The sequence below is a fragment of the Photobacterium gaetbulicola genome (assembly GCF_003025515.1).
Classification (GTDB): domain Bacteria; phylum Pseudomonadota; class Gammaproteobacteria; order Enterobacterales; family Vibrionaceae; genus Photobacterium; species Photobacterium gaetbulicola.
Genome location: NZ_PYME01000004.1, coordinates 111379 through 168634, shown reverse-complemented (window position 1 = coordinate 168634; position 57256 = coordinate 111379). Strand labels below are relative to the sequence as shown.

The window sequence follows — 57256 nt, the reverse complement described above, 5'->3', positions numbered from 1 at the left end:
GCTCGGATCGCTCCATAGCGAGTCGGCCAACGGCTCAATGCCTGCTTCAATGGCGATTTGCCCTTTGGTACGGCGCTTGGGCTTGTAGGGCAGATAGAGATCTTCAAGGCGGGTCTTGCTGTCGGCACCTTTGATCGCCGCTTCGAGCTCGGCGGTTAGCTTGCCCTGCTCGGTAATGGACTTGATGATCACCTGGCGACGGTCTTCGAGCTCGCGCAGGTAGCCGAGGCGAGATTCCAGGTTGCGGAGCTGGGTATCATCCAGCCCGCCGGTCACTTCCTTACGGTAACGGGCCACGAAAGGCACGGTATTACCGTCATCGAGCAAAGTGATTGCGGCCGTGACTTGTTCTTGGCGAACATTCAGCTCATTGGCAATCATCTGGTTGATCGTATTGCTCATCCGTTCATTTCTCTTGTTGTCTGGTATGGGCCCATTCTACGGGCGATTGGCAAGCAGGCAAGCCATCGCATGTTAGCGAACTGTCAGTAACGTGCGATGCCTCATACCTTGGGGTTATCGGTAGCGGATACTGTTGACGAACCATTCTTTTTTGCCCGCTGGCGTATTGACTTCGACGTCGTCATCGACTTCTTTTTTCAGCAGCGCCCGGGCCATGGGGGAGTCAATCGAAATATAGTCGTTGCGGCCGTAGATCTCATCCGGGCCGACAATGCGGAAAGATTTGGTTTCGCCTTCGTCGTTCTCGATTTCGACCCAGGCACCGAAGAACACCTTGCCGTCTTGCTGCGGTGAGTAGTCAACCACTTGTACTTGCTCGAGGCGTTTGCGCAGGTAGCGAACCCGGCGGTCGATTTCGCGCAGGCGCTTCTTGTTGTACTGGTATTAGTTCTACTCAAAAAAGCATACTAAAACTACACACATCAATACTATAGGTTAAACCAGGCTTGATAACTATGAAACTGGCATGCGTGAGAACTATAAACTATATACTAATTGGTATGTTAAGAAATCCTTAGTATTGGTTGAACTATGTGAACTCCGAAAGAGGTGCTGAAATGTCAGAATTTTTCTATAGCTTTGAGCAAGCTAGGAAGGCGGCAATTAATCTGAAGATAAAGTCAGTGAAAGAGTATAGAGAGTGCGTTACAAAAAAAACGAAAGATAAATCTTCCCTAAACATTGATGCGCGAAAAACGCGGAAATAAGTGTATTGAGGTGGACTATGAATTATAACAAGCGATGGACGAGTTGGAGTGAGTTTTTAGAGAGCTGTAGTCGATCCTCTGATAGTGATGAGCTGGAATGTAAAAAGGCGCAGCAGTTTAAGCATCTACCTATAAGCATGACTCGCTATTACACCAAAAATTGGTCTGGATGGCGTGACTACTTCGAAAAAGCAAAGAAATGAGTTTCGTGATAAAGCGAGGAGTGAACTACAAAGCTGGGAAAGGTCGGCCTTCGTTTCGCTTTCCGGCGCTTTTGACTGAGAGTGGTTTGCTGATTTCTCACTTGAGGTTTTTGCATGAGAATCGTTACAAGTCTCAATCATGGCTGGAGCGCAATACCTTTGCTGTAGAGCTTCTTTTAAAATTTTTAGAGCGCCAAGTATCAAGCTTTTCATCAGCCACAGAGTTATTAAGAGGGTTTGTTGAAGCATTACAGTTTGGAACAATTCAAGACGGAAAAGATAACTCTGGTTTGTTCTGGTCTCCTCGAAGAAATGAAGACGTTAATGTTCTCCTTCGTCATATTACTGATTATTGCGACTACTTAGACAGTATCCATGGAACTAATCTACCGAAGCTGAACCCTTTAAGAAAATCGACTTATGCAGAAGAACGTATGCAGTGGTGTGCTTACTACAGAAGGCATAGCCGTAGCTTTCTGAATCACTTAGTGAAACCATCGACACAACAGCTTTCACTTGCAAGAAAAATTCGCGGACCTGAAAGACATTTTGTTGATGTTGAAGCGGTATATCGCTTCCCTGAAGACCGAATTGAAGACTTACTTTTACATGGGTTTGTTTCTGCGTCAGGAGAGCCGGATTATGCTAGTCAGTTGATCGTAATGCTAATGCATTTCGGTGGGCTGCGAATGTCAGAGTGTTTCCACATATATACCGATGATATATCAATAGATCCCAAGTCAGGCTCTGCTCTTATATCTGTTTACCATCCAAGTAACGGAAAGTCTCCTGACGAACGTTTCAGTAAACGAAGAGAGTATTTAGCTCATAAATACCGACTTAAACCCCGAAATGAGTATTCGAGAAGTCATAGACTCTACGCTGGCTGGAAAGGACCTTTACTTACAAATATTAACCTGTCTTTTGATGTGATGTTTTATCCAGCAAGTAAAGCTGTTGAGTTTACTCTGTTACTACAAAAATATCTTTCGACTAGACCAGTTTCAGAATTTCCTTTCCTATTTGTTAACTCAAAAGGTAATCCAGAGAGTAAGAAAAATTTCCATCAAAAGCATAACAGAGCCGTTCAACGAATTGGGCTCGAGCCCTGCAAATCGTTAGGGACAACCCCACATGCACATCGCCATGCCTACGGCTATCGATTGGGGCAAGGAGGTTTTTCTCAGCTAGAAATTCAAAAAGCGATGCATCATAAAAGCCCTGATAGTTGTTTGGTCTACTTGAAACCTTCAGACGACGAGGTTCGTCAGCAAATGAGAAGCGCTCACTGATGAAAACATTCTACAAAACTGTAAACCAAGCAAGCAAAGCGGCGATAGGGTTAGGCATTCAATCGCTGCGGGAATATAAGCAGCGCTATAAAGAAGATGAGCGTCTTCCCTCGAATCCAGATAAGTTTTACACAGATGATTGGGTTGATTGGTTTAGCTTTCTGGATAAAGAGAAACGGTCTTTGTATCTGACATATGCAGAGGCAAGCAAAGCGGCGATAGGATTAGGCATTCAATTGTTGCAGGAATATAAGCAGCGCTACAAAGAAGATGAGCGTCTTCCCTCACGTCCAGATGTGGTCTTTGCCGATGATTGGGTTGATTGGTTTAGCTTTCTGGATAAAGAGAAGCGGTTTTTTTATCCGACATATGTAGAAGCAAGCAAAGCGGCGATAGGATTGGGCATTCAATCGCATCGAGAATATAAGCAGCGCTACCAAGACGATGAGCGTCTTCCCTCGAATCCAGATCAGGTTTATGCGGATGATTGGGTTGATTGGTTTAGCTTTCTGGATAAAGAGAAGCGGTTTTTGTATCTGACATATGCAGATGCAAGTAAAGCAGCGATAGGATTGGGCATTCAATCCCAGCCGGAATATAGGCAGCGCTACCAAGACGATGAGCGTCTTCCTTCGAATCCAAACCAGGTTTATGCGGATGATTGGGTGGATTGGATTAGCTTTCTGAATAAAGAGAAGCGGTCTTTGTATCTGACATATGCAGAGGTAAGCAAAGCGGCGATAGGTTTGGGCATTCAATCGCAGTCGGAATATAATCAGCGCTACAAAGAAGATGCGCGTCTTCCCTCACGTCCAGATGTGCTCTTTGCAGATGATTGGGTGGATTGGTTTAGTTTTCTGGATAAAGAGAAGCGGCCTTGGTATCTGACATATGCAGAGGCACGCAAAGCGGCGATAGGATTGGGCATTCAATTCCTGCCGGAATATAAACAGCGCTACAAAGAAGATGAGCGCCTTCCCTCGAGTCCACATCAGGTTTACGCCGATGATTGGGTGGATTGGTTCAGTTTTCTGGGTAGAGAGAAGCCTACTTGGTACCTGACATATATAGAGGCAAGCGAAGCGGCGATAGGAATGGGCATTCAATCCCAGCCGGAATATAAGCAGCGCTACAAAGAAGATGAGCGTCTTCCCTCGAGTCCAGAACAAGTTTATGCGGATGACTGGGTGGATTGGTTTAGTTTTCTGGATAAAGAGAAGCGCACTTTGTATCTAACATATGCAGAGGCAAGCAAAGCGGCGATAGCTTTGGGCCTTCAATCGCCCCAAGAATATAAACAGCGCTACAAAGAAGATAAATGTCTTCCCTCCAACCCAAGGACGTTTTATGGTGATGATTGGGTCGATTGGATTCATTTCTTATTGCCTAGCGACATATCTCATCTGAAACAGTTCAAAACAGCATGTGCGATTCTAAAAATAAAAAACTCGTCTCAATACAGAGTTACGCAAAAGAACTACCCTCAATTACCATCCAAACCCGAAAAAAGAATAACCAACTGGAGCAATTGGTATGACGCTCTCGATATTCCAAGACCTTATGAATATGACGAACTAGCTGCTTTGGTTCAAAGGAAAGGTATTTCGAGTTTCGCAGAGTATGCGAAACTTCGGGCTGAATCCAATGACCCTAGGATGCCAGCTAAGCCAGAAGAGCATTACCAAGGAAAGGGGTGGACTAATACTTATGACTTCTGGGGAACGAAGCGACCATATCAAGTTAAATACTTTACCGATGAATGGTCACTTTGGTCGGAGACGGTAAAAGAGTTTCTCAAGTCTGCACGTGGGGGAGATACCAAAGCAAAAGACTTATGTGAATTTGTTCGTGAATACATTGAGCCAAATGGCTTTGAAACATCCCCGCTGGAGTTTCTAACACGTGGCTCGACAAACATTCAACCAATGCTGAATCTGTTTGAACAAGTTCCAGTGACACGAAGAAAAAAATGGGTGTTCTCAATCAATGAATTCTTAGATTGGATTATCTCAAATTATCTTATTTTGGAAGACACAGAGACCGGAGAAATTACTCACATCAAGGACGCTAAAAACCCTTTCAGTCACGTTAACTTTAATGGAGAGGCTGAACCTCAAGTTGTAAATGAAACAGACAAGATGTCTCTGCCTTATCAATATGTAAAAGCGGGGCGAGAGTGGATATTTCCATTGGACTCTATAGAGAAAAAGCTAAGCTATCGAGATTTAGCTCATTTGCATCGTTTTTCATCAGATTGGATACAGATCAACGATAGCTCTCTCCTAGATAAGAATGACCCCGACTGCGTTTTCAAAGTTGAAAATGGAAAAACCTATCTTTGGTTTCCAGCATACTGGACCTATACGTACTCACTAATGCAACTCCCTGCTAGAGGGATACAAATCGTCTATTGCGACTCCGGAGAGGCTGATCAAGAACTCGCCGACTTTAAGAACAATAAAGTCGTTTGGAAGAAAAATAGGACTATGTTGGCTGGCCTAACCAATCGGCAGAGCATGGTGAGTAAGTCAGCGCAAGGAGAGTTCGGTGTTCATTACACGTCGAACAAAACTAAGTTTGATGGTTCGGGCTACACGATTCCCTTCATGCCGAGAGAGATGGCATATTGGTTGGTAAAGCTTAGAAAGTGGCAACAAAAATATAATCCACTTAAGGAGCCAACGAGATGGCTTGATTGTGAGCGCACCAATCTAAACGAAGTACAGCGTAAACAAAAAGGGGCTAATTGTTTCTTATTTAGAGACTATCTAGAAAAAGAGCCTGGCATATTTGGTGGCAGGTTAACGACGCGACTTGCTGCTGCGCTATATTTCTCTGGCAAGAATGATATTACAACGGCTACCTACAAAGGATTGAAATACAATCAATCGATTAAAGAGTTGGAAAATAGTCAAACGATACCGCTTTCACACTTCAAATCTCCTTACACTCCCCACTCAATGCGCGTCAGTCTGATTAACGCGTACGCCTTTGAATTTGGTATTCCTTTGGAAGTCATTATGAAATTGGTCGGTCACTCCAGCATTATGATGACAATCTACTATACCAAGAGCGGTAAAACAGGCGCCAACTTACGAGAGAAAATGGAGTTGGGAGAAAAAGAGGCAATGAGCAAAGCAACACAAACGCTCAAATCGTTTGTGGAACAGCAGAGAATTGAAGAGGTTAAATCACAGTTGGTAGGTTCATCTGTGGATCTACTAAATACACTAGGCAATGCTCGGCCGGCCTCCAGCTATCTTTGGAAAGATTTTGGCATCTGCCCTGTTGGAGGTGCTTTTTGTTCAGAAGGGGGCTGTCGAGTAGCCACAAAAGCTAACATATATCACCCAGTACCAGCGGGTTATTTGGGAGAGCAGAATTGCTTTCTGTGTCGATTCTTTATTACCGGCCCTGCTTTTTTGGTTGGACTTGCAGCCATGTTCAATGAGATAAGCCTAGCCGTAAACACTCAGTCTATACGTTACACTTCGCTTGGGCAGAAGCTTGATGATATTGCAGAAAAGATAGATGTCATTGATCACCAACTATACAAAATAAAAGTGGATAGCTCAGAGAAGTCGGCTTTGGAGTCTGATAGACGTGAGTTAGTTGGAGAGCGTATGCACTTGAACTCGGAAATTGAAACACGAGCGAAGAAGCTAGATCTGTACCTTTCGGACATGAACGCGATTCACCGCCATATACATAATTGTCAAACACTTATGAGTAACCCTAAAGAAAATACTGAGAATCACTGTCAGCTTATAGTTCCGCAAGAATTCGAAATAGGTTTTGAACTCGATGATGTCAGCTATTTTCATCAACTATCCGAAGTTTGCTCGAATGCAGAACTGTTTCACAGCTGTAGTGATGAACAAGCTGTAACGAGACGCTCACAGATGATCGACAAAATGATGGTCGAAAATGGTATTCAGCCGCAACTCTTCTTACTGTCAGAAGAAGAACAGCTTGCAGTGGGGAACCAGTTAACAGAGTTAATGCTGACAAGGTTGAAAGGCTGGGAGAACGTCGACCGTCTCATGGATGGGAGTTTGACCTTAAAGGACTTATCGATAGATAACCAGTTCGATGAAAAGATGATTCGTGAATTGTTTGAGAAGTCGAAACCACTAAAAAGGATCGGCTAGCATGTCAGAGATTACTCCTGAGCAAGTACTGAGTCAGCTAAAAAAGAAAGCTTCATCTCGAGTACAGAACTCGTTAGAGGCCGTGTTTACCATATGCAAGGAACAACAAGAGCGTGGATTGAATGACTTTAGTTATTCAACGATTGCCCGTCTTGGGACAGGTCGAGGGGTTCCAGCTGCACAGAGTATCCGAAACAAAACGGGTGAATCGTACCGAACTTTAATTGCCAGCTTCAACTCTTCAGCAAAAGACCTACCACGGCCAGCACGAAATACCTCAAAAGGTAAGATGTACGCTTGGATAGATGAGCTCGACGATCCGGTAGTTAAGCTTCAAGCTAACATTCTCTATTCTCAGAAAAAGGAAGCGGAGCGATTGCTAAATGAAGTAGTGCCCATCAATCAGGTTATTGAAGTGTTCGATAACGTCGATATCTCTGTTGCGTCGATCAAGCTCACTGAGCTGGAACGAAGCGCACTGGAGTACCTCATTTCTAGTGAGTTTTTGCGCAGACATCAATTGGAGCTTGGAAAAAATGGCAGTATAGTCTCGAGTGATACTCAAAAGTCTTTTTTCCATGTCGCGACCATAGATGCGATAAAGAAAGCATTACAGAATCTATAACAAAATCAGGAATTACTTAAGCGTGAAAACCAAGCTAATTACTCGAGAAGGCTATAACAAGCTTAAAGAAGAACATGACTACTTGTGGAATGTGAAGCGGCCTGAAATCACAAAGATAGTGACGTGGGCTGCTAGTCTTGGTGATCGTTCTGAAAATGCTGATTACACCTTCAATAAACGTATCTTGCGTCAAATAGATCGAAGAGTTCGCTTCTTACGAAAGTTCCTGCCTGATGTAACCGTTGTTGATTACTCACCTCAGCAAGAGGGGAGGGTTTTCTTTGGTGCTTGGGTAGAAATTGAGAACGAAGCCGGTGATGTTAAAAAGTTTCGCATCGTTGGTCCGGAAGAAATCTATGGTGATGCTAAAGATTACATCTCAATCGACTCTCCAATGGCCAGAGCATTACTCAAAAAAGAAGTTGATGATGAATTTGTTGTGAAAACGCCTGAAGGGGACAAGGAGTGGTTCATTAACTCCATTGAGTATGAAAAGGGCAGCTAAAGAGTGCCCTTTATCAATTCTTTGACTGCGGTTACTTCGCTTAATCACAGTCCTTTAATATCTTGTGTATAGTTATCAAAATTTGACCAAAGACGGTCATTAGCCCAATAGCAATGGTCTCTTTACCTGTTGAGGCTAGATGGAGTGCAAATGTAAGGGTTAGAAGTGCAATGATGACTGTTATATGGCGAAGAAAATTTGTCATAGCTATAGCTCCTATGACCACACTTGTTAGATGTAGCCGGCAGTCACTATAGATCCGAAAAAGCTCTTCACCGATAGTATTTTACGATTAGATTAAAATAGAGGTTCGTTGATTAATCTAGCGTATTGGCTGTTAATTAGTCAATGCCTTGATCGCGATTGGACAGTTGATTGATGAGTGTTTTCTTATCCGCATCACTCATACTCGAAATCAAACAAGCCAATTCCGCGGTTAATTCATCTTCACAAAAAAAGTAGTTCAAAGGCACGCCTAATTCATCTGCCATGTGAACCAAGAAGCATGGTTTTACACTATCGCTGAGGAGAGACTCTCACAATTCGCAGAAAGAGTTGGAGATGATTTGCCTGAAGGATATGAGATCGTAAATAAAATAGAGAGGGATAATTTTGAAGGGGTTTGCAACGTAAATTTAAAACTAGTCTGCAATATTAAAAATGGATTTAAAAGTATAAGTTAATATAGAGATGAAAGTATTGTTTCCATAAGAGAATCATGTCATATAGATATTGATGTTAAAATATCAGAGTTTAGGCAGAGAATTGTCAATGCACAATTCTCAACACTTCATTTAAATCAGTAGTTTTTCAATTTAATATTAATTATTCATCATTAAATTAATGATGAATAATTATATTTTACCTAACTGTTGCTCTAGAATGTTAGCTACATACCTGGCTGAAATTGTACAGCCAACATCATGATACATATCTCCTTTTGAACTGTCTCCCATATCTACAACAGCTTTTGCACCAAAACATAATGGGTTGCAAAGAGATTGAGCAGCAGCTTCATATAAAGCATACATTTCCATTTCTAGGCCTGCCATCTTTCTGTGTTGAAGGCCAATTCTTTTCATCATTTCATCATCAGCAATAACAGCAGAACCAGATGAGATTGGTGCAACTTTAATACTCATTTCTCCAAGCTCTGTCATGAATAAACCATTTCTAATTATATTCTTGAGTGATTCATTTTCAGTTGATTGTTCTAAATCAACTTGAAGTGGCCTATGTATGTCTACTTGATATGGCTCTTGTACAAATTCTCCATCTTTCCATTTTCCAGTTTGATATTCCCAGCAAGTCTTGCCAACGATTAAATCTAGATAATTAGATTCACCCTTAACACCAGCACAAATTCCACTCATTGTTACAATTTTAGGTTGGAATAACTCTATAGCTTTCGATGCAATAATAGCCATGTTTACAAGACCCATATTGTGAGGCTTTACAATGAAACCATTAAAGTTACCTATTGATATATCAGTACAGTCCATTCCAAAAATATTTTTTGCTTGACCAACAGTAAAGCCTGTAGATGAAAAAGCTTGTTTTTCTTTGGATAAAGCACAGAAAATCAAAAAATCACATCTAACCCTCTGAGATGCTCTATTTATTTTTTGTTTTAGAGCTGCTTTCCACCCATTAGAAGAGTCGTAAGAAACTAATGTTATTCCTACTTGATTAAAAGATTGAATATCTTCAATTTCGTTAATTTCAAATTGAGTTAGTGCTATAGCTTCAGATTGGTAGTTTTTACTCTCTGAAAAATCATTGATAAGTTCAAATGAACAATCTCTTTCTTGAGATACTTGATGAATATCTGGTAGGTACATATCAAAAATAACCAAGTCAAAAAGATCGCTATATAGCGAACGTCTGGCACTATTTAGATCTTTAGCATGTACAACCGAAGGCTTGTTAGCTGCATTACTGAGCTCGGTATTAATAACATACTCAATTGCTTGTTGTTTTTCGTTGTTATCTTCAATAAGTAAAATCTTCATTAATTATCTCAAGAATTTAGTTGTAACTTTTTTCCACTTTTCACTATGAATGTGATCATAATAGCAAGCTTCAATTTTTGTAAAGCCATATTCATATTTAAAAGCCTCAGCGGATTCTTCTACTGGAATTGGTTCTTCTTCAATTTCGATCTCTGGATATTGAGTTAGTATCAATATTGGAAGATCCGTTAAGCCATTTTGCATTAGTTCAAATAGTACCTCTATCCCCCCTGTCGGAAGAGGTACAGGGGTACCTTGTCCAGGTAGAGCCTTATGGCTAGGGAGTGACATATCAAGAACAATTTTACTTGGTATTGATTGTGTCAGAGAAATTACAGCATCCCTAACATTATCAACAATCTTCATATCTTGATTGATAAGATCTGTATTATTTAAAATCTCTACTATTTGAGATGATTTATGCTCATCATCCTCAACTATCAATATCATTGTATTTTCCTCTACTGCTTAACTCAAAGTAGAACTCAAAACAAAGCATGGTGTTTTCTTCATCGGTCATAAAGCTAATATTACTAATACTTCCTTCTTTTTCTAATTTTCGTAATTTTTTAAGACCACTTTTGCCTTCAATTATATGGGCATCATCATCGTTATCAGTTATTTTTAGCCCTTTCTCTATTTGCTCTTTTGCATGGTTTAATGCTTCGTATGAATCAACCTCTGACATTAAATTGATCTTGATTGCATTTCTATCTTCTGGCTTCGATACAGAGAACAGTATTTTCCCATCAGATTTACCATGACGAGCAGTATTATGAACTAAAACATATAAAGCATCATAAATTACATAGTATGTACCACCATTAACAGAGAAGTTACGATCATCTAAATCTATTACTGGATTGAAGTTACTGACACTATCTTTTACCTCTGATACTACAACATTAAAAAGAAGATAAATATCAGTACTAGGAGATGCATAATTTGGCTTATTGAACCATGATGCCATTAGACCAAACTTCTGGCCTGTTATTGAGTTCACTTCTTGAGTGAATTTTGAATATTGTCTTCTGAATTTATTGCTATAGTTTTTTGGTGTATAAGAGAATACACCATGAGAAGACTTCATCTCACTTAGTAATTTTTTTGTTCTTGTTAAATCATAATCAACAAGCTTCCAGCAACAATCAGTGATTAAACTTGGCAATCTAATCACACCGCTTCTTTTTGAATAAATATTCAAAATCTCAATAATTAACTGATCTGCAGCTGTGTTTTTTATAGGAGAGTCTATGGATGTTGTTATTAATCCATGCGGCTTACGTTTACTTTTAATTTGCAGATGAGTCTTCACTAAGTCCTCAATCATAGATTCATATTGAAGCATCCACTCATCAAACTTATTTTTAAAATCTTTATCTTCAAAAAGGTGCTGATATTCTTCCTTTTTAGGAAGGTTTTTAACTTCAGTTATAGCTGTACCTTTAAAAGTTCCATGCCTTATACGTCTACCAAGATAAGACGCAATGCCGAATACTTTATTTTCACAGAATTCTTTATAACAGTTTAAAATAGAATCAATAATTTCTTCTGAAGTACCTAGGCTTGCATTCTTTTTACTCCAGTCGAGCTTAACAAATTGACTACCTATAATTAGATTATCTAATGCCATGGTGAGTTTACTTACCATGTTATCTTCGAACCATTGAGTAAATTTTAATGGGTCAACATAGATCCTTGAATCGTCAATTGTTCCCCTTTCTTTATTAATTTGAATATCGATTCTAAGAGTTTTTGCTCTATCAATGTACCTCTCATCATCTGTCTTTTCACCAAACCAATGAAGCATGTCTGCTCTTAGTTGTAATGCGTCAACAGGTTTTTCAACTAATAAGAAAAGTGTACAGAGGAAAGTTTCATTACATGCTTGTAGTAAATGCTCAGCTACTGCTGGGGATACGTCATAGAGATATTTAAGTAACTCTATGAGGTCAGAATTGAATTCATTAATACAATAGTTTTGTATAGTTGAACGTAATTGATGCTCATTATATTGGCTGTTCTTATTAATTGTAATTAAGCATTGAGTAACCAGCTTTAATTGATTATCTTTTGCTGAGTTGGCGATTGATAAAAGGTAATCTGGATGGCAAATCTGTCCAACATCACGACTAAAAGACATTAGTTTTACAAAAAGGAGTTGCTCTTCTTCATCAAGATGTCCTTGCTTCTTGGTTAGTAAATGAATTAGAGCTGTTGAATTTTCTAACATGCCACATGTTGAAGATTCATATTTATCCCAATTGATATGGACTTCATTAAAGTTTGAACACTTAAGTTGATTTAAGCTATTTAATCCTAAAAAATATCGGTCAATTAGATTTTTCACATGAGAGATGGAAGAGTAATTATTTGAAAAGTCGGAATAATAATACCCATGAATAGTTAGAAACTCTAAAGCTTTTGGCTGCTCAACAAATAAAAAACACTCTCTTAAGTAATAATAACCACTGCTCTCATCTATAGACTCATACATAGTGTCTGGTAAAAAATCGATGCAAGTGATTTTTTCATATGCAGAACTTAATTCATCTTTTATTTCTAATTTAGTCAAGAAGGGAAGATCTTGACTAATAATCATCTTAAAGTACAAAAAAGCGTCAAATAGAGAGAATGAGTAGAATGCACTTAAGGTTTGATCAAACTCTTTTGAGTCTTGTGGTATTGGCTTAATAAATGATTTTGCTATATAACCATAAGGAAACGTTCCTGAAAAATCATTTATTCTCTTACAAATAGCAAGATGAGATGTCCGAAGATTACTTAATTGTGTTACAGCTTCTTCAACGAAAGAACACTTAGATAGTTGGATTTTTGATTTTAAGAAATCAATCTTACTTAAGACCTCATTGTCTTCATAACTTAATAGATTGTATCTATTAGTTATATAAGAGAGCATTCTTATGAGAAATATTGAAGTCCCTTTTAAGTCAACCATTTCATTACAAGCATTAAGAGCTGAAATAAGATCGTTATCTTTAAGGTATTTAACTATATCTTCAGCCTTTTCAGATATCTCTAATAATTTACTTGAATAACAATCTATCTGAAATGTTATTTCTCTTGGCGAAAACTCTACTAAACTTGGCATTCCTTTTGGACAATGCTCATTAAATAACTGTCCAATATCATTATTATCAAAGATAGGGCTTGTTTTAATATACTGTAGAGCTTTTTTATAATCTGAGTATTTACAGTTATGCTTTATCTTTTCTAGGGCTTTTTTCGTGCTTCTGTGGCTGGAAGGATCTATACCTCGGACGAGGTTTCTAGCTTTTTTAGATTTGATATCTTGGACTTGTATAGTGGATCTTGTTCGTGTTTTTGGCACCACTGAACGGATGAAGCTATTATCGATCGTATTAATCATATGCAGAACGCCATAGAGTAAGCTTACTTTAAGCAGCTTATCACTATATGAAACCCGTATAAATACTTGTTTTGTGATATGTATCAAACTGAGGTGTAACAGTTCTTAGTTTGATAAATAAACTATTTGATTTTTTTATTTTGAGCAGGTGTGTATTCAATAACCTGGCTAGACCAAGTCATGTTAGTTTTAGATATTATATCTGTAGTATATTTTATTAATAACTTGTCAGCCTCAGTATCAGGAATGTCGGAAAACTCTTCAACTTTGAACTGGTACTTAGCCCTCAAAACTTCTAGTTGTCTTTGAGCTGTTTTGTATGTTGTCCATAGAATTTGTGGCTTTCTAAGCTGTAACCAAGCTGTACAAAAAGCAGCCACCCCAGATAAAGCTGAAGGGATGACTTTAGAAAATATAAATGTTTCACCTAAGGCTAGAAACATTGGGGCAGAAATACTGCAAAACATAATAAGTCGAAAACACCACAATGATTCAAGTTTATTGTGGGCTGATTTACCTTTGAAGTGCGTAATCCACTCATCTGCGTAAGCAAGCTGATTATTTGTACTTTCCTTTGACATAAACAATTCGTTAGCTCTGAAGTACTATGTAAATAGTACGTAAAATTAGTACTGATACTGTATTTAAACATATTAGTATCAATGTATTAAGCTTTTTAGTACTGCTGTAGTAGATCTATAGGGTAATCGGCATTCTCCGAGCGGTCGCCGAGGCTGGCGGCCCAGGTTACCTTCTTGGTCACTTCGGGGCGCTCTTCTTTCCACAGGAAATCGAGCTCATTTTTCAGTTTGTCATAGCCCTCGCGGGTAATGAGGTTGGTTTTCATCGCAGGATCCGGTTTCTATCGGGTTGCTGGAAGCTGAATGTCTCTGTTATTGCCCATAGTCGTTCGGCACGGGGCACAGATCAAGTCTCAGCGACTCAGAATGCGTATTGTTTTGGATAGTTCCTTGAATTTAGGTTAGTTTAGAAGGTAGGTAAACAATCAATATTGTTGCGCTACCGGATAAATGCTGCCCATAAGCGGGCAGCTCTGACATAAACGGTAACAATTTAGTGGTTATTTTAGCGGCAAATTTCAGCTAACCGCTGGGTGTGTCGAGTAAAATACGCCCAAAGCACGATAATTTTGGTCGATGCAAGTAAGGTGAGATATGCAGGAAAATTATAAGATTCTAGTTGTTGATGATGACATGCGTCTGCGTGCGCTGCTGGAACGTTACCTCTCTGAGCAGGGCTTCCAAGTGCGTAGCGTGGCCAACGGTGAGCAAATGGACCGCTTATTGTCCCGTGAAACCTTCCACCTGATGGTCTTGGATCTGATGCTGCCGGGTGAAGATGGCCTCTCGATTTGCCGCCGTTTGCGTAATGCCAACAACATGCTGCCGATCCTGATGCTGACCGCCAAGGGGGACGAAGTCGATCGCATCGTCGGCTTGGAAGTCGGTGCCGACGACTACCTGCCTAAGCCATTCAACCCGCGTGAGCTGCTGGCACGCATCCGTGCTGTTTTGCGCCGCCAGACGGTTGAAGCGCCGGGTGCACCGAGTGTTGACAGCAAGATTATCGAGTTCGGCGAGTTCCGCCTGAACCTGGGTACCCGCGAAATGTTCCGTGGCGAGGAGTCGATGCCGCTGACATCAGGCGAATTTGCGGTATTGAAAGCCTTGGTCACCAATGCCCGTGAACCGATGTCCCGCGACAAGCTGATGAACATGGCCCGTGGCCGTGAATACTCGGCAATGGAGCGTTCAATTGACGTTCAGATCTCGCGTCTGCGCCGGATGATTGAAGAAGACCCAAGTCGCCCACGCTACATCCAGACCGTATGGGGACTGGGCTACGTATTCGTACCGGACGGCAGCGAGGCGTAAGCCATGCGACTGTCGCCACGCAGTACCTTTACCCGTACTCTGATCCTGCTGGCTGGCTTGCTGATAGCCAGCCAGATTTTCTCTTATCTGGCGGTACTTAACTACGCCTTGCTGCCGAGCCTGCAGCAGTTCAACCGGATCCTCGCCTACGAGGTGAAGTTGATGCTCAAGGAAGATGTTGAACTCGCCGACGGTAATACTTTCCATCTCGATACTCCGCTCAGGCGCCAGTTGCTCGAGCAGCTGGGGGTGACCCTGCATGCCGAGGACGGGACCGATCCTGCCCATGATGAAGAGCTGCAGGAGTTTGCCAAAGCCACGGTCATTGAATACCTCAGTGAGGAGATGACCCAGGAGCTGGCGTCGCCGACCGAGGTGCGTCTGGTACTAGGGGCGGACAGTTATGTGTTGTGGCTCAGAAGCGAATCGATACCGGGTTACCTGATGCGGATCCCGCTCTCGGAGTTGCAGGAAGATGACTTCTCACCGCTGTTCCATTACAGCCTGATCATCGCCTTTATGGTGATTGCAGGCGGTTGGCTGTTTATCCGGATCCAGAACCGTCCGCTGGTGGCCCTGGAGCAAGCAGCCCTTCAGGTGGCGAAGGGCGAGACACCACCGGTATTGCCCGAGCGCGGCGCGTCGGAAATTCGTGCGGTGACCAAGGCATTCAACCGGATGTCGGCAGGCATCAAGCAACTTGAAGACGACCGTGCCCTGCTGATGGCCGGTGTCAGCCATGACTTGCGTACGCCACTGACCCGTATCCGCCTGGCGACTGAGATGATGTCACCGGAAGATAGCTATTTGGCCGAGAGCATGATCAATGACACGGAAGAGTGCAACGAGATCATCAGCCAGTTCATGGACTATCTCAAGTCAACCAAGAAACAGGCGGAAGAAGAGCTTGAGCTTAACTACCTGCTCGAAGAGGTGGCCGAAGCGGAAGGCGGGTACGAGCGTCAGGTCGATTTGGCACTGTCTGATATTCCTGGGGTGATTATTGGTAACGGGGTCTCAATCAAGCGCTCGATCACCAACCTGGTGACCAATGCCCAGCGCTATGGTAACGGCTGGGTCCAGATTTCCAGTGGCACCGCCGCCGATCGCAAGAGCGCTTGGTTCTGTGTCGAGGACGATGGACCGGGTATTGATCCTGACCAAGTGGCAAAGATGTTCCAGCCGCTGACCAGGGGAGATACGGCGCGGGGGACGGATACCGAAGGGACCGGTTTGGGGCTGGCGATTGTCAAACGCATCATTGACCAGCACGAAGGGGTGATTCAGGTCTCCAACCGCCGCGAAGGCGGCCTGCGGGTGCAGATCAGCTTGCCACTGCAGGCCAAGAAGTAGCGTTCATACCCGTTGGCAAAGTCAAAAAAAGCGAGGATTTCCTCGCTTTTTTATTGCCAGCTGTTAGGTCATGGACCTGCTTTTAGGCATTGGAGTAGTTCTCCCGCTGGCCAAGCCAGCGTTCGATGATGGCCTTGGCATTGTCCGGGTAGTTGTCGTGCAGGTAGCGGGCCAGCTTCTGCACCTGCGGGATCAGGTGCTGGTCACGAACCAGATCGGCGACCTTGAAGTCGGCAATACCGGTCTGCTTGGTTCCGAGTAGCTCGCCGGGGCCGCGGATTTCCAAATCACGCTGGGCAATGACAAAGCCATCGCTGCTCTCGCGCAATACTCCCAGACGTTTTTGCGCCGTTTTCGATAGCGGTGCATGGTAGAGCAGCACGCAGTGGCTGGCAACGCTGCCCCGGCCAACCCGACCGCGCAACTGGTGCAGCTGGGCCAGACCGAGTCGCTCCGGGTTTTCAATCACCATCAGGCTGGCATTGGGTACGTCTACGCCGACTTCAATGACGGTGGTCGCAACCAGCAGGTGCAGTTCGCCATCCTTGAAGCGCTTCATCACTGCCTGCTTTTCCGCCGGTTTCATCCTGCCATGAACCAGCCCGATATTGAGCTCCGGCAGTTGCGCCGTCAGCTCGTCGGCGGTATCGGAGGCGGCCTGGGCTTCCAATACTTCAGACTCATCAATCAAGGTACAGACCCAATAGGCTTGGCGGCCTTCATTGAGGCAGGCCGAGCGGATGCGCTCGATGATCTCCTGGCGACGCGAGTCGGGTAGGGCCACAGTCTGGATCGGGGTGCGGCCGGGTGGTAGCTCGTCGATGACCGAGGTTTCCAAGTCCGCATAGGCGGTCATCGCCAACGTGCGTGGGATAGGGGTGGCGGTCATGATCAGCTGGTGCGGGTAGCAGCCGCCATTGGCCCCTTTCTCGCGCAACTCGAGGCGCTGGTGAACCCCGAAGCGGTGCTGCTCGTCGATGATCACCAATGCCAAGTTATTGAATACCACCTGCTCCTGGAACAGGGCGTGGGTACCGACCACCATCTTCGCCTCGCCACTCTCGATACGGGCCAGCTCCTTGTCACGGCCCTTGCCCTTGAGCTTGCCGGCCAGCCAGCCCACCTCAATGCCCAGCGGGTTGAGCCAGGCGGCAAAGTTGATCGCATGCTGTTCGGCCAGCAGCTCGGTCGGTGCCATCAGCGCGACTTGGTAGCCATGCTCAATAGCGCGCAAGGCAGCTAGCGCGGCAACCAGGGTTTTGCCCGAGCCGACATCGCCCTGTACCAGGCGCATCATCGGGTGCGGCACGGCAAGATCACGCTCGATATCGGCCACCACCCGCTGCTGGGCTCCGGTCGGGCTGAACGGCAGGCTGGCCAGCAGTTTGTCTTTGAGTGTATTGCTTGCGGCAAGCGGCCAGGCGGCATGGCGTTGGCTTTTGTGGCGCACGGCCAGCATCGACAGGTTCTGGGCCAGCAGCTCTTCGAGGATCAGGCGTTGTTGGGCCGGGTGCTTGCCTTCCTCGAGCTGGTCGAGGGAGACATCCGGTGTCGGCCGGTGCATCACATGCAGGGCCTGCGACAGGGTCATCTGGCGGTCGTACAATCCCTCGGGTAACAGCTCGCGCACCGCCGACTTGTCAAGCAGGCGCATGGCCTGATCGGTCAGGTTGCGCAGGGTCAGCTGACGCAGGCCATCGGTAGTTGGGTAAACCGGTGTCAGGGTTTCCTCGACACTGAGCTCGGTCGGCTCGGAGAAGACCTTGTAGTCGGGGTGGATGATCTCCAGTCCGTACTTGCCGCGCTTGATCTCGCCGTAGGCCTTGACCTGCTTGCCCTCGCTGAGGCTGTTTTTCATCGCGGCATTGAAGTTGAAAAAACGCAGGGTGGCGCTGCCGGTCTGGTCGCCGATTTTGACCGTCAGCATCCGGCGTTTGCCGAAAGTGATATTGCTGCTCAGTACCTCGCCCTGAATGGTCAGGTGCTGACCGGCCATGGCGCTGGCAATTGGCCAGATCCGGGTACGGTCTTCATAGCGGAGCGGAAGGTGGAAGAGGAGATCCTGCACGGTGTGCAGACCGATTTTTTCCAGTTTTTCTGCCATTTTGGCACCGACGCCCGACAGCTCGGTCAGGGCTATGGTATCGAGAACTTGTCCGCTCATCGCTACTTCCTTTTAAGGTAAGGCTTTTTTCTTTTTCGGCTCGGTGGCCTGCATGATGCTCCACCACTGCTCATCGGCAGCGATCTGGCCGTGTTCGTCCAGTGGCGGGTAGGGCAGTCCCTTGCGGCGGGCAACTTTGGCCAATACCGGGTGACCGCGTTCGAACAGGATGCGGTGGACCACCTCGTCCGACAGTAGGGTTTTCTCCCGGTTATACATACCGGCATTCTGGCGCTGGCGCTGTGCTTCGTAAAGGATCAGGGCACTGGCCACCGAAACATTCAATGACTGTACCATACCTACCATCGGGATGATGATATCCTGATCGGCCATTGCCAGCGCTTCAGCGGTGATCCCATTTTTCTCGCCGCCGAGGATAACCGCGGTCGGCTTGGTGTAATCTACCTCACGGAAATCAATCGCGGTGTCGGACAGGTTGGTGGCCAGCACCTGCATGCCCTGTGCCTTGAGCGCACCGACCGCATTGACCATCGAGTCGTGGGTTTCGAGCTCGACCCAGTTGCGGGCGCCGGCCGAGGTATTGCCCAGCATTCGCATGCCGTTGTTGGGCCATACCGCGTGCACTTTATGGATACCCACGGCATCGGCGGTGCGGACAATGGCCGAGACATTGTTGGGCTTGTGGACTTCTTCCATGCACACCGTCAAGTCTGGCTGGCGGGTGGCAAGGACCTCGTGGATACGTTGGAAGCGTTCTGGGCTCATGTTGTGTTACCTAAAGAAAACGCCCGCGAGCGGGCGTTTGTATTCAGTGACGGGCCAGTATGCGACTGGCGCGGTTTAGTTTTTCTGGCGTGAGACACGCACCACGTTCGGCATGACCCGGATCCGGCGCATAATGTTGGCCAGGTGGATACGTCCCTTGGTGGTCAGGCGCACGGTAATGGTATACAGGCGGCCGTCTTTCTCTTCCGTTGCCAGGCCCTGGATGTTCGATCCGGTCGCGGCAATGGTGTTGGTCAAATCGGCCAGTGCACCCTGGTGGTTTTGCATGTCGACCTTGAGTGAGGTGACAAACTCCTGCTCAAAGTCCTCGCTCCACTCCACCGCCATGTATTTATCCGGCTCTCTTTGGTAGCCGCGGATGTTGGCACATTCCTCGCGGTGGATCACCAGGCCTTTGCCCGGGCTGACGTGGGCCATGATCGGGTCACCGTGAATAGGATGACAGCAGTTGGCAAAGGTCAGCAAGATACCGTCGGCACCGCGGATCGGCAGGCGCTGATCGGATTCCTTCGGTGTCAGCTCATCGGCATTGCCCAACAGGCGGCGGGAGATCACTACGCTCATCAGCTCACCGAGGCCAATTTCGGCCAGCAGATCTTCGAGGCTGGTCAGCCGCAGATCGGTCAAAACCTGCTGCAGGTTATTCGCATCGATCTGGTCGATGTTGATAGCCCCGAGGGCGTGGTTGAGCAGGCGGCGGCCAAGGGTGATCGACTCTTCGCGGCGCATGGTCTTGAGCACCTGGCGGATCTTGGTGCGGGCGCGGGAAGTGACCACGTAGTTGAGCCAGGCGGCATTCGGGCGGGCACCCGGCGCACTGATGATCTCGATGGTCTGGCCGTTTTTCAGCGGTTTGCTCAGTGGGTAAGGCTGGCGCTCGACCCGGGCCCCGACACAGGCATTGCCGACATCGGTGTGTACCGCGTAGGCAAAGTCGACCGCCGTCGCTCCGACAGGCAGTTCAACTATCCGGCCTTTGGGCGTAAAGACGTAAATTTCGTCCGGGAACAGATCGGACTTAACGTTCTCGATAAACTCGAACGAGCTGCCGGCGCTTTGCTGCAGCTCCAGCAGGCTCTGCATCCAGCGTTGGGCCTTGACCTGCGCGGTGGTCCCGGAGCTTTCGCCATCTTTGTAGGCCCAGTGGGCGGCAACCCCTTTATCGGCCATCTGATCCATATCTTCGGTACGGATCTGGACTTCGACGGGCACCCCGTGCGGGCCGACCAGCGAGGTATGCAGTGACTGGTAGCCGTTGGCTTTCGGGATCGCGATATAGTCTTTCATCCGGCTCGGGCGCGGCTTGTACAGGTTATGGACCTGTCCCAGTACGCGGTAGCAGGTATCCAGATTACTGACCAGCACCCGGAAGGCGTAGATGTCCATGATCGAATGGAAGCGCTGCTCCTTGTTCTTCATCTTGTTGTAGATGGAGTACAGGTTCTTCTCGCGGCCTTGTACCGTGCCTTCGATCCCCGCGTCCTTGAGGCGGCCCTCAATCTCGGCGTGGATCTTGTTAATCATTTCTTTGCGGTTACCCCGTGCGGCAGCCACCACTTCCTTCAACACGCGGTAACGGTTCGGATACAGGGCTTCGAAACCCAGCTCTTCCAGTTCGGTCTTGATGTTGTGGATACCCAGGCGGTGCGCCAGTGGAGAGAAGATCTCCAGTGTCTCGCGGGCAATACGGCGGCGCTTGTCCGGACGCAGGGCACCCAAGGTGCGCATGTTGTGCGTACGGTCGGCCAGCTTGATGAGGATAACGCGGATGTCATGGGCCATGGCCATTATCATCTTGCGGAAGTTCTCGGCTTGCGCTTCTTTGCGATCGCGAAACTTCAGCTTGTCCAGCTTGGAGACCCCATCGACCAGCTCGGCCACGGTAGAGCCAAAGCGACTGTCGAGATCGTCTTTGGTGACCTCGGTATCTTCGATGACATCGTGGAGGAGGGCTGCCATCAAGGTTTCGTAGTCGAGGCGCATTTCGGCCAGGATACGGGCAACGGCAATAGGGTGGATGATGTAAGGTTCACCGCTGGAGCGGGTTTGCCCTTCGTGGGCATCACGCGCAACGAGATAGGCCTGCCTGAGCGCCTCGATTTGGGACTCAGGCAGGTATTCGATTGCGACTTCTTTCAGGCTATCAAAAAGATACAATTCGCCCGGTTCCCTGAATTAACGGTTGTCGCCGGCAATAGCGCTAACAGCTGCTAGCTCTGCTGCTTCTTGCTCTTGAAGTTCCTGACGCTCGCGAGCATCGAGGATATCTTTCGTGATCAGACCTTCTTCGATTTCACGAAGGGCGATAACGGTGTACTTGTCGTTTTCTTCCGGAACCAGTGGATCCTTACCGCCGGTTTGCATCTGACGAGCGCGGCGAGCAGCAATTTGGATTAGATCGAAACGGTTGCCAATTTTATCAACAGCGTCTTGAACGGTTACGCGTGCCATGGAGGACTCCAGTGGTTATATAAATAAAGATGGAAAATTGTACAAAAATACTTACTGTTCTGCCAGTAGAGCATTGAGCATGCTGTTATATTTAGCAGCTTGCTTGTCTTGCTTCAATCGTTCTGCGCGGATAATGGCTTTGAAATCCATCAGCGCGACGTCGAAATCATCGTTGACGATGACGTAGTCGTACTCGTTGTAATGCGAGATCTCCGAACGGGCTTCCTGCATGCGGCGGGCGATAACAGCATCGCTGTCCTGGCCACGGGCATTGAGGCGACGCTCCAACTCTTCTTTCGAAGGCGGCAGGATGAACAGGCTTTTTGCTTGTGGCATCTGCTTGCGGATCTGGCGGGCACCCTGCCAATCGATATCGAGGAATACATCGATACCCTTGTTCAGCTGCTGTTCGATCCATGGGCGAGATGTGCCGTAGTAGTTGCCGAAAACTTCAGCGTGCTCAAGGAATGCCCCTTGCTCTACTAGCTCTTGGAACTCTTCTACGCTAACGAAATTGTAATGAACACCGTGCTCTTCGCCCGGACGCATGCCACGGGTGGTGTGAGAGACGGATACTTTCATGTCATAGATCGGGTTGGTTTCCAACAGGGCGTTAATCAGACTGGATTTGCCTGCGCCGCTCGGGGCCGACACAATGTATAGAGTACCTTTGCTCATTGCCTATTTTCACTCAGTGATAGAAGGGCGCGCAGATTATCATGATCCGCGCGCAAAAGAAATTAGCTGGTTGCTTGAAAATTCAACTTTTTGCTCGAGTTAAAGTTAAGCCTAGTTGGAATTTATGATCATTTCATAACTGGTTGTCACTGGCGTAGGGGATTGCCTGGTTAGGGCTTGCCTGATCCCGGTCCATTGCCGGCCCGGGTGAACCCGCCATAGAGATCGAGCCGGCGGTGGCGCAGGTTGGTGACCGAGCCTTCGGTATTGAGGTACTTGAGCTTGTCGAGTTCGACATCGGCGAAGATGATCATTTCCGTGTTGGCGCTGGCTTCGGTAATGGTGGCGTCGTGGGGGAAATAGATATCGGATGGCGAAAAAACCGCTGACTGGGCATATTGGATATCGACGTTATTGACCCGTGGCAAGTTACCGACGCTGCCGCCGAGTGCCACGTAACATTCATTTTCGATAGCCCTTGCCTGGGCGCACAGCCTGACCCGCAAGTAGCCATTTTTGGTGTCTGTCCAAAAAGGCACAAACATGATTTGTACACCTTGCTCAGCCAGCATCCGTCCCAGTTCGGGGAATTCTGCATCGTAGCAGATGAGGATGCCGACCCGTCCGGCATCCGTCTCGAAGACCTTCACTTTGTCGCCGCCGTCAATGACCCAGTCTTTTTGCTCATGCGGGGTGATATGGATCTTGTACTGTTCGTCGATACAGCCATCACGGTGCAGCAGGTAGGAGACATTGTACAGGCGGTCATGTTCCAGTATCGGCATGCTGCCCGAGATGATGTTGATATTGTAGGTGACGGCCATTTGGGAAAAGCGCTGCTTGATGTCTTCGCTGAATTCGCTGAGAAACCGGATCGCCTCGACTGGGCTGAGCTCGGGCCTGAGCCCCATCAACGGGGCATTGAAGAACTCGGGGAAGAGCGCAAAGTCGGCCTGGTAGTTGGAGAGCGAGGAGACAAAGAATTCGGCCTGGTCGATCAGATCGTCCACCGACACCATCTTGCGCATTTGCCATTGGACAATCCCTATCCGGACGATTTTCTTCTCGGACTCGATGACCGACGGCATTTCCTCGTCGTAAAACACATTGTCCCATTCCAGCAAGGTCGCGTAGCCGCAGGACTTGGCATCTTCGGGTAAGTAATTCTTCATCAGTCGTTTGACGTCAAAATCATTGGCCAGCTGGAACGACAGGATGGGATCGTGGATTTCCTTGCGCTTGACCTTCTCGAGGTACTCGATAACCGTGAGCTGGTCTGCCACCTTGTGGTAGCCTGGGAGGCGCCCTCCTGCCAGGATAGCCTTGAGGTTGGTGCTGCGGCAGAGCTCCTTGCGGGCGTCGTAGAGACGCCGGCCCAAGCGAAGCCCGCGGTAATCGGGATGGACGAACACATCGAGGCCGTATAGCGCATCCCCGGTGACTTGATGCTGGATCACATTCTGCTCGCTGATGATGTCGGTGTAGGCGTGGTTTAGGGAGAAACGGTTGTAGTTAACCTTGATGGTGAGGGCGGCCCCGACTATCTTGCCGCTGTCTTCGATACAGATCTGGCCGTCGGGGAACTGGTGGATCAAATCCATGATCGTCATGCGCGGCCATGCGCCCCCGACATCGGCAAAGACCAAATCCATCAGGGCTGCCAGCTCGTCGTAATCACTGGGCTCGATTGCACGAAGGTTTAGCAAAGGGGTATTGGTATCCATTCTCACCATCTCTTATATCGGGTGACTCATCAGGGCCTGAGAGATTAGTGCGAGATACCGGACGCTGAGTGAGTCACTTGGCTGTTTGGTGTTACTTAAATGTAGTTATTATGTGTCTTTTGGGGCGGGTTGAGAATGTTTTTTGTTGTGGACTGGCAAAAAGAAGGGGCTAGCCATATAGAAATAAAGCCCTAAGGAGTAGGGCTTTATCGTCAGGTGCCAGGCTATACGCTGGGGGGGACGCGGGTCTTATTCGATGTTCTGGATCTGCTCGCGCATCTGCTCGATAAGCACTTTGAGCTCAACGGCTGCGGCAGTGATCTCGGTGTTGATCGATTTCGAGGCCAGGGTGTTCGACTCGCGGTTGAACTCCTGCATCATGAAATCAAGACGGCGGCCACAGGCCCCTCCCTTTTTCATGATCTTCTGGGTTTCCTTAACGTGTGAATCAAGGCGGTCCAGCTCTTCGGCGACATCGCTCTTCTGTGCCAGCATGATCAGCTCCTGCTCGACACGGTTGGCGTCCAGCTCGACCTTGGCTTCTTCCAGGCGGGTCATAATGCGCTCGCGCTGCCAGTTCAGGACTTCCGGCATCATGCTGCGTACCTTGGTTGCCTCGACAGAGATCGCTTCAAGGCGCTGCTCGATAAGGGCTTTCATGTTTTCGCCTTCGCTGGCGCGGGCGGCGATGAAGTCATCCACCGTGCTGTCGAACGCATCGAGCAGATCTTGGTTGATGGCATCGAGATCTTGCTCCGGCGCTTCCATCACACCCGGCCAGTTCAGAACCTGGAACGGGCCGACACTGCCTTCGCCGGCGGTCTCTTTGACCCACTTGGCGGCATTGATCACCTGCTTGGCCAGCCCTTCGTTGATTTTCAGCTCGGTATTGGCAGCCGGGTTCACCTCGAAGCGCAGGTTGCACTCAACCTTGCCGCGGGCCAGACGCTTGCGGAAACGCTCGCGCAGCACTGGCTCAAGGCTACGGAATTGCTCTGGCATACGCAGGTAAGTTTCTAGGTAACGCTGGTTAACCGAGCGGATTTCCCATACGGCAGTACCCCAATCGGCTTTGACTTCGCGACGGGCGTAGGCGGTCATGCTATGAATCATTGGCTAGTGGCCTCTAATAGTGGTGGTTGATAACTGCTTAGGGTGGGATGCCTGGGGCAAGCCACCGTCATCGAGGTGTCAGTGGTGCGCAGTTATCCGGGTGCCCTGATTATACTTAGCCTTAATAATAAAGGAAATGCAGCCGCTTGGTGGTGAGGTGGTGATTCTGCCAGCACTCAGTGCGGGAAATGCCATGCCGGTTGGGTTTCGCGTGCACAACCGGTTGGTTGTGGCTATAATCGCCGGTTAATGTCATCCAGCCAGAGGGAGCCGCCGATGCGTCCAAGCGGAAGAAGCAACAACCAAGTACGTCCAATTACCATTACCCGTAACTTTACTGCCCATGCCGAAGGCTCGGTACTGGTAGAGTTTGGCGATACCAAGGTAATTTGTACCGCGAGTGTGGAAGAGAATGTGCCTCGCTGGCTGAAAGGCAAAGGACAAGGTTGGGTAACGGCAGAATATGGCATGCTGCCGCGTGCAACTCACTCGCGCAACCGCCGTGAAGCTGCCGGTGGCAAGCAGGGTGGCCGTACCATGGAAATCCAGCGCCTGATCGCCCGCAGCCTGCGCGCCGCGGTTGACCTAGAAGCGTTGGGTGAGCAGATGATCACGGTTGACTGTGATGTTATCCAGGCTGATGGCGGGACTCGCACGGCATCTATTACCGGTGCGATGGTCGCTTTGGTCGATGCCATCAACTACATGCTGGAAAAAGGCATGCTCAAGGCCAGCCCGCTCAAAGGCATGGTAGCGGCGGTGTCGGTTGGTATCTACAACGGTGAAGCCATTTGCGATCTGGAGTATGTCGAGGACTCGGCAGCGGAAACGGACATGAACGTGGTCATGACCGAAGAAGGCAAGATGATCGAGATCCAGGGTACGGCGGAAGGCGAAGCCTTTAGCCACGAAGAGTTGCTGGCGATGCTGGCTCTGGCGAAAGACGGCATTGCCGACATCATTAGCGTGCAGAAGCAAGCGCTGGACAGTTAGTTTTTTGAAGCGGTTCCTATTGGAGCCGCTTTTTTTTGGCCTGGGTTTCGTGTTGCCTGGCAATGCGACTCAGCGCGTAGATTTGAATCGTGTAATCACAAGTTGCATCTATTAAGGAGAAACCATGAAAGCATATCAGCGTCAGTTCATCGAATTTGCCTTGGAGAAAGGGGTACTGAAGTTTGGTGAGTTCACACTGAAATCTGGCCGTAAGAGCCCGTACTTCTTCAACGCGGGTTTGTTCAACACAGGACGTGATCTTGCACGCCTAGGCCGTTTTTACGCTGAGGCTTTGGTAGATGCCGGTATCGAGTACGATGTATTGTTCGGCCCTGCGTACAAGGGGATCCCAATCGCAACGACAACCGCTGTTGCACTGGCTGATCAGCATGATGTGGATACCCCTTACTGCTTCAACCGCAAGGAAGCCAAAGACCACGGTGAGGGCGGCAACCTGGTCGGTAGCGCGCTGGAAGGCCGTATCATGCTAGTCGATGATGTTATCACTGCCGGTACGGCGATCCGCGAATCGATGGAAATCATCAAGGCCAACGGTGCCGACCTAGCCGGTGTGCTGGTGGCTATCGACCGCCAGGAAAAAGGCAAGGGCGAGCTGTCTGCTATCCAGGAAGTTGAGCGCGATTTCGGTTGTGCGGTGATTTCTATCGTGTCGCTGGGCGATGTGGTGAGCTACCTGGAAGAGCAGGACGGTATGGAACAGCACCTGGAAGCGGTGAAAGCTTACCGTGCGGAATATGGGGTATAAGGCTCGGGAGCCTAGAACCTAGTTCCTAGGAAGAGCAGAACCCAGAACCGTAAATAAAAAAGCGAGAAGCGTAAGCCTCTCGCTTTTTTATTTGTTTTTTCTATGAACTAGGAACCAGGATCTACCAACCTGTCCTAGTTTACCCTAGCTCTGCACTGAGCAGGTGCCAGTAGTCGTCGAAGTTGGCAGTCGGCTTGTACTTGAAGTTCGAGCGGACAAAGCGGTTGAGACTGCCTTCGACCTGGCCGAGTAGCTGGGCGGCCAGGATAGATTCGTCTACCGGGAAGCCTTTGCCCTCGCGCAGCTTGCGCTCGCGCAGGATTTGGCGCAGCTGGGTTTCGATGCGCTCGAACAGCTGGTTGATACGGGCCTGGAGACGGTCTTGCTCGAACATCAGTGCGTGGCCGGTCATGATGCGGGTCAGGCCCGGGTTGCGTTCGGCAAAGCCGAGGATCAGCTGCAGCACCATGCGCAGGCGTTGCAGGGTGTCTTTTTCGTCATCGAGGATGCGGTTGATACGGGTGGTGATAGCGTCTTCGATAAATTCGATCAGCCCCTCGAACATCCGCGCCTTGCTTGGGAAGTGGCGGTAGAGGGCGGCTTCTGAGACACCAACCTGGGCTGCCAGCTTGGCGGTAGTAATACGTTGGCTGCCCTGGGCAGATTCCAGCATTTGTGCCAGCGCTTGCAAAATTTCTTCGCGGCGGTTGTTTTTCTTGTTGCCAGCCATGAATAACCGTTCCTTTTCAAAATAAAACTGTCAATGGACAGGATGAAACCCGCATATCTTAGCGGCGTAACTCTGCCGTGAAAAGCATTGCCCGCCGATACTGATCTCTTTATCGACAAAAAAAGCCCAACCTGAAGTGTTGGGCTTTATATTTGATCTTATTCGGTTAATTCGTCAGCACCGGCGGCAGGGATTAATCTGGCTGCCCGGCCTTGAAGAGGGTGACAATTTCGTCGACCAGTTGGGCCCCAAGCGCGGCCTTGCTGGTTAGCGGTAGCGACTTGTCACCGGCTGGCCAATAGAGGTGCAGGGCATTCTGGTCGCTGTTGAAGCCCTGGCCTTCGTTTGACACATCGTTGGCGCAGATCAGATCCAGGTGCTTGCGGGCCAGTTTGCCGCGCGCATATTGCTCGACGTCCTGGGTCTCGGCGGCAAAGCCGACGGTAAACGGGCGCTGGGCCTCTAGTGCAGCAACGCTGGCGATAATATCCGGGTTTTTCACCAGTCGAATCACCATGTCATCCTCGCCGTCTTTCTTTTTCATCTTCTGCGCGGCGATGTCCGCCGGGCGGAAATCGGCCACGGCGGCACAGCCGATGAAAATATCACTGGCTGGTGCATGATCCAGCGCGGCTTGGTGCATCTGCTCGGCGCTGCAAATATCGAGGCGGGTAACGCCCGGAGGCGTCGCCAAATTGGTCGGGCCGCTGATAAGAGTGACGGTCGCACCGCGCTTGGCTGCGGCTTCCGCGATGGCGTAGCCCATTTTCCCGGAGCTGTGGTTGGTCAGGTAACGGACCGGATCTATTGCCTCGCGGGTTGGCCCCGCGGTAATGGTTAGCTTAAGGCCATCTAGATCGGCGGGCTTGAAGAAGTCTTCTGCCTGGTGAACCAACTGCATCGGCTCGAGCATCCGGCCCGGGCCGACATCGCCACAGGCCTGCTCACCGCTGGCCGGGCCCCAGATATGGCAACCGCGGCGGGCAAGGGTAGCAATGTTTTCCTGGGTCGCCACATGGCGGTACATCTGCTGGTTCATCGCTGGTGCAACGGCAACCGGGGCGTCGGTTGCCAGGCACAGGGTGGTGAGAAGGTCATTGCCCATGCCTGCGGCCATCCGGGCGATCAGGTCGGCGGTCGCTGGTGCCAGCAGAACCAAGTCGGCCCACTTGGCCAGCTCAATGTGTCCCATTGAGGCTTCTGCTGCTGGGTCTAGCAAGCTGTCGGAGACCGGTCTGCCGGATACCGCTTGCATGGTCAGCGGGGTGATGAACTCCTTGGCGGCCTTGGTCATGACCACTTGCACTTGTGCGCCGCGCTCAATCAGTCTGCGGGTGAGTTCTGCACATTTGTACGCCGCGATGCCGCCGCTGATCCCAAGGAGAATTTTTTTTCCTGCCAAAGTTTGCATCTTATTGCCTGCTCTCGATATCCGGAATGTTAATGCGCCACACCTTACCACCAAAAATTGCTTGTCACCAAAAAAAGCCCGCTTCCTTGCTTGGGATCAAGTTTGGTAGGGGCTGCTGGGGTGAGAAGGCAAGGGAGCAGGGATGCGAGCCGGTCGGCATTTTTGTGTGGGATGTAACGGCCTGGCTGGGGCTTTTTTGTGCCAGTGGTAGGAGAACGAGCAGGCCACCTTGCCAAGTTGATTGGGGCCGGCCTAGTTTGGTTGCAGGAGGAATATATGACACTTAAGCTATTACCGGTGCAGTCTCGGCCGAGGGAAAAACTGTTGGAGCGTGGTCCGGGTGCGTTATCCGATGCCGAGCTGCTGGCCATTTTCTTGCGTACCGGCATTGCCGGGATGAATGCGATAGAGCTGGCCACCGAGCTGCTGGACCAGTTTGGTTCGCTGCGGGCGTTGCTGGCCGCAGATAGGGCCACGTTTTGTCAATACAAAGGGTTGGGCCCGGCTAAATATGCCCAGCTTCAGGCCGTGCTGGAAATGAACCTGCGCCATCTGACAGAGACGCTCAAAAAGGAAGATGCGCTGACAAGTCCCTCCCATACAAGACGTTATCTTAGCCATGTGCTACGTGATCGTCACCGCGAAGCGTTTTATGTTCTGTTTCTCGATAACCAGCACAGGGTGCTCTGTGGCGAGGTGCTTTTCGAAGGAACAATCGATGCTGCGAGCGTTTATCCACGGGAAGTTGTAAAAAGATCGCTAGAACTTAATGCAGCCGCGCTCATTTTAGCGCATAATCACCCGTCAGGCGTGGCAGAGCCAAGTCAGGCAGATCGCCGAATTACCCGCCGAATCAGTGATGCACTGGCATTGGTGGATATTCGGGTTCTGGATCACTTTGTTGTCGGTGACGGAGACATCACTTCTTTTGCAGAGCGAGGATGGCTATAAAATAGTCATTTTTTGCTTAAAAAGTTGAGAAAGGACTGCTCGGGACTTGAGCAACTGGTTTTGACTTAGTATAATGCGCGACCTTTGATAGCTGTGGTTGTATGTGAGAATTCATTTTCCGCATTGAAATAGCCACGGTAGATATCGAGCTGAAACGATTTGGAGAAGACAGTAATGTCCCGAGTATGCCAAGTAACTGGTAAGCGTCCTGTAACGGGTAACAACCGTTCACACGCACGTAATGCCACCAAGCGTCGTTTTCTGCCGAACCTGCAAACTCATCGTTTCTGGGTAGAAAGCGAAAAACGCTTCGTTAAACTACGCCTTTCTGCGAAAGGTATGCGTATCATTGATAAGAAAGGTATCGACGCCGTTCTTACTGATATGCGTGCTCGCGGCGAGAACGTTTAAGAGGATTTGAACAATGGCTAAAGGCATTCGTGAGAAGATCCGTCTAGTATCATCTGCTGGTACAGGCCACTTCTACACTACCGACAAAAACAAGCGTAACATGCCAGGCAAATTCGAGATCAAAAAATTTGATCCTGTAGTTCGCAAGCACGTTATGTACAAAGAAGCAAAAATCAAGTAATTGGTTTTTCGCTTTTTTGATAAAAACCCAGTTTTTTAACTGGGTTTTTTTATACCCGCAATTTACGACTGTGCTCCCGCCTATCCTAAAAAACTGCAATCTCAAGGCCCGGGCGGTATAGTTGAGGTATCCCTAACTTTCATGGAGTAGCGTGATGAGGCTGTCCCGTCGTGGCTGGAACAATGTCATTATTATCGCGGTGGTGTGCTTTATTGCAGTGGTACAGCTTCCGGATCTCGTCAAGCAGCGCCTTGGCCACGAGCATTCGCCCCAAACGCCGGTGGAAATGACGATGCTATTGCCTTCCGACTCGACCATAGAGCAGTTGCACTTACCCCATACCAGTGTTCATCAGCAGGCGTTGGGTTGGCTGGCCAGCCCGCGGGTGGCGCTGCCGGCCGATTTGCTGATCAGCCACTGGCAGGCGCTGGGAGGAACCGCGGTCAGCGATGAGATGGTGGGGAAGCTCAAGCCAACCCTGCCGCCGCCTAACAGTGTCGAGATTTGGCTGGCGGGCCGGGAAGAGCCGATCAGGGTGACCGTCTATCAGCAGCCGCAATTTTGGCTCTTGCAAAACTGGCGGGGGGAGTGGCTGGCAGTTTCGGTGGAAGAGACCTATCTGTTTCCGCCGGTGTTATAGTGATCCCATAACTCTACCAATAGCAGAGAAAGTCATGCCTGAATTACCTGAAGTCGAAGTCAGCCGGATGGGTATCGCCCCCCATGTGACCAACCAGACCGTGACCGAGATTGTGGTCCGTAACCCTAAGTTGCGTTGGCCGGTGCCCGAAGAGATCCGCCACATCGAAGGGCAGGTGATCCGCCGGGTGAGTCGCCGGGCCAAATACTTGATGCTTGAGACAGACGCGGGCTATGCCATCATCCACCTCGGGATGTCGGGCAGCTTGCGGGTATTGCCGACGGGTATCCCGCCGGAAAAACATGACCATGTCGACTTGTGCCTGTCCAGTGGCGAAGTTCTGCGTTACAACGACCCCCGTCGCTTTGGGGCCTGGCTGTGGCAGCCGGATCAGGGTGAGCATCCCGTCTTGGCGAAACTCGGCCCGGAGCCACTGAGTGAGGGGTTTACCGCAGCGTACCTGCAAGAGAAGGCCAAGGGTAAACGTACCGCTGTGAAACAGTTCATCATGGATAACCACGTGGTGGTCGGCGTCGGTAATATTTATGCCAATGAGTCGCTGTTTGCCGCCGGGATTCACCCCAAGCGGGAGGTCGGCAAAATCTCCGCCCAGCGTCTTGCATTGCTGGTTGACGAAATTAAGTCGGTGCTGGCCTTTGCCATCGAGCAGGGCGGTACCACCTTGAAAGATTTCAAGAATGCGGACGGCAAACCGGGATATTTTGCCCAGGAGCTGCAGGTGTATGGCAAGGGGGGGGAGCCGTGCCCGCGGTGTGACAAGCCTCTGAGCGAAGTGAAAATTGGCCAGCGGTCCACGGTATATTGCAGTGCTTGCCAGACCTAGCCGGGTCGCATTTCTGCCGAGGCCCGAGGGGCGTGGTTAAGGCGGGCTTAACCGCCTTGTCAGTTTTATTGATGTGCCTTTTGCCTTGGTCTGCTACCGTCACCTGCGTTTGGATGCTATGATTTTTTTTACGCATCGTTATCCTAAATTTGGGATAGCGAGTACATTTTTTAAGGTCTATGCAGATGAAGAAGTATTTGGTTACCGGCGCAGCCGGCTTTATCGGAAGTGCCGTGGTGGAGCGGTTGTGTGCCATGGGGCACGAGGTGGTCGGGATTGATAATCTCAATGACTACTACGAGGTGTCGCTAAAAGACGCCCGGCTGGCCCGGATCACCCACCCGCACTTCACTTTCATTACCATGGATCTGGCAGATCGGGACGGGATCGCCAACCTGTTTGCCGAGCAGCAATTCGACCGGGTGATCCACCTAGCTGCCCAGGCTGGTGTGCGTTACTCGATCGACAACCCGATGGCGTATGCCGACAGCAATCTGGTGGGACACCTGACTATTCTAGAAGGCTGCCGTCACCATAAGATTGAGCACTTGGTGTATGCCTCGTCCAGTTCGGTCTATGGCCTCAACCAGAAAATGCCGTTTGATACTGCCGACAGTGTCGACCACCCGATTTCCCTGTATGCCGCGACCAAGAAGTCGAACGAGTTGATGGCGCATACCTATTCGCACCTGTACGGCGTGCCGACCACCGGCCTGCGCTTCTTTACTGTCTATGGTCCTTGGGGACGCCCGGATATGGCGCTGTTCAAGTTCACCAATGCGATTATCGAGGGGCGTGAAATCGATGTGTACAACAACGGCGATATGCGCCGTGATTTCACCTACATCGATGATATTGTCGAGGGGATCATCCGTATTCAGGATGTGATCCCTGAAAAGACCCAGGACTGGACCGTAGAAGCCGGTACGCCAGCGACCAGCTCGGCACCTTACCGGGTTTATAATATCGGCCATGGCAGCCCGGTCAAGCTGATGGATTTCATCGAGGCGCTGGAAGAGGCTCTGGGTATTGAGGCGAAGAAGAACTTCATGCCGATGCAGCCAGGTGATGTCTATGCGACCTATGCAGACACAACTGATTTGTTCGACGCAACGGGCTACAAGCCGGCAGTGAAGGTGAAGGAAGGCGTGAAGGCATTTGTTGACTGGTACCGTGAGTACTACCAGCGCTGAGGGGCACTGCAGCCTTGGGCGCAGCCTGAATAATGACTAAAAAGAAGGAGGCGGTTGCCTCCTTCTTTGTATTTGCCCATCGGTGTTATTTCTTATTGCCGAGCTTTTTCATCAGCGCGTCGCAGATCACTGGGTCGACAAACTGGCTGACATCCCCTTTATGCAGGGCAACTTCCTTGACGATAGTCGACGAGATGAAGGAGTTTTCTTCGGCCGGGGTCAGGAACACCGTCTCCAGCTCGGGCATCAGGCGGCGATTCATGTTGGCCAGCTGGAATTCGTACTCGAAATCCGAGACCGCGCGCAGGCCGCGGACCAACACGTTGGCTTGGTACTCTTTGGCAAAATCGACCAACAGGCCGGAAAAGCCGACAATCTCGACATTTGGCAGGTGCTGGGTGATTTTCTGGGCCAGCTCCACTCGTTCATTGAGATCAAACAAAGGCTTCTTGCTCGGGCTGTAGGCTATGCCGACTACCACGTGGTCAAACATGGCGGCTGCCCGCTCGATCAGGTCGAGATGGCCGTTGGTGATCGGATCAAACGTGCCAGGGTAGATAACGCGGGTTGTCATAATGAATACCAGTCAGTAAAAATCAAAAATTAAGAAATAAGTTGGTCCAAAATGGCGGTGACATCGTCCAGCTGGATGTCCTGCATCAGGGTATCGCCTTTGACCCGGGTGCCCCAAGGCAGCTCGGCCACCGGCTTGCCGTGCTGCTGCTCGGCATGTTGTTCATAGGCACTGGCGACATAGGCCAGGCTATTGTAAGGACCGGTGCGTTGCGGATTGCTGTGGGCATAGAGGCCGATCACCGGGGTCCCTTGGGTCGTTGCCAGGTGGGCCGGGCCGGTATCGGGGGCCACGACGACATCGGCGGCACCCAGTAGGGCCGTCAGCTGCTTGAGGCTGGTTTTGCCGATCAGATTGACCGGGGCATGCTGGCAGTGCTGGCTGATCGCCTCGCCCAACGCGACTTCTCGCGGAGCAGGCGAGCCACACAATATGACCTGCATGCCTTTCCCTGAGGCATAGTCGGCAAGCTGGGCATAGCGCTCAGTCAGCCAGTTTCGCTCATCTTTGCTCGCGGCCGGTGAAATGATGAGGGTTGGCTTGCCGCTGATCTGCTGCGCGGCGAAAGCTTTGTCATCGTCGCTCAGCGGGATATTCCACTGCGGGGCCTCGAAAGGGACGCCGAGATAGCGGGCGAAGTCGGCGAAGTTATCCAGCACATGGAAGCTTTCTGTGTTAGGCAAATGGCGGTTGGTAAACAGCCACTGGCCTTCTTTGGTGCGGTTTTTGCCAAAGCCGATACGATACTTCGCTTTGATCCCAAGCGACAGGGCACTGGCGCGCAGGGCGGCCTGCATATGGAGCAGGGCATCAAATTTCTGGCCCTTGAGCGCCTGCCATACAGCTTTCATCCCGGCCCAGCCGGCTTTTTTGTCAAATACCACAACCTTGATGCCGGGTAGATCGCCGATCAGCTGGGCTTCGATTTTCCCGGCAACCCAGGTGATCTCGGTTGACGGCCAATGGGCCTGGATAGCCTGCACAACAGAGATGGCATGGCAGACATCACCGATGGCAGAGAGCCGGAGAATACAAATCGAGCGTGGCGGGGTGGTAAATAACGCCATGACAAAATCCTGTTAATCAATCAGAGATGAAATTATGCAGTTCAGGTAAGTGATTGTAAAATACTCTGTCCCACAAGCTTGGAGATAAAGCGTGCAAGAAATAGCTAGCCGTAACCAGCGGATCTGGTTTGCCCCTGAATTATTGGCGGAAGACCCACACCAATGCTTCGACCCGGCTTTTTGGCAGCAGCACAACTTGGTTGTTGGTTCGGCCCAGGGCCGGGGGACGACCTGGTTTGTCAAAGGAGCCCATCTCGAGATGGCATTGCGCCACTATCGCCGCGGCGGGCTGTTCGGCAAGCTGGTAGAGGATGTTTACTGGTTTGCCGGCTGGGAGAAGACCCGCTCGGCCGAGGAGTTCCGGCTGCTGGATAAGCTGGCCCGTGGCGGGGTGAGGGTACCGCGCCCGGTAGCTGCCCGGGCGATCAAACACGGCCTGACCTACCGGGCTGATCTGCTGGTTGAAAAAGTCCCGGAGGCGAAGGATTTGGTTGCTGTGCTGGAAAAAGGCGCCTTGCCAGAGCAAAGCTGGCGCGCAATCGGGGCAATGATAAGAAAGATGCACGAGCTCCAGGTGTGCCATACCGATCTCAATAGCCACAATATTTTGCTAGATAGCAAGGGGCAGGTCTGGCTGATCGATTTTGACAAGTGCTTTGAAAAAGACGGGCAGGACTGGAAAGAGGGTAACCTGTCCCGCCTGCACCGCTCGTTTGTCAAAGAGCAGGGCAAGCGGGGGATCCATTTTGAGCCGCAATGCTGGCAGTGGCTACTGGACGGCTATCAGGCCAACTGAAGCGAGGGGCCTTAGTTTTTAGGCGCCAGCAGCTGGTCGACAACGGCCAGTGTTTTGGCCACTGCCCCTTGGTTTTGTCGCACCACCTCAATGGCCGCCTGGCCCATATGCCGGCACAGCGCGGGATCGCCGAGCAGGGCGACAAGGCGTAGGCCAATCTGCTCGGCGCTGCTACAAACCTCAAGCGCGCCGGCACCTTCGAGCTGCAGGGTGATATCGGTAAAGTTGTAGTAGCTTGGGCCGGTTAGTACCGGCTTGGCCAGGGCGGCGGGCTCGAGCATATTGTGGCCGCCGACCTTGTCGCCAATCAAGCTGCCGCCCATCACGGTAACATCTGCCGCGCCCATCAGTAGCAGCATTTCCCCCATGGTATCGGCGAGGTAGACATCGGTTGCGCCGTCGACGGCGACCCCTGTTGTACGGCGAACGCAGGTCAGCTGCTGCGCGAGGCATAACTCGGCAACGCTATCGAAGCGCTCCGGGTGGCGTGGCACTAGGATCAGCAGGCAGTCAGGGTGCTGCTTTTTCACCGCCTTAAAGGCCGCGAGGATTTGCTCGTCCTCCCCCTTGTGGGTACTGGCGGCAATCCATACCGGTCGCGTTTCACCCAACTGCTGGCGAAGCTGCTGGGATTGCTCGAGGAGCGTAGGCTCTATCTGGATATCGAATTTGACCGAACCGGTGACACTGAGTCTGTCTTTAGCTACGCCCAAGCGGACAAAGCGCTCGGCATCATCCTGATGAAGACACAAAAGGTGGTTGAGGTTGGCGGAAATCATATTGAAAACCGGTTGGAATTTGGCATACCGCTGGGCAGAGCGCGCTGACAGGCGCGCATTCATCACAATGACAGGTATGCCAGCCCGATGGACGGTAGCTAGGGTGTTGGGCCAGAGCTCGGTTTCCATGATCAGCATGGCTGAAGGGTTGGTAGCCTTGAGGAACCCCCGTACGCACCAGGCAAAGTCTATCGGCATGTAGCGGTGCACGACCAACTCGCCCAGTTTGCTGACTTGCTCCGCCCCGGTACTGGTAGTCGTAGTGACCACTATTGTTTGTTCTGGGTTTTTTGCTTTGATGGCTTTGATCACAGGAATCGCGGCAATCGACTCGCCAACAGATACCGCATGGATCCAGATCGGCTGGGCTTTTGGTAAGTCTGCAAGCGGTGGGGTAACACCGAAATGCTCTTTCCAGCGCGACCCGAAAGCCGGTTTGTTGGGGAGGCGGCGGTAGAGGCCGAAGAGCAGCAGCGGGGATAAGGCGGCCAGCAGCAAGGTGTACAGGGCTCGGATAAACATACAATAGGTTAGGGTTTTGGGTTATCGGCTCATTATAACGCTATCTTGTGTCGATAACAGGCAGGGAAATTTCCCAACACTGCTTATGATTGCGATAGAATGCACAGTAATTTTTGTAAATTGACGCCGAGGGTGGAGCCGTGAGCCAGCCGTGCAAACGCTATTTGATGTATGTTGCCCAGAACTATTCTTATGCCATGCTGCGCCCGCTGCAAGCGGCAATCCGTGAGCAGGGCGGCGAAGTTCGCTGGTTCGTCGAGGGTAATGAAGCCGACCCAGGCTATATCAAGCCGGATGAAACCTTGCTGACCTCGGTCGCGGCGGTAAAACAATGGCGGCCGGATGCGGTTTTTGTCCCCGGTAATGTCGTGCCTAGCTTCATCCCGGGGATCAAGGTAGGGGTTTTCCATGGTTTCAATGCTGGCAAGCTTAACCGCCGCGGCCGCGAGGACCATTTTGAGATCCGCGGCTGTTTTGATCTCTACTGCACTCAGGGGCCCGACACCACGGAGCGCTTTGAGCTGCTGGCAGCCGAGCACGGTTTTTTCCGCATCGCCCAGACGGGATGGCCGGCTTTGGATCCGCTATTTTCGCCAGCGGCTGATAACCCTTACCTGGCTCCGCGCGACGAGCGCCCGACAGTGCTGATGTGCTCGACGTTTTCCCGCAACCTGACCTGTGCGCCGATCCTTTACGATAAAATCAAGGCGCTGGCGGCGACCGGGAAATGGCGTTGGCTTATCCAGTTCCACCCGAAAATGGATCCGGTGATAGTCGAGCAGTACAAGCAGTTGCAAAGCGAGCACCTGCAGTTTGTCGAGACGGACAATGTGCTGCCGCTGCTGCAGGCGGCCGATGTGATGCTGTGTGACACGTCATCGGTGCTGCTGATGTTTCTGCTTCAGCGCAAACCGGTGGTGACATTTCGCAACCAGGCGCCGGCAAGCCACCTGCTCAACGTGACCGAGGTGGAGCAAGTAGAAGCGGCTCTGGAACAAGCCTTGCTGCGCCCGGCGGAATTGATGGCAGAAATCGAACAATACTGCCAGACCATCCATCCTTACACGGATGGACAATCTAGCCAGCGGGTGCTGGCTGCGACCAACCTGCTGGTGGAAGATGGTCGGGCTGGGTTAAAACCCAAGCCGCTGAACCTGCTGCGTCAATTTAAAATGCGCAAGAAGCTGGGCTACTGGAAACTATAGGATCTGCGCTGTCATATTGCAGCGCACTGAGGAATAGAAGGTCATCGTATGAGAAAGCACTCACTGTCAGTGATTGTGATCACCAAAAATGAAGCCGATAGAATTGAGGGTTGCCTGCGTTCTGTCGCCACGATCGCGGACGAGATCATTGTACTGGATAGCGGTTCGACCGATGAGACGGTCGAGATCTGCCATCGCTATACCGATAATGTCACCGTGACCGACTGGCCTGGATTTGGCAAGCAGAAGCAACGTGCGTTGGACAAGGCCAGCTGTGACTGGGTGCTATCCATTGATGCCGATGAGGCGCTTGATGACGAGATGAAGCAGGCGTTGGTTGCCATGCTGGAGCAAGATGTCATCGAGCATACCGCTTATCGCCTGCCGTGGGGGGTAACCCTGTACGGCAAGACCCTCAAGTACGGCCGCAGTGCCCGCTCGGTGTTGCGTTTGTTTAAGCGCGAGGGGGCGAAGTTTACCCTTGATGAGGTGCACGAGACGGTCGTTCCCGCGCCGGGTAGCAAGGGAGTGATGAAAGGCCTGCTGTTGCACTATACCCACCGTGATTACGGACATGGTCTAGACAAGGCGGCTAAATATGCTTGGCTTGGCTCGCAGAAATATCATCGTAAAGGCAAAAAGTCCCATGGTCTGTTCTTGGCGCTGTTGCGTGCCATCTGGACCTTCTTCCTCATCTACGTGATCCGCCGTGGCTTCTTGGATGGCAGTGTTGGATTTATCGTAGCCATGACCTATGCCCAGGTGAATTTCAATAAGTATGTTGGCCTGTGGTTGCTGGAGCAGGAAGAACAGTATCAGGAATAAGTCGGTTCAAGCTGGGAAGCTTATTTTTAATCGTTTTTGAGGCATTGCGTAAATGAAAGTTCTAGTATGTGCATCTTACCTGCATGCATGGAATAGTATTCGGCCTGAGGCTGAGATCTTTATTGAAATGGTCAGACAGGGACATGAAGTAACAGTGATGACACAGGGGGAGTCAGAGCATGTTACTAAATTGCAAGAAAATGGCGTAAAAGTGATAGATTGCTATCCAAAGCGTAAAATTTGTCTCCAGACCATAAAGCGTATCCGCCAGGAGTTAACTGAGGGCAGCTACGATATTTGCTATGCCTTTAACTCTAAAACTATCCCAAATGCAGCTTTTGCTTGTATTGGGTTTCCTGTCAAATTGGTAGTGTATCGAGGTACAACTGGTGGTTTGTACCGTCATGACCCTTCTGCATACTTAACCCAGCTCCATCCTCGTGTCGATGCGATCGTTTGTGTGTCAGAGGCGGTACGTAAAGATGTCGTTAAACGGGTATGGAAGAATCCGCAAAATGTCGTCACCATTTACAAAGGACATGAATTGCATTGGTACGATGTTGCGCCGACGGATCGGGCATCTCTGGGCCTTGGCGAAGAGGACATTGTGGCAATGTGTGCGGCTCATGTACGCCCGAGCAAAGGGATTTCTGTTTTGCTAAAGGCTACCCATGAGATTGAAAGCAAGAATTTTCATCTCGTGCTAGCGGGTCATGGTTTTGAACCTCATTTCCAAGAAATGAAAGATAGCCCGATGGCTGATCGCATTCACTATATTGGTCATCGAAAAGATGTGCCTTCACTGATGGCGATGGCGGATATTCAGGTCCAGCCGTCGATCAGTGGAGAAGGGTTGCCTAGAACTATTATTGAAGCAATGGCGAACGGAACGGCGTCTGTAGTAACGACAACTGGCGGTTCTCCTGAGCTGGTTGAAGATGGTTCTACTGGTTATATTGTTCCTACAAATGACGCATCAGCACTTGCCGCGGCTATCAACAAAATGGCAGCGGATAAACAGATCTGTAGAGATATGGGAGAAGCGGCTACAGTTCGTTTACAAAAGGAATTTAGCTCTAAGGTTACGGTGAAAAAGCACCTAGAACTCTTCAATAGAATCATGAATAGTTAGAGAAATACTTGAGTTTTTTATTAAAGTTTTGTTGGTTACCATGTTGGCTATAGAACTTATAGTCGTGTTAAATATGAGTTAATGGCATGAATTTGTATCTTTGCTCTACCATCCGGCATTTAATGTTGGCAGTGCTAAAATCTTTAGATGAACCTCAAGTAGCAGCGACAATTTTGTTGATAAAAGATCAGCAAAATTTACTTGAGGTGGACTTTGATATTGAAGCACTGCCAAAAAATATTGATATTCAGTTTGTCAACCGTAAGCAAATACTGTCCCGTGCATATTGTGGTTTGAGTGGATCCCTCTTGAAATTAGCCGCGGTAGCAGGGGTTAAGCCGACTTCTCGTTTACAATCTTACACCCGAAAGAAAGTTTTGCAGCAGATCTTGGGATTGCAGGATATATCGGGTCTTCAGCTCTTTCTTTTTAATGATAGAAATAGGCTTTCCCGATTATTAAAACTTTCGGTTAATCAATACTCAGTTATTGAGGATGGCCTGTCCAATTATTATGGGGTTCCGCTGAGTAAGTTTGATAAATTAAAGAAAATTTTCAGTGGTAACAAAAATACTCTTAGATATATCGGTGACAGCAGTCGTTGCCTTCGTATTTGGCTCTTAAACTCAGATAAGGCGCCAAGGGAAATTTCAGATAAAGTCCACAATATTGACTTTATTAATGCGAATAATGTAATCGAGTATGTCTATCCGCTGTTTAAGGTTACCGAAGGCTTAGATTTGACTGTCGATGCTATTGTTGCGACTCAGCCAATATCAGTAGGAAAATTAACAGCTTCCAACTTTGACTTGGAGGTGTATAGCGCATTGATTGAACAACTCAATAAACATCAACGGCGCTTTATATGTAAACTCCATCCTCGTGAGTCGATAGAGCGTTATCAGAGGGCTTTTCCTGAGTGTACTTTTCTTCAGGGAAAAATCCCGCTTGAATTGCTGATCTTCGGTGCGGATAAAAAGTTGGATATCTTGTCCATTTACTCCAGTGCAGGTATGGGATTTGAAAAATACTGTACACGCAAAACGCTTATCAGTGAAAATGAAGCAGAAACTATGGCAGAAGTGTTTGATAGTTGGAGAGCAGATCGCACCGAGCTTGAGAAAAGGTTAAATTATATTCTATGAAAAGAAAAGCGGTACTGGTTGTCTCGGCCCTGAGAGGGGGCGGCGCTGAGAAGTTTGTTCTCAATTTATATAAAGCTCTTGAGAAGTACGAAAACTATGAGTGCCATATTCTTGCGATAGAGAAAGCCGTTGAACATGATATTACCGGCTTTCGGGTCCATTTTGCCAGTGATATCTGCAATGTGTCAAAGAAAGGCTGGCGCAGACTTTTCTACAAGAAGAATGTCGCTAAGGCTATTGATGAATTCGTGATAAATAACATTGGTGAAGACGCTTTAGTTTTGTCAAATATGCTGCTTGCCGATAAGATCATGTCTCAAAGCAAGCTGAATGTCTATCACGTTATGCATAGCTCATATACAAGTGCTTTTCTTGCTAATAAAAAGGGGGTGGGGCGATTTAAAATTACCAGCAAAATAAATGGAATATATAAAAACCATCCTTTGATTTTTGTTTCTAAAGCCGCTGAACAAAACTACTTTATAAGTTTTCGAAGCAAATTTCAGTCTCGAGTTATTTATAACCCTGTTGATATTGAAGAGATCTGTTCACTCTCAAAGGGAGAGCATGTTGAGATTAACAGTGAATATCTCATACATATTGGAAGGTTCAACCGCGCAAAACGCCATGATCGGTTAATTAAGATATTTAGCCAAGTTCAAGATGACAATATTAAACTCTTACTACTAGGTGAGGGTAGTTTGAGGGCAGAAGTAGAAAAATCCATATCTAATTATGGGTTAGAGCAACGGGTTGAGATTATTGGCTTTAAGTCTAACCCATACCCTTACCTTAAGAATGCTAAAGGATTGGTTCTAACCTCTGATTATGAAGGTCTGCCAACCGTGATTCTGGAGGCCTTGGCATTGCAAGTTCCCGTTATTTCGACAAACTGCCCCGGAGGAATAACTGAAATATTAGGAAAAAACTCCAACTCATTATGTGAGTTAGATAACCAAGAGTTATTTTCAAAAAAAATTGATGATTTAATAGTTAGCTCTGATAAATACATGTCTACTATTAATGAACAGTTTCTTCCACAAAATGTGGCGAAGCAGTATAGCCAATTAGATTGATAAAAGGCCCTATGAATAGGGCCCTTTAATTATTTAAACTTAGCTCTCGGAATAAAAAAGTTAAGCAAAAGCAAAGGATACAACGTGAACGTTTGGCTGAATGGGGTATCTGTAATACAAGCAATAGTAAAAGCAAGCGTAAGTAAATAAACAAGTAATTTATTATAACGCTTGTGATCTTGGCTAGCTTTACTGCATTGATATGCAGGGAAATAGATAATTAATAAAAATAATGTAAGCCCAATTACGCCACTTTTGACGGCTTTATCTATAAACTGGTTGTGGTAGTGTCCTGGTGAAAATTTGGCGAGAGAGTATCTAATCTTACCATCATTATAAAGATTTTTTAGTGCTTGTTTATGTCCGTCACCAAGTCCAAAAACAGGGCTGATACTGATTAAATCAGGGCTAGCCTGCCACATTTGTAGTCTTAGCCCAATTGAGGTGTTGTAGTCACCCTTATTAATTGATTGTATTTCAGAAACCGTTTTATTTACCCTTGCCTCTACAAAGCCATAAGATAGAGTTAGTGTAAATATGAAACCAAGTAAAGAGGTTGTAATTAACTTTTTGAATTGGTTGCTTTCCTTTATTTTCACCAGCAGAAGTAATCCACTTGTGATAGATAATGGAAGAATAGCACCTCTTGTTTCTGTTATAAGAATGGTGACTGAAAATATAAAGAAAGCACAAAGAAGCACTTTCATTTTAGTTTCAAAGAATAAATAAAGGCTGACTATAGCAAATAAGCAAAGTGTAACTGCAAGTGGAATTGCATTTATTGGTTGCTTACTTCTTGGTATATCAAGGTATACACTGATATATAGTGTATAAATACAAGATATTATTGCTCCGAGCAGCAATAATAAAGGTAGACCTTGTAAGTTAATTCTCTCTTTAGGGAATGTAAGCAAGAAAAGTGATACAACAATAAGAGTTCTGATCTCTCCAGACCCGTACCCAATTGTTTCATATAGAGCTGAGCCATAAATAGCACTAATGATTAAGATCACCACATAGGGATCTTTATAGTTTTCTTTAATCGTATTAAGCCCATATTTACAGATAATAGCGATTATAGATACGGAGAAAAGGATCACTACTTTCTTGTCCCAACCTGGGATAACAAAAGCGGCTGTGAACAAACTGATTAAAGGCAGATACAGGATTGTATCAAACCAATTGAGTTTTAATTTAGTGCTCATTTTCTTATCTTGTAAGGATTTTCCCCGCCTTCCGGCCGGGTCTTCAACAAACGTAAAATCCACATGTACTGCTCAGGGCGCTCGGTCACGTACTGCTCGATACACTGGTTCATCAAACGGGCGTCTTGCTCCTCGGTGTCCAGCGGGAACGGAGAGAGCGGGGGATAGATGTCTATCTCGTACTTGCCGGTCTCGCTGTTGTAGATCGAGTACAAGGGTACGATCTTGGCGCGGCTCAGTTTCGCCAGGCGGCCCAGCCCGGCAATGGTGGCCTTGGTGGTGGCAAAGAAATCGACGAACACACTGTGCTCGGCCCCCAGGTCTTCATCCGGCAAATAGTAACCCAAGTAGCCCTCGCGGATGGACTTGATAAAGGGCTTGATCCCGCCACTGCGCTCATAAACACGGCCGCCGTATTGTACACGCTGTTTATGCATTAACCAGTCTGACACCTCATTTTTCTGCTTTTTCGCCATCGCCGATACCGGCAGGCCGCGCGATGCGAGCAAAACCGCTGGAATATCAATGGCCCAGGTGTGTGGCACCAGCAAGATGGCACTGTCGCCATTTTCCTTCAGCGCTGTCAGGTGTTCTTCACCCCGGACGATGGTGTTGTCTTCCAGCCACTGGCGATTGCGGACACTGAGGGCGGCAAAGCCCATCAGGAAACTGCCGGCGGTGATGTAGTTCTCCAGCAGCATGGCCTCGCGCTCGGCGTCGCTTTTATCGGGGAAGCACATTTTCAGGTTGACCCGGGCACGGCGGTTGGCCTTGCTGTTGAACTTCACGGCGCGTTTGGCGAACAGGCTGGCCATGGCACGGCGGGTACGGTGCGGCAGCAGGCACAGCAGGGCGGCAAAAGCAACAGCCAGCCAGGTCCCCCAGTATTTAGGGTGGAGAAAGGCCCAGCTGAATTCCGGGTTGTAGGCTTGTTTATCGTAATGGTCTTTCATCTAGTGTTTCGGTGTTGGGTTGATGGTTGCCATGTATTCGGCCACGCCTTCGGCGACGGACTTGAATGTGTCGGTGTAACCTGCGGCACGCAATTGGGTCAGATCGGCTTGGGTAAAGGCCTGGTAGCGGCCTTTGAGGTGGTCCGGGAAAGGAACCTCTTCAACCTGGCCTTTACCGTGGTGTTTGATCACCGCCTTGGCGACTTCGCTGAACGGCTCGGCCTTGCCGGTCCCGCAGTTGAAGATACCGGACACACCGTTTTGCCAGAACCACAGGTTGACCTTGCAGACATCGCCGACAAACACAAAATCACGCTTGAGGTTGTCCGAGCCTTCGAACAGTTTCGGATTGTCGCCCTGGTTGATCTGGTTGTTGAGGTGGAACGCCACCGAGGCCATGCTGCCTTTGTGCTGCTCGCGCGGGCCGTAGACATTGAAGTAGCGGAACCCGGTAACTTGCGACAGGGTTTCGCCGTGCTCCTCGGCATCTTGCCACAGACGGCGGACATAGTTGTCGAACAGCTGCTTGGAATAGCCGTAGACATTGAGTGCCCCTTCGTACTCGCGCGCTTCGATGAAGTCGTGGTCGCGGCCGCCGTAGGTAGCGGCAGAGGAGGCGTACAGGAACGGAATGGCACGCTCGAGGCAGTAATGCAGCAGCTCTTTGGAATACTCGTAGTTGTTGAGCATCATGTACTTGCCGTCCCACTCGGTGGTCGACGAGCAGGCCCCCTGGTGAAATACCGCATCGATCGGTCCGAAGTCGTCGCCCGCCATGATTTGGGTGATGAAGTCTTCCTTGTCCATGTAATCGGCAATATCCAGATCGACCAGATTGGCAAATTTGGTGCCGTCTTTGAGGTTGTCGACCACTAAAATATCGTTGCGGCCCTGCGCGTTGAGCGCTTTTACAAGATTGCTGCCGATCATCCCGGCACCACCAGTTACTATAATCATGGCTCTTCCAGTCAGTGGGTGGATAACAAGGGTTAGACCCGCTGTTATAGAATAGGTTTATGATAGTATTAGCAGATTGCCAATTTTTTTGGGCAGAGAAGTGAGAAGCAAATGAAAACCCGTGACAAAATCATCCTGGCTGCACTGGAGCTTTTCAACGAAAGCGGTGAGCCGAATATTACCACTAACCATATTGCTGCCCATCTAGGGATTAGCCCCGGTAACCTGTATTATCATTTCCGCAATAAGGAAGAGATTATACACAGTATTTTCGATCAATACGCGCATGATCTCAGTATTCACTTCCAACCCCTTGAGCATCAGCAAATAACGGCCGACGATCTGTTGGTATACCTGGATTCGGTATTCATGCTGATGTGGCGCTACCGTTTCTTCTATGCCAACCTGCCTGATATCTTGCAGCGTGATCCGGAGCTGCAGCAAAAATACCTGGCGGCACAGGAAGGGCTGCACAAGGACATCATGGCGATGATGGCCAGCTTCCGTAGCGGTGGGTTGCTGGATATCGAAGAAGAAGAGCTTGAGAACCTGGCGACGACCTTGAAGCTGGTTGCCTCGAGCTGGATCTCCTACCAGACCACCCAGGCCCCGGGAGCCAAGATCACCAAAGCGGTACTCTACCAGGGGGTGCTGCATATTCTCGGTATCGTCAGGCCGCTGACCACCGCCGAAGGCAAGGCACAAGTCCTGCAGTTAAAGGCGCATTACCGGGCGCAGATCGAGAAAGAGGCCTAATCAGTAGGACGGGGATAGCTCCGATAGCCGGACCAGCTGGATCCCTTGCGCTTCGAGCTGCGGGAGTGCCTGGCCCAAGACATCAAGGGTGACCGGGTAAGGATGGCCGATAGCGATGGCATAGCCGTTTGTCTTGGCCTGGCGGATGGCTCTTGAGAGCTGCTGGCTGATGAATTTTTCGGTACTGAGGTGGTCGAGAAAAACATGGCGGCGCAGGGCGGGAACATTCTGTCGCTCGGCCTGCTTGAGGGCGACTGACTTGGCGGTGGTGCGGCTGTCGAGGAAGAACAGCCCTTGCTCGGACAACACTTCCATCACCCAGCCCATCGCCTGTGGGTTTTGGGTCAGAGCGCTGCCCATGTGGTTGTTGACGGCAATGGCATCCGGTACCCGCGCCAGCCCACTGCGGAGTGTGCGCTGGAAGGTTTGCTGATCCATCTGGCGGGTCAGGGTAGCCATTTCCAGCGGGGCACGGTGCAGGGGTTCCATCGGCATATGGAGCAGCACATCGCGTCGCTGTCGGTGGGCCAATTGGCTGGTCGCTTGGTCATAGGGGGTGTCGGGCAGGATGGAGACGCTGATCTGTGCCGGCAGGGCCGAGAGGGCCTCGGGCATGGGCTGGTAGCCAAGGTCGTCGATCACAATGGCCAATTTGGCCGCAAAGGCCCCGCTGGGTGCGCCAAGACTGGCGAATACGAGGGCAAGGGCCCACTTCCTCAATACACGACTCTTTGCCAAAAGCGATTCCTTGCTTATCGGTTGCAGCGGAAAGTATTTGTCTGTGGTGTCAGCAAACGGCCTGTTATCTTGTCAGCCAGGCTCGCGGGTTGGTCGGCGAACCCTTGCGGCGGATTTCAAAGTACAGGGACGACTGTGCCTGACCGCCACTGTCGCCGATCAGGGCAATATTCTCGTTGGCCTGTACCGTATCACCGACCTTCTTGAGCAAGGTCTGGTTGTAGCCGTAAAAGCTCATGTCGCCCTTGCCGTGGTCGACAGCCAGCACCAAACCGTAACCTCGTAGCCAATCGGCAAATACCACCTTGCCAGGATAAATGGCTTTGACTGGGCTGCCGGCTGATTGGGCAATGACCATGCCTTTCCAGTGCAGTTCGCCTTGCTGGCTGGTGCCATAGCTATGCAGGATCTGACCTTTGACCGGCCACGGCAGTTTGCCTTTTTGTTTGGCCAAACCATCCATCGGCACCCGGCGAGCCGCTTCTGCCGCTGCCCGGGCCTTTTCGATTTCCTTGATCAGCCGCTGCTCGTTTTCTTTCAGTTCGGCCAGATACTGGTTATCGGTGGTCAGCTGGCTGCGCAGGTTGTTTACGGTTTTCTGCCGTTGGCTGCGCTCGGATTCCAGCTTGCGCTTTTGTTTCGTGAGCTTGGCCAGCAATGCCTGTTGCTCTTTTTGTTGCTCAGCCAACTGGTGTTGCTTGAGCTGCAATTCGGTAGTGGTTGCTGCCAGTTCATCAAGCGCATGGCTGCGGGCCTGGCTGAGGCGCTCGGCATAGACGGTAAAGCGGTCGAGTTGGCTGCTGTCTTCACCGCTGAGCATCAGGGCCAATTGACTCTGCTTGCCTTGCTTGTAGTGGGCGTTGAGTAATTCCTTGAGCAGCTCTTGCTGGCCGAGTTGCTGCTGGCGCAGCTGCTCGAGTTGTTGTCTCAGCGAGCGGATAGATGTTTCTAATTCGCCTGAGCGTTGTTCGGCTTGGTGGATCGCCTTGGCGGTTTCGGCAATACCGACTTCCTGCTGGCGCAGGCTTTTCTGGATCTGGTCAACCTTTTTGCGGTTGGTGGCGACCTGGTTTTGCTGGCGTGATATTTCCTGCTTGACCCCTTTGAGCTGGCCTTCATCGGCCAAGGCACTGGAGCCAAAGAGCAGGCATAGAAAAGCGCCAGTGCAAAATGCACTGGCGCGAAGACTATGGTGTAGGTGTTTGATAACTTCCCGCATGGGGGAGATTATTTCAGATCAAACAGCACCTGACCAGTCATCTCTGCAGGGATTTCCATATCTGTTAGGGCCAGCATAGTTGGCGCTAGATCAGACAGCTTACCGCCTTCTTTCAGCGTCAGCGCTTTGTCACCTACGTACACTAGCGGTACAGGTAGGCTGGTGTGCGCCGTGTGGATACCACCGGTTTCCGGGTTAACCATCATTTCTGCGTTACCGTGGTCGGCAGTGATCAGCAGCTGGCCGTCCATTTCACGGATAGCTTCCACCACGCGACCCAGGCAGCCGTCAACCGCTTCGGTTGCTTGCACGGCAGCGTCGTAAACGCCGGTGTGGCCAACCATATCCAGGTTAGGGTAGTTACAGATAATGGTATCGAACTCACCGCTCTTGATGGCCGCAACCAGTTTGTCAGTCAGCTCTGGTGCGCTCATTTCAGGCTGCAGATCGTAAGTCGCGACTTTCGGCGAAGCCACTAGCTGGCGCTCTTCGCCGTCAAACTCGTTCTCTACGCCGCCGTTGAAGAAGAAGGTCACGTGCGCGTACTTCTCAGTTTCGGAGATACGTAGCTGCTTCTTGCCTTTCTTCGATAGCCACTCACCTAGAGTGTTAACCAGGTCTGCTGGTGGGAAAGCGATAGGCAGGTTGATGTCAGCGGCGTACTGGGTCAGCATCACGACATCCGCAAGTGCCGGGAACTGGGCACGCTCAAAACCAGCGAAGTCAACTTCGAAGGCGCGGGTGATTTGGCGTGCACGGTCAGCACGGTAGTTCATGAAGATAACCGCGTCGCCATCTTCCATTGCCGCAACGTCCTGACCTTCGGCACGGATTTCAGTCGCTTTAACGAACTCGTCGTTCTCGTCACGGGCGTAAGCCGCTTGTAGGCCTTCCACGGCAGATGCCGCGTTGAACTCAGCGTTGGCTGCTGTCAGTAGGTTGTAGGCAACTTCAACGCGATCCCAGTTGTTGTCACGGTCCATCGCGTAGTAACGACCCACTAGAGAAGCAACGCGGCCTTTGCCTAGCTCAGCAAACAGGGCGTCGAAACGCTCAAGTGATGCCTGTGCGCTGCGAGGTGGCGTATCACGGCCGTCAAGGAAGCAGTGTAGGTAGATCTTCTCAGCACCGCGCTTGGCTGCCATTTCAACAGCGGCTGCGATGTGGTCTTCGTGGCTGTGAACACCGCCCGGAGACATCAGGCCCATGATGTGTACAGCTTTGCCTGCGTTAACGGCTTTGTCGATAGCGCCTGTCATCGCAGGGTTTTCGAAGAAGTCGCCGTCAGCAATTGATTTGGTGATGCGGGTTAGATCTTGGTAAACGATGCGGCCGGCACCGATGTTGGTGTGACCTACTTCAGAGTTACCCATCTGGCCGTCAGGCAGGCCAACATCCATACCTGATGCTGAGATCAGGGTATTTGCTTCGTTTGCCATCAGGCCGTCGATAACTGGCGTGTTGGCGTTAGCAATAGCGTTGTTGGCGTTGTCTTGGCGGTAACCCCAGCCATCTAGGATAACCAAAGCCAATGGCTTCTTAGCAGACATATGCTGTCCCTCGTATGTTAAAACCTGAAATGTAATTTCGATCAATTACCTAAGCCCTCATTGGCGGGGACTTAGGGAATTGATCGCAGCGGCCGTAATTTTACTACAGTTTATGGCGCAAACTGTAGGTCAAGATCAAACTATGCTGTAAATAGATTGTTATCTTCCTACGGAAATATATTCATTTCTGCCTTTCAGTGTAAGCCCTGAAGCACAGTTTTTTTCACTTTTTATTGTGCTGCAATAATGCTCAAGCCAGTTAAGACTTATACTGAGAGCGCCAAAGGCCAGTGAGCCGCCGCGCGGATTTATTGCATCCTGCTGTACAACTAGGCTGTCGCGGGTATACTCGGGGTCTTTGAATTTTGTTGACTCGAGCCTGGGTTACAGCAGGCTGGTATTAGGAATATAGAGCGAAGGTCATGCAGCAATACATTGATTTTGTAACAAGTAACCCAATGTTGTCATTGGTATGGGTTGGCTTGGTTGTGGCTATCATTACGTCTTACGTCAAGCAAAAGACGGCTGGCTACAAGATTGTCACCCCAAATGAAGCGACCGTGATGGTTAACCGTGAAGACGGCGTGTTTGTCGATATCCGTAGCCGCGATGAGTACCGTGGCGGCCATATTGCTGGCGCACTTCACATTTTGCCTAGCCAAATCAAAGAACAGAACTTGGCAGATCTTGAAAAATACAAGCAAGCCCCAATCATCGTAGTATGCAAGACAGGTCAAACGGCGCAAGAAAGTGCCAACCTGCTGAGCAAAGCCGGTTTCGAGAACGTGAACCTGCTCAAAGACGGCCTGATTTCTTGGAACGAGGCGAACCTGCCGCTGATCCGCAGTAAGTCAGGCAAGGCAAGAAAGTAATTCTGCCCTCCCGCGGCACACCTGGTTGGGCTGCGGGGACATACCGAATTTTGTGCAGTTGTGATAGTTATCATGGTTGCGATATTGATAGGCTCACTTCCGTGGGCATGAGAGAAAAAGGACTCTAACATGGCTGAAGCAGCAAACAACGAAGCACAGCAAAACTTCCAAATCCAGCGTATCTTCCTGAAAGATGTGTCTTTCGAAGCACCAAACTCACCACAGATGTTCCAGAAAGAGTGGAACCCAGACGTGAAACTGGATCTAGACACGCAGAGCCGCGAACTGGGTGAAGGTGTATTCGAGGTTGTTCTTCGTCTGACTGTAACGGTGAAGAATGAAGAAGAAACTGCATTCCTATGTGAAGTTCAGCAGGGCGGTATCTTCTCAGTTGCGGGTATGGAAGCACCACAGCTTGCCCACTGCCTAGGCGCATTCTGCCCGAACATCCTGTTCCCATATGCTCGCGAAACGATTTCAAGCCTAGTGGTTAAGGGTACATTCCCTCAGCTGAACCTAGCACCGGTTAATTTCGATGCACTGTTCATGAACTACCTGCAGAACCAGGCGCAAGCTAACCCAGAAAACACCGAAGCGTAAGCTTTAGGGTGGACACAATGAATCCAGGCTCAGAACAAGTAATTTCCATGGCGGTGCTAGGCGCCGGCTCATACGGTACCTCATTGGCTATTTCCTTGGCCCGTAACGGTGCCACTGTGATCCTGTGGGGCCACGAGCCGGAGCATATGGCGCAGCTGGAAATGGATCGTGCCAACGAGGCATTCCTGCCGGGTGTCGCTTTCCCCGATTCCCTGATTGTCACTGCCGACTTGGAGCAGGCCGTCAAGGCCAGCCGCGATCTGTTGGTGGTGGTGCCGAGCCATGTGTTCGGCGAGGTACTGGGCAATGTCAAGCCGCACTTGCGTGACGATTCCCGCGTCTGCTGGGCGACCAAGGGGCTGGAGCCGGAAACGGGCCGCCTGCTCAAAGACGTGGCCGTTGAGGCGCTGGGTGAAGATGTGCCGTTGGCGGTATTGTCAGGACCGACGTTTGCCAAGGAGCTTGCTGCAGGTATGCCGACAGCGATTTCCGTGGCGTCGCCGGATGACGAGTTTGTTCGCGATCTGCAGGACAAAATTCACTGCAGCAAAACCTTCCGGGTTTACAGCAATAGCGATTTTACCGGTATGCAGCTGGGCGGTGCGGTCAAGAACGTGATTGCGATTGGTGCGGGGATGTCGGATGGTATTGGCTTTGGTGCCAACGCCCGTACCGCATTGATCACCCGTGGTCTGGCCGAAATGTCACGCTTGGGTGCTGCATTGGGTGCTCAGCCTGAAACCTTTATGGGGATGGCTGGCCTTGGTGATTTGGTGCTGACTTGTACCGATAACCAATCTCGCAACCGCCGTTTCGGCTTGGCGCTGGGCCAAGGCAAAGACGTTGACCAGGCCCAGGAAGAAATTGGCCAGGTGGTCGAGGGCTATCGCAACACCAAGGAAGTCTGGGTTCTTTCTCAGCGGATGGGGGTCGAAATGCCGATCACCGAACAGATCTACCAAGTGCTGTACCAGGGCAAAGATGCCCGCGAAGCGGCCAAGGATCTGCTGGCCCGCGAGAAAAAAGACGAATAACAGTTTGGAGTCCTATGCATCCAATCTGTTCTACTTAAGATGCAACGCGGGCTGTTTTGGCCTGCGTTGTTTTTTTTTCAGAGCGCGTTAAAGTTAAAGCAAGCCGATACCAACAGTAATGATACCGAGGGTAATGTGAGGGAATGTCAACAATATGCCGTTTGGCAGGCTATCAAGCAGGAAGCAAGGCAGCAGTCAGAGCAGGAGCCAATGCTCGCGAGCTTTTACCATGCCACCATTATCAAGCACGATAACCTGGCTGCGGCACTGAGCTATATTTTGGCCAATAAGCTGGCTACGCCATCGATGCCAGCTATGGCGGTACGTGAAGTGATAGAAGAGGCTTTTGCTGCCGATTGTCTGATCACCGAGTCAGCAGCCTGTGATATCCGGGCTGTTGTCGAGCGGGATCCGGCGGTAGAGATGTTTTCTATCCCTTTGCTCTACCTCAAGGGCTTTCATGCCTTGCAGGGCTACCGGGTGGCTAACTGGCTGTGGAAGCAGAAACGTGTGGCGCTGGCGGTGTATTTGCAAAATCAAATTTCGGTCGCCTGCCAGGTGGATGTCCACCCGGCGGCACGCATCGGCCAAGGCATTATGTTCGACCATGCCACCGGGATTGTGATCGGTGAGACAGCAGTGATCGAGAATGACGTGTCTATCTTGCAGGACGTTACTCTGGGCGGTACCGGTAAGGAAGGGGGCGATCGCCACCCGAAAATCCGCGAAGGGGTGATGATCGGTGCCGGGGCCAAGATCCTGGGTAATATCGAAGTGGGCGAGGGCGCCAAGATCGGCTCCTGCTCGGTGGTGCTCAACCCGGTGCCGCCCCATACCACTGTCGCCGGGGTGCCGGCCAAGATCGTCGGCCGCCCGAGCAGCGACAAGCCGTCGATGGACATGGACCAGCAGTTCAACGGCACCAGCCAGACGTTTACGGCTGGGGATGGGATTTAAGATCAGGCCAGAGGCCATAGGCTTGAGGTACGAGGAAGAGCAATGCTCATGGTGTGATGGTGCCCCTGAGCCAATTTAAACACGTTCTTTAAACTAAAAAAGCGAGAGGAGTCCCTCTCGCTTTTTTATGGCAACAATCTTGACTAGCCACTAGCCACTAGCCACTAGCCACTAGCCACTAGCCTCATCTATATCGCCCCTTTGAAGCCAAGTTGGCGCCAGGCCTCGTAGCCAATGATTGCCGCGGCATTGGATAGGTTCAAGCTGCGGCTGTCCGGGTGCATTGGGATACGCAGGCGCTGCTCGAGCGGCAGGCTTTCGATCAGCTCGGCGGGTAGGCCGCGGGTTTCCGGGCCGAACAGCAGTACATCGCCTTCTTCGAACTTGGCGTTGGTGTGGAAGTTGGTGGTCTTGGTGGTGCAGGCGAAGATCCGGCGCTCGCCGATGTGGGCAAGAAAGGCCTCGAAATTGGCATGGCGGTGGACGTGGGCCAGATCGTGGTAGTCCAGGCCGGCACGGCGCAGCTTTTTCTCTTCCAGGTCGAAGCCCAGCGGTTCGATCAAGTGGAGGTTGGCCCCACAGTTAGCGCAGAGGCGGATGATGTTGCCGGTATTTGGGGCGATCTCCGGTTCGTAAAGGGCGATATCAAACATAGTAGACAATCCGTGGTGACAATCGCGCTATTGTACGGGAAAAGCGCAGCAGAAAAAATCGCCGGCAAGCGGCGACCTGGTTGCAGGCCGCTGTTTGCGTTGGTCATGGCGGCTAGCGCGATAGCGGCAGGGTGATGGTGACCTTGAGCCCGCCCAGCTCGCTGCGGCAGGCCTGGATGGTGCCGCTGTGCTGGCGGATGGCGCTTTCGGTGATGGCTAGCCCTAGCCCGGTGCCGCCGCTGCTGCGATCCCGTGCGGTTGAAACGCGGTAGAACGGGCGGAAAATATCGTCCAGCTCATTGTCGGGGACGCCTTCGCCGTTGTCTTCGACCATGATACAAAGGTGCTTTGTCTGGGCCTCAAAGCAGATCCGGATATGATCGTTACCGTATTTGATGGCATTGCGGACGACGTTCTCCAACGCGCTGATCAGCAAGTTGGGGTTACCGTGCAACGGCCACTCTTCCAGCGGGGTGTAGTCCAGCTGCTTGCCGCACTGCTCGGCCTCGAAGCGGGCATCTTCCAGCATGTCATACCACAGCGAGGTGGCATCGGTGTGCTCCCGCTGCTCGTGGCTGTTGACCTGCATCCGAGACAGCTCCAGCAACTCCGCAATCATGATTTCCAGCCGCTCGGCCTCGGTATCTATCCGTGTCAGCTCGTTGCTCTCGCCTTGTTTGCGCTTGGCCAGGGCGGTAGCCATTCGCAACCGGGTCAGCGGTGAGCGCAACTCATGGCTGATATCGGACAGCAAGCGCTGCTGGCCGCCAATCATATGGTTGATAGCCTGCACCATCTGGTTGAAGCTGGCGCCTGCCTGCTTGAATTCCTTCGAGCCGGACTCGAGCTGGGGATCGGCCTCGAACTCCCCTTTGGCTACCCGCTCGGCGGCATTTTGTAAGCGGCGGGCCGGTAGGGATATGGCCCAGGCCAACCACAGCAGCAACGGGGTACTGACCAGCATGGTCAGCAGCAGTAGCTGGAAAGGCCTGTCTAGGATCTGGATGAAAAACGGCGGCGGCTCTCTGACGATCCGGCCGACATACATCAATAAGGTGTCGCCCTTGTGCTGGACCTCAAACGGGCCGGCCATCATCCAGCGGCCATAGAGCTTCTGTTTGGGCTCACTGGGGCTGTCGGCCATGGTAATGAAGTTGCGCAGTGCCTTGTTGTTGCGCCGCGGGGAAATGACATTGCCATCTGTGGTGGTGAAGTAGAGCTGGAACCCTTTGTGACGGCTTTGGTCGGTAAAGCGGCTAAGTTTTTTCTCCAGCGAGCCGCCATCGCGGGCGATCTGGCTGGAAATACTGGCGGCCGACTCCTGGAATCGCTCTTGCTGCGGCTGAGGAATGGTGTGCTGGGTACGCGGGTCCAGGTTGGGCAGCAACAGCAGCACCAGGACTACCAGCAACAAAGTTAGCCAGAATACCGCAAAGATACGGCCATACAGGCTGGAAAAGCGCGGCAGCTTCATTACGCGTCCTCGACCAGCAGGTAGCCCTTGCCACGCAGGGTCTTGATCCATGGCTTGCCGTCATCGCGCTCGGGCAGCTTCTTGCGCAGGTTAGAAACATGCATGTCGATGGCACGGTCGAACGGGGCCAGCCGCTTGCCAAGGACCTCGAGGCTGAGTTCGTTCTTGGCAATGATCTTGCCCGGATGCTGGACAAAGTAGCTGAGTAGTGCCAGCTCGGTGCCGGTCATCTCGATAGGGTTGCCGTGGCAAAGTACTTCCTGCCGGCCTGGGTATATTTCGATCTCCTGATAGTTCAGGCACTCGGGCCCAGCCTTGGTGGCGGTATTCCGGTTTTGGGTCCGGCGCAGGATAGCGCGAATGCGGGCCAGCAGCTCCCGATCGCTAAAGGGCTTGGGCATATAGTCATCGGCGCCCAGCTCCAGCCCGAGTACCCGGTCTATTTCTTCGCCCTTGGCGGTCAGCATCAACACCGGGGTTTCATGCTTCTCACGCAGGCGACGCAGCATCTCGGTACCGTTCATGACCGGCATCATCACGTCGAGCAAGATCAGATCAATGCTGTCGTCGACCTTGGCCAATCCTTCCTCGCCATTATTGGCCTCGACAACCTCAAACCCTTCCATATCGAGAATGTCGGACAGCAAGGAGGTCAATTCGGTATCATCATCAACAAGCAGGATTTTGGCCATAGTCTCTACCTTTAAAAAGCAACAGCGATAAGGTAAGTATCCCTAATCGTTGCAGGGTCGCCAAGTAAAACTGGTTTGGCTTTACGCAGTTTTACGTTTACCAGACAGCCCTTTACCTTGTAGGGGGTAAGCTATATCCGTACCTGAGATTACGGCGCTGCAACAGCAGCCTCTAATGGAGAAGAACATAATGATGACTTTCAAAAAAACAATGGCGCTAGCAATTGCCCTTCCTCTAGCCCTTGGCTCTGCCTCTGCTCTGGCTTACGGTGGCGGCAAGCACCACAACGGCCAAGGCGGTAAAGGTGGCTGCGGCATGGATGACAGCCGGATGTTCCGCCAGTTGGATCTGACCGATGCGCAGAAGACCGAGCTGAAAGAGCTGCGCCAGACCAACAGGGACGCGATGCGCGGCACGATGGCTGAGCGCCATGCCGAGATGCAGGCACAACACCAGAAAATGCAACAGCTTATGCTGAGCGAAAACTTCGACGAAGCCCAGGTTCGCGCCCTGGCCGAAGAGATGTCCCAGCAGCAGGTTGAGCGCCGCGTTGCCATGCTCAAGCAGCGCCACGAAATGATGCAGGTGCTGACTGCCGATCAGAAGACCAAGCTGCAGGAGCTACAGGCTGAGCGTGCTGAAAAGTGCCAGGCCCGAATTGAGCAGCGCCTAGAGCGTAAGCAAGCGAACTAATCGCTGTCAGTTGATTTACCAAAGCCGCCAAAGCACTTGGCGGCTTTTTTATTGCTTGTAGCCCAAGGGGAGGCGTTGTAAAACATCGATTTGAATTAATTTGTTATTAATTTTCGTCATAAAAAAGCTATACTGCGGGGTATTGCCCAGCCCTGTGCATGATGTCAGGTGTGATAATCAAGGATGAG

The 57256-nt window shown here is 50.3% G+C and carries 52 protein-coding genes and 3 pseudogenes (1 of these 55 cut by a window edge); 26 read left to right on the top strand and 29 right to left on the bottom strand.

What is annotated here, in order from left to right; translation table 11 throughout:
- On the bottom strand, positions 1-402 hold the start of the coding sequence (locus C9J03_RS04965) for a Tex family protein (protein WP_044622300.1). Its footprint begins 1929 nt before the window's first position; the window shows 402 of its 2331 coding nt (coding positions 1-402); its start codon is at positions 400-402; the stop codon falls past the left edge of the window.
- Between the two features lie 114 nt (positions 403-516).
- A pseudogene (gene greB / locus C9J03_RS04960) lies at positions 517-846 on the bottom strand (transcription elongation factor GreB); the annotation flags it as partial.
- A gap of 546 nt (positions 847-1392) precedes the next feature.
- Between greB (C9J03_RS04960) and gmtY the strand changes: the two are divergent.
- From gmtY to greB (C9J03_RS04935), 4 genes are read left to right on the top strand one after another with little or no spacing between them, the layout of a single operon-like run.
- Positions 1393-2664, top strand: coding sequence for a gamma-mobile-trio recombinase GmtY (gene gmtY, locus C9J03_RS04950; protein ID WP_231580699.1), 1272 nt, complete (start codon positions 1393-1395; stop codon positions 2662-2664).
- A complete protein-coding gene (gene gmtZ, locus C9J03_RS04945; RefSeq protein WP_082060562.1) occupies positions 2664-6815 on the top strand; it encodes a gamma-mobile-trio integrase GmtZ in 4152 nt (1383 codons plus the stop codon). Before gmtY ends, gmtZ begins: the two co-directional genes overlap by 1 nt.
- A gap of 1 nt (position 6816) precedes the next feature.
- Positions 6817-7440, top strand: coding sequence for a gamma-mobile-trio protein GmtX (gene gmtX, locus C9J03_RS04940; protein ID WP_052829709.1), 624 nt, complete (start codon positions 6817-6819; stop codon positions 7438-7440).
- Between the two features lie 22 nt (positions 7441-7462).
- Positions 7463-7945 carry a transcription elongation factor GreB gene (gene greB / locus C9J03_RS04935; protein ID WP_044622302.1) on the top strand — a complete coding sequence of 161 codons (483 nt, stop codon included), beginning with the start codon at positions 7463-7465 and terminating at the stop codon, positions 7943-7945.
- 341 nt (positions 7946-8286) lie between these two features.
- On the opposite strand, the pseudogene C9J03_RS04930 reads toward greB (C9J03_RS04935), so the two are convergent.
- From C9J03_RS04930 to C9J03_RS04900, 6 genes and pseudogenes are all read right to left on the bottom strand, one after another.
- Positions 8287-8445 (bottom strand): annotated as a pseudogene (locus tag C9J03_RS04930) (helix-turn-helix domain-containing protein); the annotation flags it as partial.
- 354 nt (positions 8446-8799) lie between these two features.
- Positions 8800-9957 carry a phosphorylase family protein gene (locus tag C9J03_RS04920; RefSeq protein ID WP_052829710.1) on the bottom strand — a complete coding sequence of 386 codons (1158 nt, stop codon included), beginning with the start codon at positions 9955-9957 and terminating at the stop codon, positions 8800-8802.
- Between the two features lie 3 nt (positions 9958-9960).
- Complete coding sequence (locus C9J03_RS04915) at positions 9961-10407, bottom strand: response regulator (protein ID WP_044622304.1); 447 nt, start codon at positions 10405-10407, stop codon at positions 9961-9963.
- On the bottom strand, positions 10391-13348 hold the full coding sequence (locus C9J03_RS04910) for a hypothetical protein (RefSeq protein WP_044622305.1): 2958 nt from the start codon (positions 13346-13348) through the stop codon (positions 10391-10393). The genes C9J03_RS04915 and C9J03_RS04910 overlap by 17 nt, the downstream gene beginning before the upstream one ends.
- Before the next feature lie 122 nt (positions 13349-13470).
- Entirely contained in the window at positions 13471-13929 is a 459-nt protein-coding gene (locus C9J03_RS04905; protein ID WP_044622306.1) for a DUF4231 domain-containing protein, read from the bottom strand.
- 122 nt (positions 13930-14051) lie between these two features.
- Positions 14052-14195 (bottom strand): annotated as a pseudogene (locus C9J03_RS04900) (transcription elongation factor GreB); the annotation flags it as partial.
- A 328-nt stretch (positions 14196-14523) separates the two neighbouring features.
- Between C9J03_RS04900 and ompR the strand changes: the two are divergent.
- Positions 14524-15243 carry an osmolarity response regulator transcription factor OmpR gene (ompR, locus tag C9J03_RS04895; protein ID WP_039457175.1) on the top strand — a complete coding sequence of 240 codons (720 nt, stop codon included), beginning with the start codon at positions 14524-14526 and terminating at the stop codon, positions 15241-15243.
- 3 nt (positions 15244-15246) lie between these two features.
- Positions 15247-16596 carry a two-component system sensor histidine kinase EnvZ gene (gene envZ / locus C9J03_RS04890; RefSeq protein ID WP_044622307.1) on the top strand — a complete coding sequence of 450 codons (1350 nt, stop codon included), beginning with the start codon at positions 15247-15249 and terminating at the stop codon, positions 16594-16596.
- Positions 16597-16678: 82 nt separating this feature from the next.
- Here the strand turns inward: envZ and recG are convergent, their stop codons facing one another.
- The 7 genes from recG to C9J03_RS04855 form a co-directional block, all read right to left on the bottom strand.
- Entirely contained in the window at positions 16679-18760 is a 2082-nt protein-coding gene (recG, locus tag C9J03_RS04885) for an ATP-dependent DNA helicase RecG (protein ID WP_044622308.1), read from the bottom strand.
- Between the two features lie 12 nt (positions 18761-18772).
- Positions 18773-19486 (bottom strand): tRNA (guanosine(18)-2'-O)-methyltransferase TrmH, encoded by a 714-nt coding sequence (trmH, locus tag C9J03_RS04880; RefSeq protein WP_044622309.1) that lies wholly within the window; start codon positions 19484-19486, stop codon positions 18773-18775.
- Positions 19487-19561: 75 nt separating this feature from the next.
- Positions 19562-21664 carry a bifunctional GTP diphosphokinase/guanosine-3',5'-bis pyrophosphate 3'-pyrophosphohydrolase gene (spoT, locus tag C9J03_RS04875; RefSeq protein WP_044622310.1) on the bottom strand — a complete coding sequence of 701 codons (2103 nt, stop codon included), beginning with the start codon at positions 21662-21664 and terminating at the stop codon, positions 19562-19564.
- 18 nt (positions 21665-21682) lie between these two features.
- Complete coding sequence (gene rpoZ / locus C9J03_RS04870; protein WP_039457192.1) at positions 21683-21958, bottom strand: DNA-directed RNA polymerase subunit omega; 276 nt, start codon at positions 21956-21958, stop codon at positions 21683-21685.
- A gap of 51 nt (positions 21959-22009) precedes the next feature.
- Positions 22010-22636, bottom strand: coding sequence for a guanylate kinase (gene gmk / locus C9J03_RS04865; protein WP_039457196.1), 627 nt, complete (start codon positions 22634-22636; stop codon positions 22010-22012).
- Between the two features lie 170 nt (positions 22637-22806).
- Positions 22807-24360 carry a bifunctional GNAT family N-acetyltransferase/carbon-nitrogen hydrolase family protein gene (locus C9J03_RS04860; protein WP_044622311.1) on the bottom strand — a complete coding sequence of 518 codons (1554 nt, stop codon included), beginning with the start codon at positions 24358-24360 and terminating at the stop codon, positions 22807-22809.
- Between the two features lie 249 nt (positions 24361-24609).
- The gene (locus C9J03_RS04855; protein WP_044622312.1) at positions 24610-25473 is read right to left on the bottom strand and encodes a YicC/YloC family endoribonuclease; all 864 of its coding nucleotides are present in this window, start codon (positions 25471-25473) and stop codon (positions 24610-24612) included.
- A gap of 276 nt (positions 25474-25749) precedes the next feature.
- Here C9J03_RS04855 and rph point away from each other — a divergent pair, with 276 nt between their 5' ends.
- Entirely contained in the window at positions 25750-26466 is a 717-nt protein-coding gene (rph, locus tag C9J03_RS04850) for a ribonuclease PH (protein ID WP_044622313.1), read from the top strand.
- A gap of 124 nt (positions 26467-26590) precedes the next feature.
- Complete coding sequence (gene pyrE, locus C9J03_RS04845; RefSeq protein ID WP_044622314.1) at positions 26591-27232, top strand: orotate phosphoribosyltransferase; 642 nt, start codon at positions 26591-26593, stop codon at positions 27230-27232.
- A 139-nt stretch (positions 27233-27371) separates the two neighbouring features.
- On the opposite strand, the gene slmA is transcribed toward pyrE, so the two are convergent.
- On the bottom strand, positions 27372-27962 hold the full coding sequence (slmA, locus tag C9J03_RS04840) for a nucleoid occlusion factor SlmA (protein WP_044622315.1): 591 nt from the start codon (positions 27960-27962) through the stop codon (positions 27372-27374).
- 193 nt (positions 27963-28155) lie between these two features.
- Positions 28156-29373, bottom strand: coding sequence for a bifunctional phosphopantothenoylcysteine decarboxylase/phosphopantothenate--cysteine ligase CoaBC (coaBC, locus tag C9J03_RS04835; RefSeq protein ID WP_044622316.1), 1218 nt, complete (start codon positions 29371-29373; stop codon positions 28156-28158).
- Between the two features lie 276 nt (positions 29374-29649).
- On the opposite strand from coaBC, the gene radC reads away from it, so the two are divergent.
- From radC to C9J03_RS04805, 6 genes are all read left to right on the top strand, one after another.
- Complete coding sequence (gene radC, locus C9J03_RS04830; protein ID WP_044622317.1) at positions 29650-30324, top strand: RadC family protein; 675 nt, start codon at positions 29650-29652, stop codon at positions 30322-30324.
- A gap of 174 nt (positions 30325-30498) precedes the next feature.
- A complete protein-coding gene (rpmB, locus tag C9J03_RS04825) occupies positions 30499-30735 on the top strand; it encodes a 50S ribosomal protein L28 (protein ID WP_036818767.1) in 237 nt (78 codons plus the stop codon).
- A gap of 13 nt (positions 30736-30748) precedes the next feature.
- The gene (gene rpmG, locus C9J03_RS04820) at positions 30749-30916 is read left to right on the top strand and encodes a 50S ribosomal protein L33 (protein ID WP_004405486.1); all 168 of its coding nucleotides are present in this window, start codon (positions 30749-30751) and stop codon (positions 30914-30916) included.
- A gap of 154 nt (positions 30917-31070) precedes the next feature.
- Positions 31071-31556 carry a hypothetical protein gene (locus C9J03_RS04815; protein ID WP_044622318.1) on the top strand — a complete coding sequence of 162 codons (486 nt, stop codon included), beginning with the start codon at positions 31071-31073 and terminating at the stop codon, positions 31554-31556.
- Positions 31557-31590: 34 nt separating this feature from the next.
- Positions 31591-32400 carry a bifunctional DNA-formamidopyrimidine glycosylase/DNA-(apurinic or apyrimidinic site) lyase gene (mutM, locus tag C9J03_RS04810; RefSeq protein ID WP_044622319.1) on the top strand — a complete coding sequence of 270 codons (810 nt, stop codon included), beginning with the start codon at positions 31591-31593 and terminating at the stop codon, positions 32398-32400.
- 185 nt (positions 32401-32585) lie between these two features.
- Positions 32586-33593, top strand: a complete 1008-nt coding sequence (locus tag C9J03_RS04805; protein ID WP_044622320.1) for an NAD-dependent epimerase — start codon at positions 32586-32588, stop codon at positions 33591-33593.
- 85 nt (positions 33594-33678) lie between these two features.
- Here C9J03_RS04805 and coaD read toward each other — a convergent pair whose 3' ends face one another.
- Positions 33679-34167, bottom strand: a complete 489-nt coding sequence (coaD, locus tag C9J03_RS04800) for a pantetheine-phosphate adenylyltransferase (protein ID WP_044622321.1) — start codon at positions 34165-34167, stop codon at positions 33679-33681.
- A 29-nt stretch (positions 34168-34196) separates the two neighbouring features.
- A complete protein-coding gene (locus tag C9J03_RS04795; RefSeq protein ID WP_044622322.1) occupies positions 34197-35234 on the bottom strand; it encodes a glycosyltransferase family 9 protein in 1038 nt (345 codons plus the stop codon).
- Between the two features lie 91 nt (positions 35235-35325).
- On the opposite strand from C9J03_RS04795, the gene C9J03_RS04790 reads away from it, so the two are divergent.
- The gene (locus tag C9J03_RS04790; protein ID WP_044622323.1) at positions 35326-36030 is read left to right on the top strand and encodes a 3-deoxy-D-manno-octulosonic acid kinase; all 705 of its coding nucleotides are present in this window, start codon (positions 35326-35328) and stop codon (positions 36028-36030) included.
- An 11-nt stretch (positions 36031-36041) separates the two neighbouring features.
- Here the strand turns inward: C9J03_RS04790 and waaA are convergent, their stop codons facing one another.
- On the bottom strand, positions 36042-37331 hold the full coding sequence (waaA, locus tag C9J03_RS04785) for a lipid IV(A) 3-deoxy-D-manno-octulosonic acid transferase (protein WP_044622324.1): 1290 nt from the start codon (positions 37329-37331) through the stop codon (positions 36042-36044).
- 140 nt (positions 37332-37471) lie between these two features.
- On the opposite strand from waaA, the gene C9J03_RS04780 reads away from it, so the two are divergent.
- From C9J03_RS04780 to C9J03_RS04760, 5 genes are all read left to right on the top strand, one after another.
- Entirely contained in the window at positions 37472-38536 is a 1065-nt protein-coding gene (locus C9J03_RS04780) for a CDP-glycerol glycerophosphotransferase family protein (RefSeq protein ID WP_231580700.1), read from the top strand.
- Between the two features lie 48 nt (positions 38537-38584).
- Complete coding sequence (locus tag C9J03_RS04775) at positions 38585-39361, top strand: glycosyltransferase family 2 protein (protein WP_044622326.1); 777 nt, start codon at positions 38585-38587, stop codon at positions 39359-39361.
- A gap of 52 nt (positions 39362-39413) precedes the next feature.
- Positions 39414-40493 carry a glycosyltransferase family 4 protein gene (locus C9J03_RS04770; protein ID WP_044622327.1) on the top strand — a complete coding sequence of 360 codons (1080 nt, stop codon included), beginning with the start codon at positions 39414-39416 and terminating at the stop codon, positions 40491-40493.
- An 86-nt stretch (positions 40494-40579) separates the two neighbouring features.
- A complete protein-coding gene (locus C9J03_RS04765) occupies positions 40580-41638 on the top strand; it encodes a glycosyltransferase family 52 (protein ID WP_044622328.1) in 1059 nt (352 codons plus the stop codon).
- On the top strand, positions 41635-42714 hold the full coding sequence (locus C9J03_RS04760; RefSeq protein WP_044622329.1) for a glycosyltransferase: 1080 nt from the start codon (positions 41635-41637) through the stop codon (positions 42712-42714). Before C9J03_RS04765 ends, C9J03_RS04760 begins: the two co-directional genes overlap by 4 nt.
- A 29-nt stretch (positions 42715-42743) precedes the next feature.
- Here C9J03_RS04760 and C9J03_RS04755 read toward each other — a convergent pair whose 3' ends face one another.
- The 3 genes from C9J03_RS04755 to rfaD are packed head-to-tail and all read right to left on the bottom strand — an operon-like array spanning position 42744 to position 45829.
- The gene (locus tag C9J03_RS04755; protein WP_044622330.1) at positions 42744-43919 is read right to left on the bottom strand and encodes an O-antigen ligase family protein; all 1176 of its coding nucleotides are present in this window, start codon (positions 43917-43919) and stop codon (positions 42744-42746) included.
- Positions 43916-44872 (bottom strand): lauroyl-Kdo(2)-lipid IV(A) myristoyltransferase, encoded by a 957-nt coding sequence (lpxM, locus tag C9J03_RS04750; protein WP_044622331.1) that lies wholly within the window; start codon positions 44870-44872, stop codon positions 43916-43918. Before lpxM ends, C9J03_RS04755 begins: the two co-directional genes overlap by 4 nt.
- Positions 44873-45829 (bottom strand): ADP-glyceromanno-heptose 6-epimerase, encoded by a 957-nt coding sequence (gene rfaD, locus C9J03_RS04745; protein ID WP_044622332.1) that lies wholly within the window; start codon positions 45827-45829, stop codon positions 44873-44875.
- A 111-nt stretch (positions 45830-45940) separates the two neighbouring features.
- On the opposite strand from rfaD, the gene C9J03_RS04740 reads away from it, so the two are divergent.
- The gene (locus C9J03_RS04740; RefSeq protein ID WP_044622333.1) at positions 45941-46585 is read left to right on the top strand and encodes a TetR/AcrR family transcriptional regulator; all 645 of its coding nucleotides are present in this window, start codon (positions 45941-45943) and stop codon (positions 46583-46585) included.
- Here C9J03_RS04740 and C9J03_RS04735 read toward each other — a convergent pair whose 3' ends face one another.
- The 3 genes from C9J03_RS04735 to gpmM form a co-directional block, all read right to left on the bottom strand.
- Positions 46586-47323 (bottom strand): divergent polysaccharide deacetylase family protein, encoded by a 738-nt coding sequence (locus tag C9J03_RS04735; protein ID WP_044622334.1) that lies wholly within the window; start codon positions 47321-47323, stop codon positions 46586-46588.
- Between the two features lie 64 nt (positions 47324-47387).
- Positions 47388-48542 (bottom strand): peptidoglycan DD-metalloendopeptidase family protein, encoded by a 1155-nt coding sequence (locus C9J03_RS04730; RefSeq protein WP_044622335.1) that lies wholly within the window; start codon positions 48540-48542, stop codon positions 47388-47390.
- An 8-nt stretch (positions 48543-48550) separates the two neighbouring features.
- Positions 48551-50092: a 2,3-bisphosphoglycerate-independent phosphoglycerate mutase gene (gene gpmM / locus C9J03_RS04725; protein WP_044622336.1), complete on the bottom strand. Its 1542-nt coding sequence runs from the start codon at positions 50090-50092 to the stop codon at positions 48551-48553.
- Between the two features lie 422 nt (positions 50093-50514).
- On the opposite strand from gpmM, the gene C9J03_RS04720 reads away from it, so the two are divergent.
- The 4 genes from C9J03_RS04720 (at position 50515) to cysE (ending at position 53555) form a co-directional block, all read left to right on the top strand.
- Positions 50515-50964 (top strand): rhodanese-like domain-containing protein, encoded by a 450-nt coding sequence (locus C9J03_RS04720; protein ID WP_039457298.1) that lies wholly within the window; start codon positions 50515-50517, stop codon positions 50962-50964.
- 129 nt (positions 50965-51093) lie between these two features.
- A complete protein-coding gene (gene secB, locus C9J03_RS04715) occupies positions 51094-51564 on the top strand; it encodes a protein-export chaperone SecB (protein ID WP_039457301.1) in 471 nt (156 codons plus the stop codon).
- Positions 51565-51581: 17 nt separating this feature from the next.
- Positions 51582-52598, top strand: coding sequence for an NAD(P)H-dependent glycerol-3-phosphate dehydrogenase (gene gpsA, locus C9J03_RS04710; protein WP_044622337.1), 1017 nt, complete (start codon positions 51582-51584; stop codon positions 52596-52598).
- 135 nt (positions 52599-52733) lie between these two features.
- Entirely contained in the window at positions 52734-53555 is an 822-nt protein-coding gene (gene cysE / locus C9J03_RS04705) for a serine O-acetyltransferase (protein WP_044624355.1), read from the top strand.
- A 188-nt stretch (positions 53556-53743) separates the two neighbouring features.
- Here the strand turns inward: cysE and trmL are convergent, their stop codons facing one another.
- The 3 genes from trmL to C9J03_RS04690 all read right to left on the bottom strand — a co-directional run bounded on the left by trmL (position 53744) and on the right by C9J03_RS04690 (position 56374).
- Complete coding sequence (trmL, locus tag C9J03_RS04700; protein ID WP_044622338.1) at positions 53744-54208, bottom strand: tRNA (uridine(34)/cytosine(34)/5-carboxymethylaminomethyluridine(34)-2'-O)-methyltransferase TrmL; 465 nt, start codon at positions 54206-54208, stop codon at positions 53744-53746.
- 112 nt (positions 54209-54320) lie between these two features.
- A complete protein-coding gene (gene cpxA, locus C9J03_RS04695; protein ID WP_044622339.1) occupies positions 54321-55682 on the bottom strand; it encodes an envelope stress sensor histidine kinase CpxA in 1362 nt (453 codons plus the stop codon).
- Positions 55682-56374, bottom strand: a complete 693-nt coding sequence (locus C9J03_RS04690) for a response regulator (protein WP_044622340.1) — start codon at positions 56372-56374, stop codon at positions 55682-55684. Before C9J03_RS04690 ends, cpxA begins: the two co-directional genes overlap by 1 nt.
- Positions 56375-56564: 190 nt before the next feature.
- Here C9J03_RS04690 and C9J03_RS04685 point away from each other — a divergent pair, with 190 nt between their 5' ends.
- On the top strand, positions 56565-57068 hold the full coding sequence (locus C9J03_RS04685) for a CpxP family protein (RefSeq protein ID WP_044622341.1): 504 nt from the start codon (positions 56565-56567) through the stop codon (positions 57066-57068).
- The last annotated feature ends 188 nt before the right edge of the window (positions 57069-57256 follow it).

What these genes read in the sequence shown, in the direction of transcription:
- C9J03_RS04730 (WP_044622335.1), bottom strand. Translation starts at nt 48,542, where the DNA reads ATGCGGGAAGTTATCAAACACCTACACCATAGTCTTCGCGCCAGTGCA.
- coaD (WP_044622321.1), bottom strand. Translation starts at nt 34,167, where the DNA reads ATGACAACCCGCGTTATCTACCCTGGCACGTTTGATCCGATCACCAAC.
- secB (WP_039457301.1), top strand. Translation starts at nt 51,094, where the DNA reads ATGGCTGAAGCAGCAAACAACGAAGCACAGCAAAACTTCCAAATCCAG.
- rph (WP_044622313.1), top strand. Translation starts at nt 25,750, where the DNA reads ATGCGTCCAAGCGGAAGAAGCAACAACCAAGTACGTCCAATTACCATT.
- C9J03_RS04910 (WP_044622305.1), bottom strand. Translation starts at nt 13,348, where the DNA reads ATGATTAATACGATCGATAATAGCTTCATCCGTTCAGTGGTGCCAAAA.
- C9J03_RS04775 (WP_044622326.1), top strand. Translation starts at nt 38,585, where the DNA reads ATGAGAAAGCACTCACTGTCAGTGATTGTGATCACCAAAAATGAAGCC.
- C9J03_RS04755 (WP_044622330.1), bottom strand. Translation starts at nt 43,919, where the DNA reads ATGAGCACTAAATTAAAACTCAATTGGTTTGATACAATCCTGTATCTG.
- C9J03_RS04805 (WP_044622320.1), top strand. Translation starts at nt 32,586, where the DNA reads ATGAAGAAGTATTTGGTTACCGGCGCAGCCGGCTTTATCGGAAGTGCC.
- envZ (WP_044622307.1), top strand. Translation starts at nt 15,247, where the DNA reads ATGCGACTGTCGCCACGCAGTACCTTTACCCGTACTCTGATCCTGCTG.
- gpsA (WP_044622337.1), top strand. Translation starts at nt 51,582, where the DNA reads ATGAATCCAGGCTCAGAACAAGTAATTTCCATGGCGGTGCTAGGCGCC.
- C9J03_RS04770 (WP_044622327.1), top strand. Translation starts at nt 39,414, where the DNA reads ATGAAAGTTCTAGTATGTGCATCTTACCTGCATGCATGGAATAGTATT.
- recG (WP_044622308.1), bottom strand. Translation starts at nt 18,760, where the DNA reads ATGAGCGGACAAGTTCTCGATACCATAGCCCTGACCGAGCTGTCGGGC.
- C9J03_RS04855 (WP_044622312.1), bottom strand. Translation starts at nt 25,473, where the DNA reads ATGATTCATAGCATGACCGCCTACGCCCGTCGCGAAGTCAAAGCCGAT.
- coaBC (WP_044622316.1), bottom strand. Translation starts at nt 29,373, where the DNA reads ATGCAAACTTTGGCAGGAAAAAAAATTCTCCTTGGGATCAGCGGCGGC.
- lpxM (WP_044622331.1), bottom strand. Translation starts at nt 44,872, where the DNA reads ATGAAAGACCATTACGATAAACAAGCCTACAACCCGGAATTCAGCTGG.
- C9J03_RS04760 (WP_044622329.1), top strand. Translation starts at nt 41,635, where the DNA reads ATGAAAAGAAAAGCGGTACTGGTTGTCTCGGCCCTGAGAGGGGGCGGC.
- rpmG (WP_004405486.1), top strand. Translation starts at nt 30,749, where the DNA reads ATGGCTAAAGGCATTCGTGAGAAGATCCGTCTAGTATCATCTGCTGGT.
- gmtX (WP_052829709.1), top strand. Translation starts at nt 6,817, where the DNA reads ATGTCAGAGATTACTCCTGAGCAAGTACTGAGTCAGCTAAAAAAGAAA.
- C9J03_RS04765 (WP_044622328.1), top strand. Translation starts at nt 40,580, where the DNA reads ATGAATTTGTATCTTTGCTCTACCATCCGGCATTTAATGTTGGCAGTG.
- trmH (WP_044622309.1), bottom strand. Translation starts at nt 19,486, where the DNA reads ATGAGCCCAGAACGCTTCCAACGTATCCACGAGGTCCTTGCCACCCGC.
- C9J03_RS04720 (WP_039457298.1), top strand. Translation starts at nt 50,515, where the DNA reads ATGCAGCAATACATTGATTTTGTAACAAGTAACCCAATGTTGTCATTG.
- C9J03_RS04915 (WP_044622304.1), bottom strand. Translation starts at nt 10,407, where the DNA reads ATGATATTGATAGTTGAGGATGATGAGCATAAATCATCTCAAATAGTA.
- trmL (WP_044622338.1), bottom strand. Translation starts at nt 54,208, where the DNA reads ATGTTTGATATCGCCCTTTACGAACCGGAGATCGCCCCAAATACCGGC.
- mutM (WP_044622319.1), top strand. Translation starts at nt 31,591, where the DNA reads ATGCCTGAATTACCTGAAGTCGAAGTCAGCCGGATGGGTATCGCCCCC.
- C9J03_RS04905 (WP_044622306.1), bottom strand. Translation starts at nt 13,929, where the DNA reads ATGTCAAAGGAAAGTACAAATAATCAGCTTGCTTACGCAGATGAGTGG.
- C9J03_RS04685 (WP_044622341.1), top strand. Translation starts at nt 56,565, where the DNA reads ATGATGACTTTCAAAAAAACAATGGCGCTAGCAATTGCCCTTCCTCTA.
- C9J03_RS04920 (WP_052829710.1), bottom strand. Translation starts at nt 9,957, where the DNA reads ATGAAGATTTTACTTATTGAAGATAACAACGAAAAACAACAAGCAATT.
- rfaD (WP_044622332.1), bottom strand. Translation starts at nt 45,829, where the DNA reads ATGATTATAGTAACTGGTGGTGCCGGGATGATCGGCAGCAATCTTGTA.
- waaA (WP_044622324.1), bottom strand. Translation starts at nt 37,331, where the DNA reads ATGTTTATCCGAGCCCTGTACACCTTGCTGCTGGCCGCCTTATCCCCG.
- rpoZ (WP_039457192.1), bottom strand. Translation starts at nt 21,958, where the DNA reads ATGGCACGCGTAACCGTTCAAGACGCTGTTGATAAAATTGGCAACCGT.
- rpmB (WP_036818767.1), top strand. Translation starts at nt 30,499, where the DNA reads ATGTCCCGAGTATGCCAAGTAACTGGTAAGCGTCCTGTAACGGGTAAC.
- C9J03_RS04740 (WP_044622333.1), top strand. Translation starts at nt 45,941, where the DNA reads ATGAAAACCCGTGACAAAATCATCCTGGCTGCACTGGAGCTTTTCAAC.
- ompR (WP_039457175.1), top strand. Translation starts at nt 14,524, where the DNA reads ATGCAGGAAAATTATAAGATTCTAGTTGTTGATGATGACATGCGTCTG.
- gpmM (WP_044622336.1), bottom strand. Translation starts at nt 50,092, where the DNA reads ATGTCTGCTAAGAAGCCATTGGCTTTGGTTATCCTAGATGGCTGGGGT.
- C9J03_RS04815 (WP_044622318.1), top strand. Translation starts at nt 31,071, where the DNA reads ATGAGGCTGTCCCGTCGTGGCTGGAACAATGTCATTATTATCGCGGTG.
- cpxA (WP_044622339.1), bottom strand. Translation starts at nt 55,682, where the DNA reads ATGAAGCTGCCGCGCTTTTCCAGCCTGTATGGCCGTATCTTTGCGGTA.
- C9J03_RS04690 (WP_044622340.1), bottom strand. Translation starts at nt 56,374, where the DNA reads ATGGCCAAAATCCTGCTTGTTGATGATGATACCGAATTGACCTCCTTG.
- pyrE (WP_044622314.1), top strand. Translation starts at nt 26,591, where the DNA reads ATGAAAGCATATCAGCGTCAGTTCATCGAATTTGCCTTGGAGAAAGGG.
- gmk (WP_039457196.1), bottom strand. Translation starts at nt 22,636, where the DNA reads ATGAGCAAAGGTACTCTATACATTGTGTCGGCCCCGAGCGGCGCAGGC.
- gmtZ (WP_082060562.1), top strand. Translation starts at nt 2,664, where the DNA reads ATGAAAACATTCTACAAAACTGTAAACCAAGCAAGCAAAGCGGCGATA.
- slmA (WP_044622315.1), bottom strand. Translation starts at nt 27,962, where the DNA reads ATGGCTGGCAACAAGAAAAACAACCGCCGCGAAGAAATTTTGCAAGCG.
- radC (WP_044622317.1), top strand. Translation starts at nt 29,650, where the DNA reads ATGACACTTAAGCTATTACCGGTGCAGTCTCGGCCGAGGGAAAAACTG.
- C9J03_RS04860 (WP_044622311.1), bottom strand. Translation starts at nt 24,360, where the DNA reads ATGGATACCAATACCCCTTTGCTAAACCTTCGTGCAATCGAGCCCAGT.
- C9J03_RS04795 (WP_044622322.1), bottom strand. Translation starts at nt 35,234, where the DNA reads ATGGCGTTATTTACCACCCCGCCACGCTCGATTTGTATTCTCCGGCTC.